This window comes from Streptomyces nymphaeiformis (assembly GCF_014203895.1).
In the GTDB taxonomy this organism is placed as follows: domain Bacteria; phylum Actinomycetota; class Actinomycetes; order Streptomycetales; family Streptomycetaceae; genus Streptomyces; species Streptomyces nymphaeiformis.
Genome location: NZ_JACHJY010000001.1, coordinates 285,545 through 342,582, shown reverse-complemented (window position 1 = coordinate 342,582; position 57,038 = coordinate 285,545). Strand labels below are relative to the sequence as shown.

The following is a 57,038-nucleotide window of genomic DNA, read 5'->3' as shown; positions in this document are numbered from 1 at the left end:
GCCCAGGACCTCGCCGGGGGCGGCCGGGGCGGAGCCCAGGTCCACGTGGAGGCAGCCGTCCGGGAAGGAGGCGGCGGCACGGTGCGACCAGTGCACGGCCAGCGCGGTCTTGCCGATCCCGGCCACCCCGGTGACCAGGGCGACCCGGGGCGGCTCGCCGTCGGGGCGGCCGTCGAGCAGGGCGTCGAGAACCTCGATCTCGGCGGTGCGGCCGGTGAAGGAGGGGATGTTCGGGGGAAGGTCGGACGGGGCGAGGGGCGGGGCGGGCAGGGCGGGGCCGCGGTCGACGGGGGCGGAGGCCTCGCCCGGGGAGTCCGCGGGCGAGGTCTCCGGCTGGCCCGCCGACTCCTCGGCCGTGACGTGTGCGACGGGCACGGCAGGTGCGACAGGTGCGACAGGTGCGACAGGCTCGGGGACGGTCGGCGGGGCCGCGATGGCCGGGTCCTCGCAGAGGACCGCGTGGTGCAGCTCCCGCAGTGCGGTGCCGGGTTCGAGCCCCAGCTCGTCGATGCTCAGCTGGTGCCCGACGCGGAAGGTCTCCAGGGCGTCGGCGCGGCGGCCGGAGCGGTACTGGGCGAGCATCAGCGAGTGCCGGGTGCGCTCCCGCAGCGGGTGCTCCCTGACCAGGGCGGCCAGTTCGGCGGTGAGCTCCTGGTGGCGGCCCAGGGCGAGCCGCAGTTCGGCGTGGCCGTCCAGCGCGGTCAGCCGCTGCTCCTCCAGCCAGCAGGCCTCCTGCTCCAGCGCGTAACCGGTCAGGCCGTCCAGGGCGGGGCCCCGCCACAGGGCGAGGGCCAGGCGGTAGGCGTCGGCGGCCTCCGCCGAGCGGCCGGAGCCCGCCAGCGCGGAGGCGTGCCCGGTCAGCGAGAGGAAGTCGACGAGGTCGAGTCCGTGGCCCTCGGTGTCGAGCCGGTACCCGGGGTGGGAGGTGGCGATGACCTCGCCGTCGACGCCCGCCTCCCGGAACAGCTTGCGCAGCTGGGCGACGCAGATGGAGATCTGGGTCCGGGCGGTGGGCGGCGGCGAACCGTCCCAGACGGTCTCCGCGAGCTCGTCCACCGAGACCGTGCGGCCGTGCCGCAGCAGGAGCAGGGCCAGCACCGCACGCTGACGGCCGCCGCCGAGCCGGATCTCCCGGTCCTCGCAGGTCAGCCGGAGTGCCCCGAGCAGACCGAACCGTATCGACGCCAACCCGGGCCCCCCTCCCTGAAAGTTGTCATGATCATAATGTGTGGAACACGAGTTCGACAGGGGGAACGGGCCCCGTCCGAGCGGGCGGCCCGGACCGCCGATAAGCGGCCGATACCGAGAGGATGAGCCGTCCGCCTACGGTCGCTCCCCATGACGCCCTTCCTGGAGACAGCACTGCTCGGACCGGTCCGCGTCCGGGCCGCGTCGGGGGGCGCGGAGAACGCCCTGGGCGGCGCGAAGCCCCGCACGGTCCTCGCCGCACTGCTGCTCGCCGAGGGACGGGTCGTCCCGGACGGCCGCCTGATCCGCGCCCTGTGGGGCGAGCGCCCCCCGGCCCGCTCCGTCGCCCAGCTGCACACCTACGCCTCCCGGCTGCGCGCCCCGCTCGACGGGGCCGCCCGGCTGGAGCGGGTGGGACGCGGCTACCGCCTGTCGGCCGTCCCGGGGCAACTGGTCTGCGACCACCACCTGTTCGCGGAGCGCACCGCGCTCGGGGGCACGCTGCTGCGACAGGGGGACGCGCGACGGGCCGCCGCCGTCCTGCGTTCGGCGCTCGACCTCTGGCAGGGCGAGGCCCTGGCCGACACCACCGAGCAGCTGGCCCAGGAGGAACGCCCCTGGCTGGAGGAGGCCCGGCTGACCGCCCTGGAGGACCGGGCCGAGGCGGAGCTCGCCACCGGGCTGCCGCACGGGCTCGTCGCCGAACTGACGGGACTGGTGGTCCGGTACCCGCTGCGGGAGCGGTTCCGCTGCCTGCTGATGACCGCCCAGTGCCGTGCGGGCCAGCCCGCGGCGGCGCTGCTCCAGTTCCACTCCGGCCGGGAACTGCTCGCCGACCGGCTGGGCGTCGACCCCGGCCCCCTGCTCACCCGCACCTTCCAGCAGGTCCTGGCGGGTGAACTCGCCGCCTGAAGCCGCCTGAAGCGGCCTGAAGCGCGCCGTCCGCGGTCCTCAGGCGGGAAGCACGGCAAGCGCGGCCGGGACGTCCGGCACGTGAGCGGGGTCTTCCAGTGCCGCCAGGACGGCGTCCACGGCCTCGTACGTCCACTCCGGGCGGCTCTCCCCGCCCGCCCGCCACAGCCAGAGGAGGGCGGCCCCGGCGTAGCAGAGCGCGTAGCGGGCGGCGAGGCGGCCGGCGGCGGGGTCTTCGGGGAGGTCCCCGTGCTCGGCCAGCTCCCAGTGCAGCCGGTCGGCGGCCTCGGCGAGCCGGTCCGCCCGGGAGGCCATCGCGCTCCCCTCCGACTCCCGGCTCAGCGCGGGCAGGGACTGCACCAGGGCGCAGCCGCGCCCGTCGTCCGCCCCGGCGGCCGGGCCCGGGGCGGCCGTCTCGCCGGGAAGTCCGGCCGCCGCGCGGAACAGGGCCCCGCCGTCGGTCCGTTCGCCCGCGAAACCGCGCACCAGCTGCGGAATCCGCTCCAGGAGGGCTGCGGGCGGCCCCTGGAGCACCGCGGAGGTCACCGCGGTCTGGCCGGGCAGCAGCCGTAAGGTGCCCTCGGCGTAGTCGAGTACGGCGTCCCGTACCGTCCCCATGCTCGCTCCTCCCACCGGTCCCCGGGGTGCGGGGTCGAAGGACCAACGTCGCGGAGGAGGCTGCACGGGTTCTGTATTTTCTCCGCACCCACTGCCTTCTCCGACGCCACCGGCATCTACAAGCCGACGGCAGGGACGGTGACGGACCTTGCCGTTGCGCAGCCGGCGCGGAACGGGTCCTGGGCACGCTCCGGGTCCCGCCCCTTGCAGATGTGGATGGTCGAATCGGTCAGGTGGCGATCTTCTCGTACGCGGCGAGGAGGGCCGACGGGGCCGGGGCCTCCAGGACCGTGGGGGCGGCGGGGGCCGTGAGGATGACGAAGCGGAGCATGTCGCCCCGGGACTTCTTGTCCAGGCGCATCGTGTCCAGGAGCTTCGGCCACGGGGCGCCCCGGTAGGTGAGGGGGAGGCCCACCGACTCCAGGAGGGTGCGGTGGCGGGCGGTGGTCGTGGCGTCGAGGTGGCCCGTGAGGTGGGACAGTTCGGCGGCGAAGACCATGCCGACGGAGACGGCCGCGCCGTGCCGCCAGCGGTAGTGCTCGTTCTTCTCGATGGCGTGGGCGAGGGTGTGGCCGTAGTTGAGGATCTCCCGGCGGCCCTTCTCCTTGAGGTCGGAGGAGACGACGCCGGCCTTGACCCGGATGGACCGCTCGATCAGTTCGGCGGTGTGCGGGCCGGCGGGGGTGCGGGCCGCGGCCGGGTCCGCCTCGATCAGGTCGAGGATGACCGGGTCCGCGATGAACCCCGCCTTGATGATCTCGGCGAGCCCGCCCGCGTACTCGTGCGCCGGCAGCGACTCCAGGACGGCGAGGTCGCACAGGACGCCCGCGGGCGGGTGGAAGGCGCCGACGAGGTTCTTGCCCTCGGCCGTGTTGATGCCGGTCTTGCCGCCGACCGCCGCGTCCACCATGGCCAGCGTGGTCGTGGGCACCGCGATCCAGCGCACCCCGCGCAGCCACGTCGCGGCGACGAAGCCCGCGAGGTCCGTGGTGGCGCCGCCGCCCACGCCCACGATCACGTCCGTGCGGGTGAAGCGGGCCCGGCCCAGTGCCTTCCAGCAGTCCGCGGCGACCTCGGCGGTCTTCGCGTCCTCCGCGTCCGGCAGCCGGATCGCGAGCACTTCGTACCCCTGGGCGGTCAGATCGGCCCGGAGCGCCTCGGCCGTGGCGGCCAGCGCCTCCGGGTGCAGCACGGCCACCCGCCTGGCCTCCTGCCCGATCAGCTCCGGTACCTCGCTGAGCAGTTGGCGGCCCATCAGCACCTCGTACGGATCGGTGCCGGGCGACCCGCCGACCCGGATGCGTGCCGTCACGAGACCGGCGACTGCCATGGGGACTCCGTTCTCCGGGAGTTGGGGGGACAGGAGTCAGTCGTGCTGCCTGCGCGGCAGCTTCAGGGCCGCCAGCGCGCTGACCAGCGCCCCGACCGTGACGAGGACGGCGGTCACGAAGACGGCGTGCGCCGAGGAGTCGGCCGCCCCGCCGTCGGCCGAGCTCAGGTACACGCTGCCGTACGTCGCCACGCCGAGCACCTGCGCGACCTGCGCGGTCGTGGTCATCACGCCGCTGGCGTCCGCCGCGTCGGCGGGCTTCACCTGGGCCAGGGCCACCGTGAGCAGCGGGCTCGTGATGTAGCCCATGCCGATGCCGACCACCAGCTGGAGGGCCGGGAGCGCGATGCCTCCGTGCCCGCCCGAGCGCATGTCGAAGCCGATGCCGAGGTACCCGAGGGCGGCGACCACGCACGCGGTGGCGATCATCGCCCGGTGGAAGCGCTCGGGCACCTTCTGCCAGGTGAGGCTGCCGGTGGCGACGCCGATCGCGAGCGGCGCGAACGTCAGGCCGGTCCGGGTCGCGGACTCGCCGAGCCCCGACTGCATGTACTGCGAGAAGGCGAACAGGAAGCCCGCGTACCCCGCCATCGCGAAGAAGTTCGCGGACGCGCCGGACACCAGGCCGGGCGTCTTGAGGACCCGCGCCGGCACCAGCGGCGCGCCGCCGCGGCGCGCGACCGCGCGCTCGACGAGGGCGAAGAGGACGAACGCGGGGACCGAGGCGACGAGGGAGATCTTCATCCACAGCGGCCAGTCCTGCTCGTGGCCCATCACCAGCGGCACGACGAGCAGCAGGAGCGCGGCGGTCAGCGTGACGAGGCCGGGGAGGTCGAGGCCCTTGGGCTTCGGGGGCTTGCCCTGCGGGAGCAGCCGGAGTCCGGCGATCACCAGGACCACGCCCACCGGCACGTTGATCAGGAACACCGGCCGCCAGCCGGCGCCGAACAGGTCCGCGCTGACGAGGAAGCCGCCGGCGACCTGGCCGACCACGACGCCGAGCCCGATGACGGCCGCGTACAGGCTCAGCGCCCTGCCCCGGGCGGCGCCTTCGAAGCGCAGCTGGATCATGCTGTAGATCTGCGGCATCATCATCGCCGCGCCGACGCCCTGCACGACGCGCGCGCCGATCAGCGTCGCCGCGTTCGGCGCGAGGCCGCAGGCGAGCGAGGCCGCCGTGAAGGTGACGAGGCCGAAGAGGAACATCGCCCGGAAGCCGTTGCGGGCGCCGAGGCGGGCCCCGGTGACCAGGAGCGTGGCGTACGCGATCGTGTAGCTGGAGACGATCAGCTGGAGCGCCGAGCCGGTGGTGCCGAGGTCGGTACGGATGGTCGGTGTGGCGACGTTCACGATGGTCGAGTCGAGCAGGGCCATGAAGACCGCGCCCAGCATCACGACCAGCATGCGGTTGTTCTGGCGGTTCCGCTCGGCGTCGTCCGGGGCGGGCTGTGGGGTGGCTGCGAGGCGGGCCTCGACGGGCCGGCTCTGTGTCGACTCACTCATGAGGCCGATGATCCTGGTACTGATATTCGGGTACCAGATATCCAGTTATCCCGGTACTGGGGGTATCTGGCTACGGAACGAAGCCGTCCGGCACACTGGGGTGGTGACGCCCGCCTCGCCCATCGACCCCGCCTCCGACTCCGGTTCCGCAGGCGGCGAGGCCGCCCGGCGGCGCTCCGAGCTGGGCGCGTTCCTCCGGCTCCGCCGCGAGCGCATCGACCCGGAGGACGTCGGCCTCTCCCGGGGCACCCGCCGCCGGACGCCCGGCCTGCGCCGCGAGGAGGTCGCGCAGCTCTCCGGCATCGGGGTCGCCTGGTACACCTGGCTCGAACAGGGCCGGCGGATCAACCCCAGCGTCCAGGTGCTCGACGCGATCGCCCGGACGCTGCGCCTCGACCGGACCGAGCGCGACCACCTCTACCGCCTGGCGGACGTCCCCGGCGTGCCGCTGGACGTGTCGGCGCGGGCGCCGCAGCCGCCGGAGCACCAGACCATCCTGGACGCCCTCACCCCGCTTCCGGCGAGCATCGTGACCGCGCGCTACGACGTGCTCGCCTTCAACGACGCGTACGCGGCCCTCGATCCGGGCCTCGCGCTGCTGCCGCCGCCGGACCGCAACGTGCTCCGGCACCTGTTCACCTCCGACGAGCACCTGCAGCCGCTCGTCGAGTGGGAGCGCGAGGTCTCGTTCATGGTCGCCCAGCTGCGGGCCGAGTCGGGCCGCCACCTGGGCGACCCGCACTGGACCGAGTTCATCCGGCAGCTCTCCGAACGCAGTACGCGCTTCGCCGAGATGTGGGCCCGGCACGAGGTCGCCTCGTCGGTCACCCGGCGCAAGTCCTTCTGGACCGTCGACGGCGACCAGCTCAGCGTGATCGCGACCGGGTGCGTCATGACGTCCGCCCCCGACACCAAGATGTGGATCTACACGCCCGACGGCGAGGAGACCGAGCGCCTGCTCGGCGAACTCGTCGACCGGTACCGGGAGTCGGGCCCGGCGGGGCTGTTGGAGCAGGGTGCGCGGACCGGTCGCGGCCGCCGGTCCGCGCACTGAGGCGGGGCCCTTCAGCCCCGTACCGACTTCTCCCGCCGGCCGGGGAACTCCGCGCCCGTCAGCATCAGCAGCGGGGCCGACTTGACCGCCGTCTCCTCGAACTCCGCCTCCGCGTCCGACAGGGCGACGATCGCCCCGCCGACCCCGTAGCGCACGCGCCCCGGCGTGAGCACCGCCGTGCGGATGGCGACGCTCAGGTCCGCCGCGCCGGAGAGCGAGAAGTAGCCGATGGCACCGGAGTAGACCCCGCGCGGGCCGGCCTCCAGGCGGTCGATGATCTGCATGGTGCGGATCTTCGGAGCGCCCGTCATCGAACCGGCGGGGAACGCGGCCCGTACGCAGTCCACCGCGCTGCGGTCCGGGCGCAGCCGGGCCCGTACCGTGCTCACGAGCTGGTGCACGGTCGCGTACGACTCGACGTCGAAGAGGTTCCTGACCTCGACCGAGCCGAGCTCGGCGTGCCGCCCGAGGTCGTTGCGGACCAGGTCGACGATCATCAGGTTCTCCGCGCGGTCCTTCTCGTCGGACCGCAGGCCCGCGACGATCGCCGCGTCCGCCTCCGGTGTCGCGCCGCGCGGCCGGGTCCCCTTGATCGGCTTGGACTCGGCGAGGCCGTCCGCGTCCACCCGCAGGAACCGCTCGGGCGAGGTGCTGAGCACCGACAGCCGGCCGAAGCGCAGCAGGGCGGCGTACGGGGCGGGGCTGAAGCGGCGCAGCGCGCGGTACGCGTCCCAGGGGTCGAGGTCCAGGTCGGCCTCGGCCCGGTTCGTGAGGCAGACCTCGTACGTCTCCCCCGCGGCGATCTCCTCGTGGCAGGAGTCGATCAGCCGCAGGTAGGCGTCGCGGTCGTGCCGCAGCCGGATCCCGGAGACGGAGGAGGGCGCGGGCGGGTCGACGGCGGGGAGGCCCGCGATCGACTCCAGTGCCCGTCGTGCGGTACGCAGCCAGGCGCGGGCCTCGGTCTCGTCGCCGTCCTCGGCCAGGGCCAGCAGGTGGCTGGTGCCCGTGGCGTGGTCGAGGACGAGGGCGCGGTCGGCGAAGACCATGACGGCGTCGGCGTCCTCGGCCTGGTGGGCCGCGTCGGCGCCGCACTGGGCCTTCAGCTCGTATCCGAGGTAGCCGACCCAGCCGAGGGCGAAGCCGAAGGGGACGTCGGGGAGTTCGGTGCGGAGGGAGCGGAGGTCGCGGTCGAGCCAGTCGAGGAAGCCGCCCGTGATGATCTCCGAGCCGGTGGCCGAGCGCACGGTGACGGTGTGGCTCCACACGTCGGCCTTGGCCACCCGGGCGAGCGGGCCCGAGGCGTCGCCCATGACGGAGAAGCGGCCCGCGTCGGCGTCGGGCCGGCTGCTGTCCAGCCAGAAGGCGTGCTCGCTGCCGCCGTAGAGCCGGTGGTACGCGGCCTCGTCGGCCCAGTCGGTGGGCAGTTGCTCCGTCAGCACCCGCAGGCGCCGCGGCTCCTCCACCGGCGCCTCCACCGGTGCCTCCGTGCGGGCGACGGCGGGCGACGGCGCGCCCACGGTCACGGCCCTGCCCCGGGCGGCGTGCCACTCGCGGGTCGCCTCGGTGAAGTTGGCGAGGAGGTCGTGGCCGTGCCGGGTGAGTATCGACTCGGGGTGGAACTGCAGCCCCCAGATCGGCCGGTCGCGGTGCCGGAGCCCCATGAGGACACCGTCCGCCGTCCACGCGACGGCCTCCAGTTCCTCCGGCAGGTCCGTCACGGTCAGGGAGTGGTAGCGCACCACCTCGAACGGCGAGGGGATGCCCCGGAACAGGCCGGTGCCGTCGTGGAACACCGGCGAGGTGCGGCCGTGGCGCGGTTCCGGGGCGCGGGCGACGGTTCCGCCGTGGAGCAGTGCCACGCCCTGATGTCCGAGACAGACACCGAGCAGCGGAATGTCCGCGCTTTCGACAATCTCCTTGCAGATTCCGAAGTCGGCCGCTCTGGAGGGGTTTCCGGGGCCGGGAGAAAGCACGACATTGTCGAATTCGGCGAGCCGTGAGCTGTCCCATGTGGGGTCGTCGTTGCGGATGACCACGGGCTCGACTCCACTCACCTCGGCGAGGTAGTGGTGGAGGTTGAACGTGAAGGAGTCGTAATTGTCTATGAGGAGAGTTCGCACGGGTTCTTTCGCAACTCTGTGTGTTTGCACGGGCCTTCGTGGACAGTGGGGGGACCCGCCGGGATCAGCCGGCCGAGGCGATCTCGAAGAGGGTGTGCTCGACGGCGTCCCCGCCCTCACGGTCCGACCGGCCGCGCAGCACCCGCAGCTCCCGGCCGCACTCCTCGGCGATCGCGTGCAGTGAGGCGAGGTCGCCGCGGTCGCTGAAGTGCAGCAGGACCCGCCCTCCCTCGGCCAGGTACGAGGGGGCTTCGGCGAGGAAGCGGCGGTGGGCCCGGTAGCCGGGGTCCACGTACGCGCGCTCGTGCATGGTCTCGTAGCGGTAGGCGGACGGGGCGAGGACGAAGTTCGAGTGCCAGTAGACGGTGTCGAAGCGCTCACCGCCCGCGAGCCCGTCCGCGCCGTCACCGCCCGCGAGCCCGTCGAACAGGTCGCTGTGCAGGACCTTCACACGGTCCGCGACCCCGTGACGCGCCGCGTTCATCCCGGTGTTCCGCACGGCCTGTTCGCTGATGTCGAGGGCCGTCACCCGGTCGCAGCCCGCCAGGGCGGCGGAGACGGCGATGATGCCGGTGCCGCACCCGACCTCCAGGAACGAGCCCCGCCAGGGCGCCCGGTCCGGCCCGGTGAGGCCGAGCAGCTCCATGGCCACCCCGGTCGACGGCGAGAAGGGCGGGGCGAACACGCCGTCGAGCAGGTCCCACTCGCGGTCCGCCATGGCGAAGGTTCTCGGCCGGTCCGTTCGCAGAAGTGATGCCCGGCTCCGCTCCAGCGACCTCACGTACTGGTCGACTTGGGTCATCCCGCCCCCTTTTCCCCGTGACGAGCGCCACTCTTCACGACGCCCTCCTGAATCCTTTCCGAGCCGGTCGGAGCCCGGAAGGTGGCCGCACGACAACGCGCCGCCCCGGGATTGTGCCGAGGCACCATCGAGAACGTCACATCGCAGGTCAGCTTCATGATCGACTTTACGGGGAATCATAGGTCCGACGAAGACCGGCAAACCGATCGACACCACGGGGGAAAGCATCATGGGGAAGGACGAGGCGTCGGACGACGCCCCGGCGCTGGCCGTTCTGGAACTGCTCGCACAGGAGTCGCCGCCCAGCGCCTTCGAGGAGCTCCTGCACCGGGGCAGGCGGCAGCCCCTGCCGCCGGGGCAGCTCGCCGAACTGGAGCGGGCGACGCGGCTCGCCCTGGACATCCACTCCTCCGCGAACCAGCGCCGGCAGCGCGAGGCGGTCATGGCCGCCCTGGTGGACACGGTCCACGACATGACCACCCCGTACGACCCCGACGGGCTGCTCAAGGTCATCACCAGCCGGGCCCGCCGGCTCATCGGCTTCGACATGGCGTACATCAGCCTCCGCAAGCCCGACGGCGGCTCGTACATCCACAGTTCGGACGGCGACACGACCGCGCTCAACGTCGGCCTCGTGGTGGAGGAGAGCCGCGGCCTCGGCGAGATGGCGCAGGACAAGGGCGCTCCGTTCTGGACCGCGGACTACCTCAACGACGACCGGATCCCGCACGGGAAGGGGGTCGACGAGGTGGTGCGCGCGGAGGGCCTGCACGCGATCATGGCGGTGCCGATCTTCCAGGGCAGCAACCCCATCGGCGCGCTGTACGGCGCGGACCGCGTGGTGCGCCACTTCACGCCCAACGAGATAAGCGTGATGCGCTCCCTGGCGGACTTCGCGTCGGTCGCCCTGGAGCGGGCCCATCTCCTCGACCGTACGCAGACGGAGATCGCCGAGCTGGAGGCGTCGGGCCTCAAGGCGCGCGGCACCATCGCGCGGATGGCGTACCTGAACGACGTCCGGTCCCGGCTGATCGCCCAGGTCCTCGACGGCAGCGATCTGCGTGACGTCGCGACGACGGCGGCCGAGGCGCTGGGCGCCACGCTCGCGGTGGTCGACGCGCACGGGCGGATCCTGACGACCACCGAGGAGGGGGCCTCCTTCGACGAGGCGCTGACGCACCGGGCCGCCCTGGAGACGCATGCCGCGCGCGGGCCCGTCGCCCTGTCGGAGACCCTGTGGGCGACGCCCGTCAGCGCCGGGATGGAGCATCTCGGTGTCGTGCTGCTCCGGGTCGCGCAGCCGCCGGGCCCCGAGGCGCAGCGGTTCTTCCGCTTCGTCGCGCAGGCCGTGGCGCTGCTGCTCGTGGTGCAGCGCAGTACGGCGGTGGCGGCAGGGCCGATCCGCGACGAGTTCCTGGAGGGTCTGCTCGCGGGACCGGCCCGGGCGCCCCAGCAGCTCGCCACCAGGGCGCGGCAGTTGGGCCTGGATCCCGACGGTCCGTACGTGGTGGTGCTCGCCCGCCCGGAGGGCAGCGAGCACGGCAAGGCGGTCGTCTGGGCGTCCTCGTACGCCTACCGGCATTCCGGGCTCAAGACCGTGAACTCGTGCTCCATCGTGCTGCTGTTGCCGGGCTCGGACGCCTCGGCCGCCGCGCAGGCCGTGTCCGACGAGCTGTCGCCGCTGCTCGGCCGGCCCGTCACGGTCGGCGCCGCGGGTCCCGCGGACGGGCTCGGGTCCGTCTCGGCCGTCTACCAGGAGGCGCAGCGCTGCCTGGACGCCATGATCGCCCTGGACGGCGCGGGCAGCACGGCCTCGATGGACGAGCTCGGCTTCCTCGGGGTGCTGCTCTCCGATGACCACGACGTCGAGGGGTTCGTGGCCTCGGTCATCGGCCCGGTCCTCGACCACGACGCGGAGCGGTCGGCCGGGCTCGTCCCGACCATCGAGGCCTACTTCACCTCCGGCAACAGCCCGACCCGCGCGGCCGCCGCCCTCCACGTCCATCCCAACACGGTCGTCCGCCGCCTCGAACGGATCACCGAACTCCTCGGGGCCGGCTGGCAGAAGCCCGGACGCTCGGTCGACGTCCAGCTCGCGCTGCGCCTTGCGCGCGCCCGGGACGTCCTGCGGCGGCGGCGCGCGCCCGGACCCGGAGGTCAGGCCGAGGCCTCGTGGAAGTAGCGCTCGGCGCCCCGGCCGCCCGCCGTCAGGACCTCGACGGCGTGGGCCGCCGAGGCCAGGGTGATGTGGCAGTGCCAGCCGCGCAGGGACCGCCCCTCGAAGTCCCGCAGTCCGGCCCGGTCGCCGAAGCCCGACAGGTCCTGCGCCACCCGGTCGGTCAGCCGCGTCAGCCGCAGCAGCACCGGCGCGGGCGCCTTGGCCATGTTGGTGACCCACAGCTGGGCGGCGGGCCGCCGGGGGTCGTCCCACTCCCCGAGGAGCACGAGCCCCCGCTCGATGTGCTGCACGCGGCCCGGCAGCCCCACGCGCACCTTGGCGGCGGGCACGTGCCGTACGCCCGAGGGCGCCGCCGGGTCGGCCTGGCCGGTGGGCCTGCGCAGCCCCTTGGCCGCGTCGAGGATCCGCCGGGCCGGGAGCGCGCCCCGGTCGAGTCCGTGCAGGGCCGGCTCGCGGACCGTGAACCGGGCATCGCCTCCGATGCGTACGAGGACGGGCACGCCGGCCTCGTCGAAGCGGCGGATCACCGCCTCCGGGTCCCTCGCGGGCGTGTCGAGCACGACGGGGCGCCGGTCGGCGTCGAAGAGGCGGGCGAAGTCGAGGGCCGCGGTGCCCGCGCACTCGTCCTGCGTCTCGCCCAGGAGCAGCCGCCAGGTCACCGGTGAGCTCGCCTGTTCGGAGGCCGACCACACGCCGAACGCCTGCTGGCCGTGGAAGGTGCGGTCCCGGTGGAGGTCGAAGCCCCGGCCGACGCCCACGGAATGCCGGCCGGACTTCGGTATGGACATCTGCCGGACCACCCAGGCCTGCGGCCCGATCGCCCGGCCGAGCCAGTCGGCGAGCGCCTCGCGCACCGGCATCCAGTCCCAGGTGGAGTTGCAGATGAAGTGGTGCAGGCTCTGCTCCAGGGTCGGGTCGCCGAGACAGGCCGCGACGTTCCGGATCGACCTGCGCCCCTGCGCGGCGAGCAGGCCGCGCAGGTACTGCTCGCCCTTGCGCCGCTGGTCCCGGCGCGGGAGCGAGGCGAACAGGGCCGCGCTCAGGTCCTGGATGACGAGTTCGCGTTCGGACCTGCTCTCCGCCGCGGCGCGCTGCTCCGGAATGCCGCGGCGAACCCGCAGGTCCCGTACGTTCCGTACAGACATGATCCTGTCAGCGGGGACGCTCACAGAAACCCCCTTCATGCGCTGCCTGCCGTGACGGCCCTCTTGAACCGCCTCCACAAGGCTGGCCGCCGGGGGGTGCCGGGGGCGAGGTACAGGGGCCACCCGCTTGGGCCGCCGGGTTGTCGTCGCGGCACAACGGGCTCCGCCGGGCCCGCCGCGGGCGGGGCCCCGGCACCGGGTGCGGTCGGTGGCCCTGGGGGCCGGACCACACCGGGCCGGGGGGCGGCCGGTGACCGGGGGCGGGTCCGGCCGCCCGCGCGTCCTCTAGCCGGTGATCGGGCGCGGGTCGAAGGCCACCCGCTGCCGGGCGATCCTGCCGTCCACGACGTGGCTCCAGGTGGCCACCTGGACCGGCTCGGCGACGGTGGTGTGCAGCTCGAACCAGGTCAGCACGTCGGGGCCGTCGCTGAAGACCTTCCTGACGACGATGTCCGTGTTGATCTCCGAGGCCACCTCGATCTTCGCCCGGAACTCGTCGGCGCTGGTCGCGCTGCCGTACGGGCCGATGAAGTCCACGTCCTCGGCGAGCAGGGAGCGCAGGGTGTCGAAGTCCTTGACCTTCCAGGCCGCGTAGTAGGCGGCGGTCACGTCCACGGGCTTGGCTGTCATGCCGGTGTTCCCTTCCTGATCGGCGGGTGCAGCGAGGCACGCGCGTTGAGTTCGGCCGCGTCGTCACCGGTGGTGTTCCGGTACGTGGTGGCGATCCTGGCGTAGATCCCCTCGGGCGCGGCCCGGCCGGCCTGACCGGCCGTGTTCTTCGGCTTCGACCGGTCCATCCTCCGGTTGGCGAGCACGACGCCGGTGGTGGCGGCCCGGCGCCGGTCCTCGTACGCGCGCAGGGCGGCGACCGGGTCGTCCGTCGTGGCGAGCTCGTACGCGAGGACGCGGGCGTCGACGATCGCCTGCGAGGCGCCGTTCGCCCCGACGGGGTACATCGGGTGGGCGGCGTCGCCGAGCAGCGTCACCCGGCCGTCGCCCCAGACCGCCAGCGGGTCCCGGTCGACCATCGGGTACTCGAGGATGCTTTCGGCGCCGGTCAGCATCGCCGGCACGTCGAGCCATCCGAGGTCCCAGTCGGCGAAGTGCGGCAGGACGTCCTCGACGCGGCCCGCGCGGTTCCAGCCGGCGGAGCCGTCGAGCGGCTGGGGTTCGGCGACCGACACCATGCAGACCCAGTTGGTCAGCGAGCGGCCCCGGTCCGCCGCTCCCGGCCTTATCGGGTACGCGATCAGGCGGGCGCCGCGGCCGGCGTCGGCGTGGATCATGGTGCGGCCGGTGAGGAACGCGTCGGTCTCCGTGACACCGCGCCACATCATGGTCCCGGACCAGTGCAGCGGGCCCTCGTCCGCGTGGAGCCCGGCCCGTACCGCCGAGTGCAGGCCGTCGGCGCCGACGAGCAGGTCCGCGGCGATCTCCGTCTCCGCGCCGGTCTCCCGGTCCCGCACCCTGGCCCGTATCCCGTGCTCGTCCTGGTGGACGGCCTCGAAGGCCGTCCCGGTCCGTACGGCGTCGGGGCCGAGCCGGTCGCGCACCGCGGCGAGCAGCAGCATCTGGAGTTCGCCGCGGTGGACGGAGTACTGCGGCCAGTGGTAGCCCGCGGCGGCCCCCCGGTCCTGGCGGTGCTGGGGCACGCCCGCCTGGTCGACCCAGACCATCTCGGCGGTCGGGACGCCGAGGGCGGCGAGGTCGTCGCCGAGTCCGAGCTCCGTCAGCTCCCGGACGGCGTGCGGCTGGATGTTGATGCCGACGCCGAGGGGGCGGATCCGGCGGGTCCGCTCCAGGACGGTCGTCCGTATGCCGGCCGCGTGGAGGCTGAGGGCGGTGGTCAGTCCGCCGATCCCGGCCCCGACGACGACGACGTCCGGGTCGGCGGGGTCGGCCCCGCTCTCGGCGCCCCTCACGGCTGCAGCCGGCTCGTGCGCCAGCTCTGGTCGTCGAGCCGGTCGTAGCGGAGCCTGCGGTGCAGCCGGTCGGAGGCGGCCGACCAGAACTCCACGGCGGAGGGCACGAGCACGTAACCGACGAACCGCTCGGGGCGCGGCAGCGGCTCGCCGATCTCCTCCAGGCGGGTGGCCTCGGCGCGCAGCGCGGCCACGTCGTCCAGGGTCTCGCTCTGATGGGCGGCCGTCGACATCGCGTGCATCGGGACGGGGCGTCCGTACCAGAGGGCGTCGGACTCGGCGTCGCCGAGCTGCTCCACCTCGCCGGAGACGCTGATCTGCTGGGCGGTCTCGCGCCAGTAGAGCAGTCCGGAGGCCCAGCCGGTCGCGGCGATCTCGCGGCCCTTCTGGCTGCTGGTGTGGCTCATGAACACGAGGCCGCGGTCGGTGACGCGGCTGATCGCGATGATGCGGGTGGAGGCGCGGCCGCGGGCGTCGGCGGTGGCGAGCGCGAGGGCCTGCGGCTCGCGCACGCCGTGCTCCCGGGCCCGGTCGAGCCAGGTCCGCAGCAGCGCCATCGGCTCGGGTGCGGCGGTGTCGTACGCGTCGTACTCGGGGAAGTCGAGGTCCGTCTCGCCGCTGAGGGATTCGAACCTGCTGCTGTTGCCTGTGGTGGTCGTGCTCACTGGACTGGGGCCTCTCTAGACGTAGATGACGCCGCGGGCGACGACGGTGCCGTGGCCGCCGACGTGCACCGTGCGGACGTGGTCGCCCTCGCCCTCGGCGTGCGACCGCATCGGCGAGGGGCGGCCCATCTCGACCCCCTGGAGGATCTCCAGGTCCTGCCCGTACGCGGCGAGGCCGTGCCGGGCGAGGTGGATCGCGAGGGGGCCGGCCGCCGAGCCGGTCGCCGCGTCCTCGACCACGCCGTACGCCGGCGAGAACATCCGGGTGCGCCAGTGCGTGCCGGAGCCGGCGAAGCAGTTGGCGGCCATGTCCGGGAAGGCGGACAGGGCGCGGTGGTCGGGGCGCAGGGCGGAGAGCGCCTCGACGCTCTCCAGGCCGACGAACACGTGGCGCGGGCCGTTGTGGTAGACCTCGACCGGGGTCACGGACGCGTCGACGCCGAGCGCCGCGAGCAGCTCCGCGCTCTCCCGGTACGGCTCCCAGGTGGGCACCGGCTGCCGCATCCGTACGGCCGTGGCGTCGTCCTCGTGGTCGAGCTCGATGGGGATGACGCCCATGGCGGTCTCCACCCGCAGCCGGTCCTTCTTCATGGTCAGCCCGAGCGCGACCGCCGTGCCCAGCATCGGATGCCCGGCGAACGCCAGCTCGTTGACGGGCGTGAAGATCCGGATGCGCGCGTCGCCGTCCTGCTCGGGCGGGAGCACGAACGTGCACTCGGAGAGGTTCATCTCGCGGGCGATCTGCTGCATCCGCTCGCCCGTGAGGTCGGCGGTGTCGAAGAAGACGGCCACGGGGTTGCCTTCGAGCGGCCTGCGGGCGAAGGCGTCCACAACCATGTACTCGTGCATGGGTTCTCGGTTCTCCTGGAGAAGTCGTGCGGCGGAACGCGGCTACGGCGCGAGGGCCGGGCCGAGGCCGCCGAGGGCCGGAAGGGAGTGAAGGCCCTCGACGGTGGCCTCGATGTCGAACCGCGTCCGGTGCGTGGGCGGATAGCCGATCAGCTCCGCCGCGCGGTTGGGGGGCAGCGACCGGACGTCGGGGCGGTCGTCCTCCCACACCATGACCGCGCCCCAGCGGTTGCCGTCCCGGTCGGCCATCCAGAACTTGAGGCGGAGACCGGGCACGTCGGCCCAGGGGCTCACGGCGCCGTCCCGCAGGTGGTCACGGAGCGATTCGATGGTCTGGGGCGAGTCGCCCAGATCCCACCAGGCGATGTCGACCCTCATGCGGCGCTCGTTCCCGTGTCGCGGCCGGCGCTCAGGTCGGGATTCCCTCGCGCTTCACGGCGGGTACGGGAATTCCGAGGGCGCGGAGCTGCTGGTTGGGGTTCATGAACTCCCGCTCCTGCTTGATCTTTCCGTTCTCGAACTCGAAGGAATGGATGAAGTGGTTCTTGTAGTGACCCTCGGGATAACCGGGGAAGATTATCTTCCCCTCGCCGTCGCACTCCACCCAGAAACGGTTCGGGTCCTGCGTCTCGTAGATCTCGATGTTCGTCCAGACCCAGTCCGGGAAGCACTTCAGCGACCACACCGCGTGCTCGCCGAGCCGGTCCCGGCCGTGGGTGACGATCGGCTCGCCGGTGTCCGTGGTCCACAGGCCGCCGCTGCCGTCCTCGGTGAACAGCAGATGACGCTTGAGACGGTCCTCACCACGGGTGTTCATGTACTGCTCGACGATCGCCCGGTTGTTCCGCCGGAGCTCCACATCGTCCTGGAACGCCTGCGGGCGCACAGTCTCGGACATCACTGACCTCCACACGTCTGGGGGACTGATCCACGGTGCCGCCCGGGAGCGGCACTGCTGGACTCTCTGCCGGACCAGGGCCTTCCGCAATTCCCCGGGAGGGACTCCGTTAAGTCGGGCCAAGAAGCCGGCAATACGTGACGGAGTCCGCCCGTGCGGCTTCTTGACCCTTCCCGGGGTCGGCGAGAGTCGGTACGCAGCCGCTGCCCGCCCCCACCTCGAACGCGGCGCATCAATTCACCCTGGGAGGTATCAGGTGAACAATGTCCACGCATTCCTCCGCTCGTTGCCCGCGGTTCAGCAGCCGTCCTGGGAGGACCACCCGGAACTCGCCCGAGTGAGGGAGGAACTCGCCTCCGCGCCCCCGCTCGTCGACGCCGCCGAGACCGACGCGCTGCGCGCGCGGCTCGCCGAGGCCGCCGCCGGCCGGGTCCAGATCATCCAGTCCGGCGACTGCGCCGAGGACTGGGCCGAGTGCAACCAGGGCGATGTCGCCCGCAAGGCGGGGCTCCTCGAAGTCCTCGCCGGCATCATGAAGATGACCTCGCACAAGCCGGTCCTGCGGGTCGGCCGGCTGGCCGGCCAGTACGGCAAGCCGCGCTCCAACCCCACGGAGACGGTCGGCGGCGTGGAACTCCCCGTCTACCGGGGCCACATGGTCAACGCCCCCGAGCCCGACCCGGAGCTCCGCCGGCCCGACCCCGCCCGCCTGCTGACCGGCTACCGCTCCTCGCGCGACGTCATGGAGTTCCTCGGCTGGGGCGACGGCGCCCGGCGCACGCGGCCCGAGACCCCGGTGTGGACCAGCCACGAGGCGCTGCTCCTCGACTACGAGCTGCCGATGCTCCGCACCCAGCCCGACGGCCGGCTGCTGCTCACCTCCACGCACTGGCCGTGGATCGGCGAGCGGACCCGCCAGGTGGACGGCGCGCACGTGGCGCTGCTCGCCGCCGTCGCCAACCCGGTGGCCTGCAAGGTCGGTCCGGCCATGACGGCCGACACGCTGCTCGCGCTGTGCGAGAGGCTCGACCCGGAGCGGACGCCCGGACGCCTCACCCTGATCGCCCGCATGGGCGCGGACACCGTCGGCGAGCGGCTCCCCGCGCTCGTCTCCGCGGTGCGCGCCGCCGGACACCCGGTGATCTGGCTGACCGACCCGATGCACGGCAACACCGTCACCGGCCCCGAGGGGCTCAAGACCCGGCTGGTGAAGACGGTCGTGCGGGAGGTCGTGGAGTTCCACCGCGCGGTCACCGCGGCGGGCGGCGTCGCCGGCGGCATCCACCTGGAGACCACGCCCGACGAGGTCACCGAGTGCGTCGCCGACCACGACCGGATGCACGAGGTCGGCGAGAAGTACACGAGCTTCTGCGACCCGCGCCTGAACCCGCGGCAGGCCGTCTCCGTGGCCTCGGCCTGGCTCGGCTGACGCCCGCCTCCGCGAGACCCGGACCTCACCCGCCGTACAGCGAAAGGAAAGCCATGGGGGGAATCCCGCCCATCGACCCGTATCCGATGCCTTCCGAGGGCGATCTTCCCGCCAACACCGCGGAGTGGACGGTCGACCCCGACCGGGCGGTGCTGCTCGTCCACGACATGCAGCGCTACTTCCTGCGGCCGTTCCCCGCGGACCGCTCGCCCGGCAGCGAGCTGGTGCGCAACGCCGCGCTGCTGCGCGAGCAGTGCGCCGCGCTCGGCGTCCCCGTGGCGTACACCGCGCAGCCCGGCGGCATGACCGACCAGGAGCGCGGCCTGCTCAAGGACTTCTGGGGCCCCGGCATGAAGGTGTCCCCCGAGGACCGCCGGGTGGTCGACGAGCTCGCCCCCGCCCCGGGCGACTGGACGTTCACCAAGTGGCGCTACAGCGCCTTCTTCAAGTCGGACCTGCTGGAGCGGATGCGCTTCCACGGCCGCGACCAGCTGATCGTCTGCGGTGTGTACGCGCACGTCGGGGTGCTGATGTCGGCCGTCGAGGCCTTCACCAACGACATCCGGCCGTTCCTGGTCGCCGACGCCGTCGCCGACTTCTCGGAGAAGTACCACCGGCTCGCCCTCGACTACGCGGCGGAGCGCTGCGCGGTGGTCACCACCACCAAGTCGCTGCTCACCGAGCTGACCACGGCCGGCGGAGCCGGCCGATGACCCCGAAGGGAGACCCCGTGGCGCAGGACCTGCTGGGCCGGGTGCTCGCATCGCCCTCGTCGGCGTACGCCCTGCTGTACCGCCCGGAGACGACCGGCCCGGACGTCCTCGACGTCCTGGTCGGGGAGGTGTCCGCCGTGGACACGCTCGCCGGGATCGCCCTCCCCGACGCCCCCGCCCCCGGCGGCGGCGCCCGCCACGAGGTCCTCGCCGTCGTCCCGTACCGGCAGGTCTCCGAGCGCGGCTACGTGGCCACCGACGACGGCGAACCGCTGCTCACCATGACCGTCGCCGAGCAGGGCACGCTGCCGCTCGCCGAGGCGCTGCGCCGGCTGCCGGACGAGCCGACCGCCCTGTCCGGCGGCCACTTCGACGTCGACGACGAGAGCTACGCCGCCATCGTGCGGGACGTCATCGACCGGGAGATCGGCCGGGGCGAGGGCGCGAACTTCGTCATCAAGCGCGAGTTCGTCGCGGACATCACCGACTACTCGCCGCGCAGCGCCCTGTCGTTCTTCCGCCGCCTCCTGGAGCAGGAGTCGGGCGCGTACTGGACGTTCCTCGTCCACACCGGGGGCCGCACGTTCGTCGGCGCGAGCCCCGAGCGGCACGTCAGCCTGCACGGCGGCACCGCCGTGATGAACCCGATCAGCGGCACCTACCGGTACCCGGCCGCCGGCCCCGACCTGCCCGGCGTGATGGCCTTCCTGGCCGACCGCAAGGAGGCCGACGAGCTGTACATGGTCGTGGACGAAGAGCTCAAGATGATGGCCCGGATCTGCGCGGGCGGCGGACGGGTCGTCGGCCCGTACCTCAAGGAGATGGCGCGGCTCGCGCACACCGAGTACTTCATCGAGGGGCGGACCGACCGCGACGTGCGGGACGTCCTCCGCGAGACGATGTTCGCGCCGACCGTCACCGGCAGCCCGCTGGAGAGCGCCTGCAAGGTGATCAACCGGTACGAGCCGGAGGGCCGCGGCTACTACAGCGGCGTCATGGCCCTCATCGGCCGGGACGAGGACGGCGGCCGCACCATGGACTCCGCCATCCTCATCCGCACCACCGACATCAGCGCCGAGGGCCGGGTGCGCCTCGGCGTCGGCGCGACCCTGGTCCGCCACTCCGACCCGATGAGCGAGGTCGCCGAGACCCGGGCCAAGGCCGCCGGGCTGCTCGCCGCGCTCGGCGCCGGCGGCACCGGCCGGTTCGCCGGACACGCCCAGGTGCGTGCGGCCCTGGAGCGGCGCAACGACGACATCGCCGGCTTCTGGCTGCGGGAGACCTGCGAGCGGTCCCATCCTGTGGCCGAGCTCGCCGGGCGCCGGGTCCTGATCGTCGACGCCGAGGACACCTTCACGTCGATGATCGGCCAGCTCCTCTCCGCGATGGGGCCCGAGGTGACCGTACGGCGGTTCGACGAGCCGTACGACTTCGACGACTACGACCTGGTCGTCATGGGCCCGGGCCCCGGCGACCCGCGCGAGACCGGCAACGCCAAGATCGCGCACCTGCGGGCGGCCGTCTCCCAACTCCTCGACGAGCGGCGGCCGTTCCTCGCGGTCTGCCTCAGCCACCAGGTCCTCTCGACCCTGCTCGGCCTCGACCTGGCCCGCCGGGACGTGCCCAACCAGGGGGTGGCGAAGGAGATCGAGCTGTTCGGCGAACGCCGGCGGGTCGGCTTCTACAACACGTTCGCCGCCCGCAGCGACGAGGACAAGGCCACGCACCCGGAGCTCGGCGTCATCGAGGTCAGCCGGGACACGGAGACCGGCGAGGTGCACGCGCTGCGCGGCCGCGGCTTCGCGTCGATCCAGTTCCACGCCGAGTCGGTGCTCACCGAGGACGGCGTACGGATCGTCGGCGACCTGCTGACCGGGGTGGTGCGCTCGTGCGAGCCGCAGCCGTCCTGATCGGCGCCCCCGGCTCCGGCAAGACCACCGTCGGGACGCTGCTCGCCGCGCGCCTCGGGGTGGGCTTCCGGGACACCGACCACGACGTCGAGGCGGCCTGCGGCATGCCCGTGCCCGTTCTCGTACGGCGGCACGGCGAGGCGCACTTCAGGACGCTGGAGCGGGAGGCGGTGCGGGCCGCGCTCGACGGGCACGACGGGGTGCTCGCCCTCGGCGGCGGCGCCGTCCTGGACCCCGCGACCCGGCGGCTCCTGGCCGGCCACCGGGTCGTCCACCTCCAGGTCGCCCTGGAGACGGCACTGGCCAGGATCGGCGGCGCCGACGACAGACCGCTGCTCACCGGGGACCCGGAGACCCGGCTCAGGGAACTGTTCCGGGTGCGCGGCCCCGTCTACCGCCGGCTCGCCCGGCTGACCGTACCCGCCGACACGGACTCGGCGGCCGCGACGGCGGAACGGCTGGCCGACGCGCTGGCCGCGCTGCCGGCGTGACCAGGTGCCGCCCCGCTCCCCCTCCCCACTCCCCCATCAAGGAGCACTGACCATCCGGTGAACACCCAGCCGAGCACCAGCACCCCTCCCCTCGAGTGGACCGCGCTCGACCGGCGGGCCGTGGACGTGGCGCGCGCGCTCGCCGTCGACGCGGTGGAGCGGGCCGGACACGGCCACCCCGGCACGGCCATGAGCCTGGCCCCGGCGGCGTACCTCCTCTTCCAGCGTCTCCTCCGGCACGACCCGGCGGACCCCGCCTGGGCCGGGCGCGACCGCTTCGTGCTGTCCTGCGGTCACTCCAGCCTGACCCTCTACACCCAGCTCTACCTCTCCGGTTACGGCCTCGGGCTCGACGACCTCAAGGCGCTGCGCACCGAGGGCTCGCTCACCCCGGCCCACCCCGAGCACGGGCACACCCCCGGCGTGGAGACCACCACGGGACCGCTCGGGCAAGGGCTCGGCAACGCCGTCGGCATGGCGATGGCCGCCCGCCGCGAGCGCGGTCTCTTCGACCCGGACACGGCCCCCGGCGACTCCGTCTTCGACCACACCGTCTGGGTGTTCGCGTCCGACGGCGACCTGGAGGAGGGCATCAGCCACGAGGTCAGCTCGCTCGCCGGGCACCAGCGGCTCGGGAACCTCGTCGTGCTGTACGACGACAACCGGATCTCCATCGAGGACGACACCTCCATCGCGGTCTCCGAGGACGTCCTCGCCCGGTACGCGGCGTACGGCTGGCACGTCCAGCGGGTCGACTGGACCGCGACCGGCGCGTACCTGGAGGACGTGCCGGCGCTGTACGCCGCGCTGGCCGCCGCCCGCGAGGAGACCGGCCGCCCGTCGATCGTGGCGCTGCGCACGGTCATCGGCTGGCCCTCCCCCACCAAGCAGAACACCGGCAAGATCCACGGCTCGGCGCTCGGCGCGACCGAGGCGGCGGCCGCGAAGGCGGCGATGGGGCTCGACCCGGAGGCCTCCTTCCAGGTGCCCGACGAGGTCCTCGCGCACGCCCGCCGCGTCGCCGAGCGGGGCCGGGCCGCCCGCCGGGAGTGGGACAAGCGGTACGAGGACTGGCGCACCGAACTGCCCGAGCGGGCGGAGCTGTTCGACCGGATCGACGCCCGGCGGCTGCCCGACGGGTGGGCGGACGCGGTGCCGGACTTCCCGGCGGGCGGCGAGATGGCCACCCGCAAGGCCTCGGGCGAGGTCCTGTCCGCGCTCGCCGGGGTCCTGCCCGAACTGTGGGGCGGCTCGGCGGACCTCGCGGAGAGCAACAACACCACGATGAAGGGCGAACCGTCCTTCGTCCCCGAGGAGTTCGCGACGGCCGCGTTCCCCGGCCACCGCCACGGCCGCACCCTCCACTTCGGCATCCGCGAGCACGGCATGGGCGCCGTGCTCAACGGCATCGCCCTGCACGGCGGCACCCGCCCCTACGGCGGCACCTTCCTGGTCTTCTCCGACTACATGCGGCCCGCCGTGCGCCTGGCCGCGATGATGAGGCTGCCCGTCACCTTCGTCTGGACGCACGACTCGATCGGCCTCGGCGAGGACGGGCCGACGCACCAGCCGGTGGAGCACCTGTGGTCGCTGCGCGGCATCCCCGGCCTCGACGTGGTCCGCCCCGCCGACGCCCACGAGACCGCCGCCGCCTGGCGGGCGGTCCTGGAGCGCGCCGACCGGCCCGCGGGGCTCTGCCTGACCCGGCAGAACGTCCCGGTCCTGCCCGACCCGGGTCCCGACGCGGTCGCCCGCGGCGGCTACGTGCTCGCCGAGGCGGCGGGCGGCGCCCCGGAGGCGATCGTGCTGGCCACCGGCAGCGAGGTCCACATCGCCCTGGAGGCCCGCCGCCTGCTCGAACGGGACGGTCTGCCCACGCGGGTCGTGTCGCTGCCGTGCCTGGAGTGGTTCGCCGAGCAGAGCCCCCGGTACCGCGACGCCGTGCTGCCGCCGGAGGTCCGCGCCAGGGTCTCGGTGGAGGCCGGCTCGACCCTCGGCTGGCACGCCCTGACCGGCGACGCCGGAGAGGCCGTCGGCATCGACGAGTTCGGCGCCTCCGCCCCGTACCAGGCGCTGTACGGGCGGCACGGCATCACCGCGGAGCGGGTGGCGGCGGCCGTACGCGCGAGCGTGGCCAGGGCGGAGCGGGGGGTGTCCCGGTGAGCGCCCCGCACACGACCACGGACGCGTCGCTCAGCGCCACGGACGCCGTGGTGAGCGCCCCGCACACGGCCGCAGACGCGTCGCTCACCACCACCGACGCCCCGCTCACCGCCCGCGTCCCGGGCTCCAAGAGCATCACCAACCGGGCCCTGCTCCTCGCCGCGGCCGCCCGGGGCACCAGCCGCCTCCGGGCCCCGCTGGTCAGCGACGACACCCTGGCCTTCCGGGGCGCGCTGACGGCTCTGGGGGTACGCGTGGAGGCGGGGCCGCACGACGCGTTCTGGGACGTCACCGGGACCGGTCGGGGCCCCGTGGGCGGCGGGGGCGTGTGGTGCGCCGACGCCGGCACCGCGGCCCGCTTCCTGCCGCCGTTCACCGCGACCGGCCGGGGCACGTACGTCTTCGACGGCTCCGCACAGCTCCGGGCCCGCCCCCTGCGACCGCTGGCCGACGCGCTGGAACGGCTCGGCGCGACCGTACGCGCCGAGGGCGACGCGGGGCTCCCGCTGCGGGTGGACGCCGACGGGCTGCGGGGCGGCGAGCTCCAGGTCGACGGCGGGCTCAGCAGCCAGTTCCTGAGCGGGCTGCTCATGGCGGGACCGCTGCTGCGCACCCCGCTGACGGTGACCGTGCGGGACCTGGTCAGCCGGCCGTACATCGACATGACCGTCGCGCTGATGCGCCGCTTCGGCGCCGAGGTGACCGAGGAGGCCCCGGGCGTCTTCCGGATCGGCACCGGCGGCTACACCGCCGTCGACCTGCCCGTCGAGCCGGACGCGTCCACGGCCTCGTACTTCCTCGCTGCGGCCGCCGTCACCGGGCGCACGGTCACCGTGCCGGGCCTCGGCCGCGACAGCCTCCAGGGGGACCTCGGCTTCGTCGAGGTGCTCCGCACCGCGGGCGCCCGGGTGGACGTCGGCGAGGACGCGGTGACGGTCACCGGCACGGGCAGGCTGCGGGGCGGCTTCGAGGTCGACATGGGCGCGATCTCGGACACCTTCATGACGCTCGCCGCGATCGCCCCGCTCGCCGACGCGCCGATCACCGTCCGCGGCATCGGGCACGCCCGGCTCAAGGAGTCGGACCGGATCGCCGCCGTCGCCGGGAACCTCGCCGCCTGCGGGGTGGAGACCGAGACCGGCCCGGACTGGATGACGGTGCGTCCCGGCCCGGTCCGGCCCGCGCTGATCGCCTGCCACCGGGACCACCGCATCGCGATGGCCTTCTCCGTCCTCGGGCTGCGCGCCCCGGGGCTCGGTTTCGACGACCCGTCCTGCGTGGGCAAGACCTTCCCCGGGTTCCACGCCGAACTGCGGCGGCTGTTCCCGGAATGAAGGACGAGAAGGAGGACGAGATGACCACATCGATGCGGGTCCTGGTCGTCGGCGCGGGCGTCGGCGGACTGGCCGCGGCGCTCGGCATCGCGGCCCGGGGCCACCGGGTGACCGTGCTCGAACGCCGGGAGGAGATCGTCGAACCGGGCGTCGGCACCCAGCTGTCACCGAACGCGTTCCACGCGCTCGACCGGCTCGGAGTGGGTTCGGCGGTACGTGAACGGTCCTCGTTCATCGAGGAGTTGCGGTTCATGGACGCGACGACCGGCGAGCGGGTCGCCGGGATGCCCCTGACCGGCGGCTACCGGAAGCGGTTCGGCAACCCCTACGCGGTCCTCGACCGCCGCGCCCTCCACCAGGTGCTCCTCGACGCCTGCCGCGCGGCCGACGGCATCGACCTGCTCACCGGCCGGTCCGTCGCCTGGTACGAGCAGACCGACGACGAGATCACCGCCGTCACGGATTCCGGGCGGCGGTTCACCGGGGACGCCCTGATCGGCGCCGACGGCCTCCGGTCCGCCGTCCGCCGCCGGCTCGTCGGCGACGGCGAGCCGCAGGTCTCCGGCCACACGATCTACCACTCGGTCCTCCCCCTGGCGGACGTCCCGGAGGACCTCCACCCGGACGGCGCGACGGTCTGGGCGGGGCCCGGCTGGCACGTCGTCCACTTCGTGCACCGGGCCGGCGGCGCCGCGTTCCTGAACCTGGCCGGAACCCGCGACCACGGCACGGCCGAGGCCGTCGTCGGACTCCCGCTGGAGAAGTCCCACGTCCTTGCCCAGTTCCCCGAGTTGACCGACGCGGCACGACGCCTCCTCGCGCGCGGGGAGGAGTGGAAGACCTGGGTCCTGACCGACCGGGACCCGGTCGCCGACTGGACCGACGGCCGGGCGGCCCTCCTCGGCACCGCCGCGCATCCGATGCTGCCGTACGCGGTCCAAGGCCTGTCCATGACCCTGGAGGACGCGGCCGTGCTCGGCGCGGTCCTCGACGGCGACGCGCGGGACGTGGCCGCCCGGCTGAAGACGTACAACGCCCTGCGCCGCGACCGTACGGCGCGGACCCAGCTCGTGGCGCGCGAGCTGGGCGACCGGCTCTACCACCCGGCGGGCCCGGAGGCCACGGCCCGCAACACGATGCTCTCCTCGCTCACCGTGGACGAGCTCTACGACAAGGTGTCCTGGCTGCACGGGGCCCCCGACTTCACCGGAGGAGACGGACGTTGAGCAGGTTGCGTTGGCTGACCGCTGGGGAATCCCACGGACCCGCGCTGGTCGCGACGCTGGAGGGTCTTCCCGCCGGTGTCCCGGTCACCACTGAGCTGGTGGCGGACCACCTCGCGCGGCGACGTCTCGGCTATGGGCGGGGTGCCCGGATGAAGTTCGAGCGGGACGAGGTCACCTTCCTCGGTGGTGTCCGGCACGGGCTGTCCCTGGGTTCGCCGATCGCGGTGATGGTGGGCAACACCGAGTGGCCGAAGTGGGAGAAGGTGATGTCGGCCGATCCGGTCGATCCCTCGGAGTTGAAGGAGACGGGTCGCAACGCGCCCCTGACCCGGCCGCGTCCGGGCCACGCGGATCTGGCCGGGATGCAGAAGTACGGCTTCGACGAGGCCCGGCCGATCCTGGAGCGCGCGTCCGCCCGGGAGACCGCGGCCCGGGTCGCGCTCGGCGCCGTCGCCCGCTCCTTCCTGAAGGAGGCCGCCGGCATCGAGATCGTCTCCCACGTCATCGAGCTGGCGGCTGCCAAGGCTCCCTACGGCCTCTACCCGACCCCCGCCGACGTCGAGAAGCTCGACGCCGACCCGGTCCGCTGCCTCGACGCCGACGCGTCGAAGGCGATGGTCGCGGAGATCGACCAGGCCCACAAGGACGGCGACACCCTGGGTGGTGTGGTCGAGGTCCTCGCCTACGGCGTGCCCGTCGGGCTCGGCTCGCACGTGCACTGGGACCGCCGTCTCGATGCCCGTCTGGCGGCCGCGCTGATGGGCATCCAGGCCATCAAGGGCGTCGAGGTCGGCGACGGTTTCGATCTGGCCCGCGTGCCCGGCTCGAAGGCCCACGACGAGATCGTGCGCACCGGGGACGGCATCAAGCGCACCTCCGGCCGCTCCGGCGGCACCGAGGGCGGCCTGACCACCGGCGAGCTGCTGCGCGTCCGCGCCGCGATGAAGCCCATCGCGACCGTCCCGCGGGCGCTGGCCACGATCGACGTCGCCACCGGCGAGGCCGCTGCCGCCCACCACCAGCGCTCCGACGTCTGCGCCGTCCCCGCCGCCGGGATCGTCGCCGAGGCGATGGTCGCGCTGGTCCTCGCGGACGCGGTGGTCGAGAAGTTCGGCGGCGACAGCGTGCCCGAGACCCGCCGCAACGTGCGGTCGTACCTCGACTGCCTCCCCGTCAGGTGAGACGGGCCGTCGTCCGACCGCGTGAATGTCCGGGCCGCCGGCGGGGTACGGGACGCGTGTGGTGTTCTCCGGAGAGTCGGCCGTGACCGTCGTCCACGCGTGCGTACGGGACGGTCGGGGCGGCAGTCCCACGGCCGTCCTCGACGACGGGCCGTTCGGCGAGGAGGAGCGGCGGCGGGTGCCCGGGGCCGCGGGGGCGTCGCACGCCGTCTTCGTCGCGCCCGAGGGCGAGCGGGACGGGGTCCCCGCGGTCTCCCTCCGGTTCTTCACCTCCGAGGGCGAGCTGCCCTCCTGCGGGCACGGAACGGTCGCCGCGCTCGGGTTCCTCGCCGCGCGGGCCGGCGCCGACACGTACCGGGTGTCCCTGCGCGTCGGGGAGCGTACGTTCGCCGGCCGGGCCGTGCTGAAGGGCCCGTACGCCGAGGTCGGCTTCGCGTACGGGCCGGTCGAGCTGCGCGAACCGGACGGCCGCGAGTCCGCACTCGTCCTGCCCGCGCTCGGCCTCGCCCCGGACCCGCTCGGGCCGGAGGTACGGGTCGCCTCCGTCGGGCGGCCGCGCCTGCTGGTCCCGGTCGCCTCGCGGTCCGCGCTCGCCGCCCTCGTCCCGGACATGGAACGGCTCCGCGCCGCCTGCGACCGCCTCGGGCTCCTGGGCTGTTACGTGTACTCCGCGCCGTCGCCGTCGGGGCGGGTCGCGGCCCGGATGTTCGCCCCGTCGATCGGCGTCCCCGAGGACATCGCCAACGCCAACAGCACGGCCTGTCTCGCCGCCCACCTGGCCGGCCGGGGCGTCGACCGCATCGCGGTCGACATGGGGGACTCCCTCGGCAGCCCCGCCACCGTCGTCGCCGTGACCGAGACCTGGCCGTCGGGTCCGGTCGTACGGCTCGGCGGCGACGTCCTCGTCACGCGCCGCCCGTAGCGGCGAGGGGGTTGGGGACGGGGATCCACGCGTCCCGGTCCACGCCCCGCAGGCGCATCAGCGTGAGGGCCTTGACCTTGAGCTCCGGGGCGAAGAGGGCCGCGCGGTCGGCGCGGTTCTCCGGGGTCGCGGGGAGGCCGTCGTAGGCGCGGCGGGCAGCGGCGGCGGCGAGGCCCCAGAGCCGGGCCTCCGTGGTCCGGTCGCCGTCCGCCAGGGCGGAGACCAGGGTCCCGAAGGTCGTCCCGAAGAGGTGGCCGAACAGCATCGTGCGGAGCACGTCCGGCTCGTCGTCGACGACCCGCCCGCCGACGGGAGCGGCGTCGAAGCCGTGCCGGGCGAGGCGGCGCGGGCTCAGCCGGACGTCCGCGAGGTCCCGGTAGACGAGCCGGCGGGGGCGGGCGTGCGCGTCGAGCACGACGAGGAGGTTCTGCCCGTGGGCGGCGGGCGCGACGCCCCGGCTCAGGAGCCGGACGAGCGGCGGGACCACGAGGGCGGCGAAGGCGGCCAGCCAGTCGGCGCCCGCGTCCGGGGCGCCGGCGGACGCGAGGAGCGTCCGGATCAGGGGTGGGCCGTCGCCGGCGGGGCGGGTGGCGAGCGCCGCCACCGGCACGACCGTCTCCCCCGCCCGCAGGCCCGCGGCGGCGGACGGCGACTCGCGGAGCAGGACGGCGAGGTCGGCGCTGGGCTCCCCGTGGACGAGCGCGGAGGCGCCGGCGAGGTTGCGGGTGATCCTCAGGGCCTCGGCCAGGTCGTCCACGACGTGCGCGAGCAGCGCGGAGAGCGGGGCGCTGTTCTCGACGCCGCTCGCCGAGATGTCGCGGATCGCGCTGGTCATCCGTGTGGTGAGCGCCGTCTTCAGGTGCGGTCCGCCGTCGAGCGGGGCGAGGGTCCGTACGCTCATCAGCGGCCGGGCGGGGATCGCTCCGGTGACGTAGGGGCGGTGTCCGAGCCCCGGGAGGACGTGGGCGCTCTGCCAGGGGTGCACGGGCAGCAGCAGCCGGTCGCCGTCCCGCAGCCGGTCCGGCCACTCCCCCGCGACGAGGCACCGCGCGGCGGGGACCGCGACCAGGTCGAGGTCGACGACCGGTCGGTGCTCGGGCGCGTACGCGAGCTGCTCGGCGACGGAGAGGCCGGGGCGGCTGCGGCAGCAGGGGTGGTACGGGTGCCCGTCGACGACACCCTGCTCGACGTACGCGAGCGAACCGGCGCCGCCGTCCGATCCCGGGACCGCGCCCGGTACGGGAGCCTCGCCCGGTACGGGGGCCGCGTGGGGTCCAGAGGCCGCGTGGGGCCCGGAGGCCGCGTGGGGCCCGGAGGCCGCGTGGGGCCCGGAGGCCGCGCCCGGTCCGGAGGCCGCACCCGGTCCGGACGCCGCACCCGGTCCGGACGCCGCACCCGCCCGTGACAGGGCCAGGGACGCGACGCTGTGGCCGAGTTCGGCGACGAGGGCGTCGGCGCCCGGGAGGCCGAGGGCGGCGAGGAGGGCGGCGGGGTCGTCGTGGGCGCGGCCGTCGAGCCGTACGGTCGCGTCATCGCCCGGAACCACCAGGTCGTGCGGGAGCCGGGGCGGCCCGCTCAGCACCCGCCCGTCGTCGAGCCGCACCCGCCCGGCGAGCCCGTCGCGCTCGGCGACCCCCGGCAGCGGCTCGTACAGCAGGGCCCTCCAGAGCCGCCCGAGCACGGCCGCCCGGGCGGGGGCGAGCTCGCGCCGGTAGGCGTCGAGCAGCCGGGGGGCGACGTCCACGAGACCGTCGACGAAAACGGCCTCGGGGGCGCGCAGTGCCTGGCGTGCGCTCGTATCGTGATCCGGAGCGGAGTGCATGAAGGCTCACTACCCTGCGCAGGATGTCCCTACCGGTGGACGCCCCGCCGGGGAACGGGTGGAAGGCGCTGTCGTGAGTGAAGCCAAGGGCCGGGCCGACGCCCTCTCCGCCACCGCCCTCCTCAACTGCCTGATCCGGGAGGTGGCCGGGACCGAGCCGCGCCCGGACCCGGACCACACGGTCCACCGGCTCCCGGCGACCGGCCGTCTCCTGCGGGTACGGGCGGGGCGGAGGCCCACCGAGCCCTGCGTCCGCACCGACGGCGGCTGGCTGCCGCTGACCTTCGAGGCCCTCGTGGCGCTGACCGCCGACGAGCTCGGCCGGCGCACCGGCGTCACCAACAGGGCCGTCGTCGGCGAGATGACCGCCAGCAGGGACGTCGTCGCGGCCCTCCAGGACGCGCGCGCGTCCGCGTCCCCGCCGGAGGACCCGTACCTGCGGTCGGAGCAGGCGCTGCTCGCCGGGCACCGGTACCACCCGGCGCCCAAGGCGCGCGGCGCGGGCGTCCCGGAGAGCTGGCTGCCGTACGCGCCGGAGGCGTACGCCCGCTTCCCGCTGGAGCTCCTCGGGGTCCGGGCGGACGTCGTCGCGGAGGACGGCGACCTGTCGCTCCTGGACGCGCTGGGGACGGGCGCGCCCGACGGCTACCTGCTGCTCCCCGTCCACCCCTGGGAGCTGGACCTCCTGGGCGAGCAGCCCGCGTTCCGCGACGGCCGGCTGCTGCGGCTCGGGGCGAGCGCGCCGAGTGCCGGGCCGGCCGTGGCGACGTCCTCCGTACGGACGGTGTACCTCCCCGACGCCGACCTCTTCTGCAAGTTCAGCCTGGACGTGCAGATCACCAACGGCAACCGCCGTCTGGAGCTGCGCGACCTGCTGTGGCTGCGGACGATCGCCGACCTCCTCGCGCCGGTCTTCGACCCGCTGCCCACGGCGACGTTCCTCGCCGACCGGGGCTACCGCACGGCCGACCTCGGCGGGCAGCTCGCCTACGAGGGCTTCGCGGTGATCGCCCGCGAGGGTCTGCGGCCGCACCTGCTGCCGGGGGTGACGCCGCTGCTCGCGGCGGGCGTCGCCGAGGGCTTCCCGGGCAACCCGATCGACGGCCTGACCGCCGAGGGGGCGCTCGCCTGGTGGCGGCACTACCTCGACCGGCTGGTGCCGCCGGTGCTGCACGCCTGGCGGGCGCACGGCCTGGTCCTGGAGTGCCACCTGCAGAACGTCCTCGTCGGCGTCGACGCCGACGGCCTCCCCGCGCAGGTGGTCTTCCGCGACCACGAGGGGATACGGATCGTCGCCGCGCGGCACCGGGGGCTCCTGGACCGGCACGGCCCGCGGGGCCCCGCTCCGGCCCTGGACGCGGAGCACGGCTGGGAGCGGCTCGTGTACTGCCTGGTGACGAACAACCTCTCCGAGATCGCCGGCGCCCTCACCGACCGCCACCCGGAACTCACCGGCGAGCTCTGGTCCCTGGCCCGGTCGGCCTTCGCGGCGTACGCGGCGGAGCACGGCGGCGCGGAGGAGGTCTCCGCGCTGCTCGGCTCCCCGCACGTGCCCGCGAAGACCAACCTCCTGCTGCGCTGGCTCGACGTGGCCGGCGCGGACGCCCGCTACGTGCCGATGCCCAATCCGCTGCGCCGGGGCTGACCGTCAGCGGACGGGACGGTCCAGCCTCACCCGTACGAGGGTGGTGTCCACGCCGCTGTCGACGAGGCGGCCGTTCGCGTCGAAGGCCTCCGGGCCGTCCGTCATGCCGAAGTCGTTGTCGTTGAGGAGGACGACGGTCGAGGAGCCTTCGACGGCGACGCCCTCGATCTTGCCGGGGACGCCCGCGACCGTGTTGAGGTCGATCACGAGGCGCTTGTCGAGGACCGGCACCTCGGCGGCGGCCGTGTCGTCGAGCTGCTCCAGGGTGGGAGCCGTGGCGGTGTCCCAGGTGGAGCCCAGGATGTCGCTGCCGCGGCGGAGGCGGACCTCGTAGAGGCGGGCGGCCTTGTCGGTGCGCTCCTGGACGAGGAGGCGGTCGCCGCCGAGGGCGACGAGGGCGGAGAGCTTCAGCTCGGAGGTCTTGGTCTGGCCGGGCTCGACGACGTCGACGGTGTCGAAGCGGTAGGCGTACTCGGCGGTGACCCGGTTCTTGCGGGGCGAGAAGCGCAGCAGGCGGGTGGTGCGGGAGTTCTCGCCGGAGACCTTGTCGGGGTTGAGCAGCGGGCTCTGCAGGCCGAGGACGAGGTCGCCGTCGGGCAGCAGCGCGAGCCCCTCGAAGCCGCGGTTGGCCTTGCGCTGGAGGAAGATCGACGGCAGCGACTCGACGACCGGGTAGTCGGTGCCGGTCAGGCCGAGGCCCTCGGGGACGTGACGGGCGAGGACGCGGCCCTTCGCGGAGACGTGCACGAGGGAGGGTCCGTACTCGTCGACCAGCCAGAAGCTGCCGTCGCGGTCGCGGACGAGGCCCTCGGTGTCGAGGCCGTTCGGGTTGTACGTGAGCGGGGTGGAGGCGTCGTAGTTGTACGGGGCCTCGTCGCGGCCGGGCTGGTTCGGCAGGCCGGTCACGGGGGCGCCGGAGGCGGTGGTCAGCGGGATGGAATCGAGGACCTGGACGCGGTCGCCGACGGCGCGGATCCTGACGATGGCCGGGTCGAAGCCGGGCACGGGGAAGGTGCGCCGCTTGTCCTTGCCGACGGCTATCTGGCCGTTGGGGCCCCGGTCGGTGACGGTCCAGTACTCGCCGCGCTTCCCGGCCGGGTACAGGTCGCTGCCGATGCCGCCGAGGTCGACGCCCCGGTCGTCGGCGACGCTGCCGGGCAGCAGGCCGTTGCTGAAGGCGGCCAGCGGGATGTCGGGCAGGGTCGAGGTGGAGACGACCCGGCCGGCGGGGTCTCCGTGGTGCGCCGGGGTGGCGTCGGCCGTCCCCATGACCACCGAGAACGCGAGCGCGGCGGACAGCGGCAGGACCACGAGGGCGGGCCGGCGCAGGAGGCGCGGATTCATCTGAACTCCCTGGATGACGTGGAAAGTCGCCGGTGAGGGCGGGCTCATGGTCCAGTCCTTCGCTCAACTCCGGGCGACGCGTTCGCGACGCCCGGGCGAGTCCTGGGTGAACGCGCGCCTCCGCGCCCGCGTCCGGCTCAGTAGCGGTCGAGGATCAGCTGGGTCTTGAGGATGTCCCCGTGGTACAGCCAGCCGTTGGCCTCGGCGACGGCGATGGCGTCCGCGTGCAGGTCGGACGCGTCGGCGTACGAGGAGGTCTTGAACGACAGCTCGACGACGTACTCCGTGCCCGTGCCGTTCGCGCCGACGACCGGCAGCACCTCGATGCTGGCGTCGTCGGAGGGGCCCCAGGCGCCGCCGTACACCTTGGCGGTCACCGGCCCGTGGGCGCGGGAGGCCTGGAGGGTGGTCTTGCCCCAGCCGGTGCTGTTCCAGTTCTCCAGCTTGCCCGGGATGTCGTTGACGACCCAGGTGCGGCCGGTGGTGCTCGTCGGCATCGCGGTGCCCGAGTAGCCGCTGGCGCTGTGGGACTTCTCGTTGGAGAAGCTGAGGGTCTGCTTGGCGTAGCCCCAGTCGACCTCGGCGTCGTAGTTGGTGTCGCTGCTGTCGAAGCCGGCGGCGTTGGCCGTGGTGAGCGCGGCGTCGATGTCGCCGTTCGTGACGGGGAAGCGCTTCTTGTACGTCTCCTCGAACGACGAGCCGCTCTTGTGGCGCAGGCGGACGCTCCAGCCCTGGGCGTCGAGCGCGAGGCCGTCGGTGTCGTAGTAGCTGTACGAGCGGGACTTGGCCGAACCGGTGATCCCGAAGGCCGACTTGACGGCCGCGCTGGGCGCGTGGGTCGCGTCGAGGGCCGCCACCGTGAGGTTGATCTTCACCTCGTACGTCGGGACGGCGTTGGACGCGGCGTACGCGGGCGAGGTCGGGGCGAGGAGCGCGGCGGCGACGGCGAGGGCGACGGACGAGCCGACGGCGGCCGGGCGCGTGGCCCGAGACAGGAAGGTCATGCGCCGATGCTCACGAGCGCGGGTGAGGACCGCGTGACCCGTGGACGTGGCCCGGGTGAACCGGTGGCGTCGGGAAGTGCCCTACCTCAACAGCAGGTTGGCGCCCACGTCGTCCGGGACGGCCTCCCGGACCGGGGTGCTGCCGGGGCCCGGGCGGTGCGTGCCGGGCACGTCGGCGGCCGGGTCGGTGCGGTGGAGGAGGACGGTGCCGTCCTGGTGGAAGACCTCCGTGTAGCCGTGGGCGAGGAGGAGTGCGACGCGCTCTCGCTGTTCGTCGGTGGAGGCGAAGGGGAAGGTCCGGTCGTTGACGCGGAGGAGGACCCAGTCGGCGCCGCGTGGCGTCCGGTCGGCGATGACCACGTCGGTACGGGCGGTCAGGCGGGGTGCGACGGTGTTGTCGGCCTCCACCGTCGCCCCGTCGGGGATGAGTTCGGCGGCCGTCGCGAGGGGCCGTTTGTCCGGGGAGGGCCGCCAGGAGTCCGGGCGGACGAGGAGGCCGAGCCCGAGGACGACGGCCGCGGCGGAGGAGAGGGCGAGGGCGGCGACGGCCCAGCGGCGCACGCGTGCCCGTCGTGCGTGCAGTCCCGCCAGGGTCTCCAGGGCCGCCGTCAGCAGGATCGGCCACAGGAAGGCGTCGTAGTGGTTGATCACCGGCCAGTGGTTGGGGTTGTCGGAGAGGACGCGCTCCGCGAGGAGGGGGACGGCGAGCAGGAGCGTCGGGGAGCCGAGCGGCAGCAGGGCGAGCGTGCCGAGGATCCAGGCGAGCATGCCGACCTTGACGAAGGGGGTGACGGAGACCTGGAGCAGCACCCAGGGGGCGGTGAGGACGTGGGCCAGGGCCTCCCCCGGGTCGGCGCCGAGGCGCCCGTACGACCAGTAGTAGCCCTCGGGTCCGCCCATCGCCGGCAGGAACCAGGCGATCACGACGGCGGACACCAGCGGCCCGGCCAGGGCGAGCGCGGCGCCGGTGGCGAGGCCCGCGCGGTGGCCGGCGCGGTGGGCGCGGACGGCGAGGACGAGGCCGTACGCGCCGACGACGAGGCCCACGTCCTCCTTGGCCGTGCACAGCAGGGCCGCCCAGAGGGCGGTGGCGCCGTAGCGGTGGGCGAGTCCGCGCTCCAGCATGAGGAGGGTGAGGGGGACGGCGAAGGCGACCTCGTGGAAGCCGTTGTAGGAGGAGTTGAGGAGCGGCCAGCCCAGCGCGTACACGAGTCCGCCGAGGTCGGCGGCGCGGCGGACGACGTCGGGCGCCGCGCCCCGGAAGGCGTGCCGTGCGATGCGGCGGACGACGGGCACGCCCGCCGCGAACAGCGCTGCCTGGGCGAGGACGAGCGTGCGCGGGTCGTCCCACAGCCAGTACAGCGGCGCGAGGAGGGCGAGCGCGGGCGTGAAGTGGTCGCCGAGGAGCGAGAACCCGGGCGGGAACTCGTGGTGGACGTTCTTGATCGGTGAGCGCGGGAGTTCGAAGCGCGCGTACGCCCGCACGGCCTGGTCGAAGATGCCGAGGTCGAAGCCGGTGGCCCGCAGGGCCGTCCAGGACTGGAGGCCGAGGCCCGCGCAGACGAGGAGGCAGAGGGCGGTGAGGGCGATGCCCCGGCGCCTGTCCCGTGGCCCCGAGGGTGCTGCCGGAGCCGCGTCCTCCGGCGCACGGCCGGTGTCCTCGTCCGGCGGTCTGATCGCCACGTACGCCATCGCGCCCCCATCCCCTTGGGCCATGACATCACGGTGCGTCGTTGTCGGTCCCGGGAGGGAGAATCACGCCATGGTGATCACCGCGCGCGCCCTCAACCGCTCGACCTTGCACCGGCAGTTGCTCCTGGAGCGGGCGCCGCTCGGCGTCACGGAGGCGGTACGGCGGGTGGTGTGCCTGCAGGCGCAGCATCCCGGCTCGCCGTACGTGGCGCTGTGGAACAGGGTCGCGGGCTTCGATCCGGCGCGACTCGACGAGGCCGTGAGCGGCTTCGAGCTCGTCAGGTCGACGCTGATGCGGCTCACGCTGCACCTCGTGCACGCCGGGGACTACCGGGCGTTCCGGGAGGGCATGGAGCCGACGCTGCGGGGTTCGCGGCTGCACGATCCGCGGTTCACGAAGGCCGGGTTCACGGCCGCCGACGCCGACGCGCTGCTGCCCGGTCTCCTGGAGTACGCCGGGAGCGCGCGGACCGGGGCGGAGCTGCGGGGGCACATCGAGGAGGGCCGGGGAGAGCCGGTGGAGGCCGTGGTCTGGCGGATGGTGCGGCAGTACGCGCCGCTGTGGCACGTGCCGACGGGCCCGCCGTGGTCGTTCGGGACGGCGCAGTCCTTCGTGACGGCGGGCGAACTGCCGGTGCTCCGCGACCCGGAGGCGTCCGCCGCGGGTCTGGCCGTGCTGGTCCGGCGCTATCTGGAGGGTTTCGGGCCGGCGTCCGTACCGGACATGGCGCAGTTCACGACGGCCCCGCGCGGTCTCGTACGGGAGGCGGTGGCGTCCCTGGAGGGTGGGCTCGACCGCCTGGAGGGGGCCGACGGGACCGTGCTGTACGACGTGCCCGGGGCGGTGCGGCCGGGCGAGGACGTTCCGGCGCCGCCGCGGCTCCTGGCGATGTGGGACAGCGTCCTCCTCGCCTACGCGGACCGCAGCCGGGTGATACCGCCCGCGTACCGCAAGCAGGTCATCCGCGTGAACGGCGACACCCTGCCGACGCTCCTCGTCGACGGGTACGTGGCGGGGGTCTGGCGGCCGGTCGACGGCGGGATCGAGGCCTCGGCCTTCCACCCGCTGACGGCGGCGGACTGGGAGGGGCTCGCGGCCGAGGCGGCCTCGCTCGGGACGCTGCTCGCCGCGCGCGATCCGCGGGTGTACGGGCGGTACGACCACTGGTGGGCGAAGGGCGTTCCGGCGGCCGAGACCCGGGTCCTGCCCTGCTGAGGCTCCGCCCCGCCCATTGCCAGCCTGCCGGAACGCACATATCTTCGAGCCGACACACCTACGGACCGGGATGCTCGTCAGTCCCGGGGCGGTCCGCCGTTCACGGGCCGGACGGCGGGGAGCGGGCCTCCAGGACGACGGAGGGCGCTGGACGCCGGGCGTACGGGATATCCGTATCCACGTACCCGCAGGAGCTGAGCAGCACATGAGCAACCACGTCCTCGCCCAGAACCAGTACGGCAAGGCCGAGAACCGCATCGTCACGGTCACCCGCAAGGGCGACGACGGCGCGTGGCACGAGATCCGCGACCTGAACGTGTCGGTGGCGCTGCGCGGTGAGTACCGCGACGTCCATCTGACCGGCGACAACGGCAACTGCCTGCCGACGGACACCACGAAGAACACGGTCTACGCCTTCGCCAAGGAGCACGGCGTCGACTCCCCCGAGGCCTTCGGCATCCTCCTCGCCCGGCACTTCGTGTCCTCGCAGAAGGTGATCCACGAGGCGCAGATCCGGATCGAGGAGTACGCCTGGGAGCGGATCTCGGTGCCCTCGCGCAAGGAGCAGCACTCCTTCGCGCGCAAGGGCCAGGAGGTCCGCACGGCGCAGATCACGTACTCGGAGACCACCGGGCTCCAGGTCCTGTCGGGCCTCAAGGAGCTGACGGTGATGAACTCGACGAACTCCGAGTTCCACGGCTTCATCAAGGACCGGTACACGACGCTCCGGGAGGCGTACGACCGCATCCTGGCCACCAAGGTCACCGCCCGCTGGGCGAACTCGGCCTCGGCGGCGGCGGACGCGGAGCACGACTGGGACGCCTCGTACGGGAAGGTCCGGCGCCACATGCTGGAGGCGTTCGCGGAGACGTACAGCTACTCGCTCCAGCAGACCCTGCACGCGATGGCGGACCGGGTCCTCGACCACGTCTCCACGGTCAACGAGGTCCGGCTCAACCTGCCCAACAAGCACCACTTCCTGGTGGACCTGGAGCCGTTCGGGCTGAAGAACGACAACGAGGTGTACTTCGCGGCCGACCGGATGTACGGCCTGATCGAGGGCACGATCCACCGCCAGGGCGTGCAGCCGGTGATCGCGACCAGCGACTGGATCACCGCCTGACCCCAGGGGTCAGCCGAGCCCGGCCGCCGTCTCCACTCCCAGCCACACGGCTGCGAGTCCGGCGGCCAGGCTCCCGGTCACGTTCAGCGCCGCGAAGCCCTTCGCCCCGTTCTCGTACAGCCGGAACGTCTCGTACGAGAAGGTGGAGTACGTGGTGAGGGCGCCGCACAGGCCCGTGCCGAGCAGCAGATGCGCCTGCGCCGAGGTGACGCCGGTCAGGAGTCCGAGGACGAACGAGCCGACCACGTTGACGACGAAGGTGCCCCAGGGGAAGACCGAGTCGTGGCGCGCCTGGACCGCGCGGTCGGTGAGATAGCGCAGGGGGGCGCCGACGACGGCCCCGGCCACGACGAGCAGCCAGTTCACGCGTGCCTCCCCCGGGCCCGTACGAGCGCCCGGGCGGCGGTGACGCCCGCCGCGACGGCGGCGAGGGCGGTGAGCAGGGTCCCGCCCAGGTAGAGCAGGCCCCGCGTGGGATCGCCCGCGCTCAGCAGGCTCTGGGTGTCGAGGTTCGCCGTGGAGAAGGTGGTGAACCCGCCGCAGAAGCCTGTGCCGAGGAAGGGCCGGAGCAGCGGGTGCGGGGCGGTCGTGGTCTCGGTGAGGAGGACCATGAGGACGCCGAGGACCGCGCAGCCGGACGCGTTGACCGTGAGGATCGTCCAGGGGAAGGCGCCGGCGGGGGTGGGCCAGGCGAGCGAGGCGGCGTAGCGCGCGACCGCGCCGAGGGCGCCGCCGGCGGCGACCACCGCGACGACCGGCAGTTCCTTGCGCAGCCTCATGCGCCCCACAGTACGAGAGCGGGGGGCGGGGCCCGTCTGAGGGCCGTACGACGACGTGGAGGCGAGGCGCACAGGCGCGGATCCCGGCCTGGGGCATTAACCGGGTTCCGGCCCGTGCAGCCTCGCTCTGCGATGGTCCGGCCGTGCCGTGCGACGGGTCAAAGCCGGGCCGGCGAATCTGTCAGATCCCCCCTCGGGGTATTCCGGATCGCCACGGCGGAGGTCCGCGGGGACCCCGTGAGGGGGCCTCTGACCTGCGGAGACACGACCGACGGTGACCGGGTCACCATCCGGCGGCCGATTCGGGTGCCGGGTACACCTCGTCCTCGCGTGCGAACCCGGGTGAGGGTGGTGGAGCAGCGGGAGGGAGCTGCGCAACCTGAGGGCAGGAGTGTCGTGAGTACATCCGTCGCAACCAAGCGCAGGGCCGTCGCCAGGGCCGTCGCCCCGGCCGTGCCCCTGGGCGTCGTCAGCTCCTCCGGCGGCGCGGCCGACTCGCGCGAGGACGTCTACGCCGAGCTGTGTGCGGCGCTGTTCTCCGGCTTCCCGCGCCGCGACCAGCGGCTGAAGGCCGAGCAGTACCTGCACGGTCTGCTCACGGCGCAGGGCCGCAAGTCGATCCGCAACATCGCCGCCCAGATCGGCGGTCCCGCGGCCGAGCAGAGCCTGCACCACTTCGTGTCCAGCTCCACCTGGGACTGGCAGCCCATGCGGGCCGCGCTCGCCCGGTACCTGGAGCGCAACAGCTGCCCGCAGGCCTGGGTGGTGCGGCCGATGCCGATCCCGAAGGCCGGGGAGCACTCGGTGGGCGTGGACCGGCGCTTCGACCCGGAGCGCGGACAGGTCTTCCACGGACAGCAGGCCTTCGGCGTGTGGTTCGCGAGCGACGAGCTGAGCGTGCCGGTCAACTGGCGGCTGTTCCTGCCGGACCCCTGGGTGAACGACCGGACGCGGCGCGACCGCGCCGAGGTCCCGCAGGAGGCCGGCGAGGAGACCCTGGAGGAGTGCGCGGTCGCCGCGGCGCTCGACACGGCCCGCTGGTCCGACGTCACCCGCAAGCCGGTGCTCCTCGACATCCGGGGCGGCGCGGGACGGGCGGCGCTGACCCGGCTCGCCGGGGCGGGCGTGCCGGTGGTGGCCCGGATCAACCCGGGCTCGCGGCTCGCGATCGCCGACCGCTCGCTGCCGGGCTTCGGCGCGGGCCCGCTGTCCGCGATACAGATCCTGGAGTCCCTCAAGGGGCTTCGCCGGCCGGTGAGCTGGGTGGACACGGTGGCGGGCGCGCGGACCTCGCGGACCTCGCTCGCGACGGCCGTCCGGGTCGCGCTGCCCGCGCCGGGCGGGGAGCGGATGCGTCCGCTCGTGCTGCTCGGCGAGTGGGACGACCCGCGCCGGGCGCCGGCCCGGGTGTGGATCAGCGATCTGACGAACTCCCCGGTGGGCTCGCTGCTGCGGATCACGAAGCTCGGCCGCCGGGTGGAGCGGGACTTCGCGGAGGTCGGCGAGGGGGCGGGGCTGCGGGACTTCGTGGGCCGCTCGTTCCGCGGCTGGCACCGTCACATCACGCTGGCCTCGGCGGCGCACGCGGCGACGGTGATGGCCGGCGGCTGGGACGCGGCGTACGACACGGGCTACGCCTCGCGCCGCTCGGCGAGCTGAGGGCCGGACGAGGCCGGGCGGGTCAGGCGGGTCCCGCGGGGCCCGCGGGCCCGGCGGGGCCACGGCCTCGGGCCAGGACCTCGCGGGTCCGCTGGAGGCGCAGCGCCAGCTGGACCTCCAGGACCTGGCCGGGCTTCTGCCATTCGGGGCCGAGGAGTTCGCCGATGCGCTCCAGGCGGCGGGAGACCGTGTTGGGGTGGACGTGGAGCGCCTCGGCCGCGATCGAGGGACTGCCGCCGGAGGCGAAGTACGCCTCCAGGGTGTGGGTGAGGTCGGTGAACCGCTCGGCGTCGTAGTCCAGTACGGGCCCGATCGCCGCCTCGACGAAGCCGTCGACGTCGTTGTCGTCGGAGAGCAGCAGCCCCAGGAAGCCGAGGTCCTGCACGGAGGCCGCGGAGCCGGTGCCGCCGAGCGCGCTCATCGCGTCCAGGCAGCGGAGGGCCTCCTGGTGCATCCGCCCGACGCCGTCCGGGCTCTCGGCGGGTCCGGCGGCGGCGACGGAGACGGGGTGCCCGAGCAGCGGTGACAGCTCGGCGGAGACGGCCTTGGCGGCGGCCGAGGCGTCGATGCCGGGGAGCAGCAGCACGATGCAGCCGCCCTGCACGGTCTTGAGGCCGGAGAGCCGGTACGCGTACGAGGACGCCCACACCACCGCCCGGCCCTGCTCGCCGCCCTCGGGCCGGGCGAGCACGAGGACGTGCGGCCGGCGCAGGTCGACGCCGAGGCGGCGGGCCCGCTGGGCGATGTGCTGCGGTGCGTGCGGCGGGTCGGCGATGAGGTCGTCGAGGAGCTCGTCGCGGACGGGTCCTTCGGCGACGGCGGTGGAGCGGCGCATCAGGAGGAGGAAGGCGACGCACTGGGCCGCGAGTTCGAGGAGGCGTTCGTCCTCGCCGGTGAGCCCGCCTGCGGCGCGGATGACGAGGCCGCCGAGGTCCTCGGAGCCGGCGATGACGGGCGCGACCCAGGTGTCGTCGTCGGTGAGGACGGGGCGGCGGCGGGCGTGGGCGTCGAGGGAGGCCTTGGCGACGGCCTCCTCGTCGAGGCCGGGGATGTCTCCTGCGGCGGCGAGGGGCCGGCCGCCGGGATCGCGGATCAGCACGGTCCCGTCGAGGGCGTCGGCGGCCGCCTTGGCGACGTTGCACAGGTCGCCGCCGGCGAGGACGAGGTTCATGATGCGGCCGTGGGCCTCGCTGACGTGCCGCATCCGGGCGAGGCTGGTGCGCACCCGGGCGCTGTCCCGCTCCAGTTCGGTGACCTCGGCCCGGGTGCGGTCGATCAGTCCGGCCTTCTCGACGGCGAGGGCGGCGAGGTCGGCGAGGCCCCCGAGGAGGCTGATCTCGTCCGGGGTGTGGTGGCGGACGCGCCGGTCCGCTCCGTACAGGACGCCGACGACGGTGTCCCCGCTGCGCAGCGGCGCGGCGACGATCGCGTGGACGCCCTCGGCGCGCAGGGCGGATTCGGCGGCCTCGTCGAAGGCGGGGGCGTGGACGCCGGCGTCGAGGGAGCCGGAGGGGGCGAAGCGCTCGTCGGCGAGGTAGTCGGCGGTCCAGACGGGTTCGCCGTGGAGGTGGACGGCGCCGCCGAGTCCGTACCCCTCGGCGATCCGGAGTCCGGGGGTGAGGCGCGCGCCGGGCCCGGTCGCGGTGCGGGAGCCCTCGGAGGTGTGGACGAAGCTGGCGCCGTGCGGGCCGCGCAGGGTCACATAGGCGAGGTCGAGGCCGAGGAGCCGCCGGGCGCGGCGGGTGATGACGCGCAGCAGGCTGTCGAGGTCGTAGGAGAGGGTGAGGTCGCGGGCGGTGTCGGTGAGGCTGGCGAGTCCGGCCCCGCGGCGGGCGTCGCGCTCGTGTCCCGCGCGGACCTGGTCGGCGAGGGTCACGGCCCGCTCCAGGCGGTGGAGTTCCGCGCCGGTCAGTCCGGTGCGCCGGGCCTCGTCGAGGACGGCGTCGAACTGGGCGGGCGGGGCCTGCCGGGCGAGGAGTTCGAGGACCGTGAGCAGCGCGTCGGCACCACCGGCTCCGTCCGCGCCGTACACCGTCATGGCCCCTGCCCCCCGTGGTCGAGCGAAATCGGGCACCTAGGAGGAAACCCGTCCTGCTCGCCGAAAATAATTCGGCTTCGGGAGTCGGTCAACGGTGAGTTGCCGCACTTCATTCCCCTTGACCGGCGGTCGGACGGGCGGTCAGACCGCCGGGACGAGCCGCGAGCGCGCGGGCCCGTACTGCGCGGTGCCGTACTGGGCGGGGACGTAGGGGGCCGGGACGTGCCGGCTGGGGACGTACTGGGCGGGGATCCGCGGGCCGTACGAGGGGCGTCCGGCGGTGTCCCGGACGGCGAGGACCGAGCGCTGGAGCCGGCGGAGCCGCGCCGAGGGTTCCATGCCGGTCTCGGCCTTGAGGGCCGCGCGCAGCCGCTCGTACACGACGAGGGCCTCGTCGTGCTGTCCGCAGCGCAGCAGCGCGACCATGAGGTGGGCGTGGAGGGGCTCGTTGGTGCGGTAGCGGGCGACGAGCGCGGTGAGCTCGGAGACGAGTTCGGCATGCCGACCGAGGCCCAGCTGTGCTTCCAGCCACTGGTCGAGGACGCTGAGCCGGGACGTTTCGAGGCGCTCGATCTCGCGGCGGAGCCGGGGGCCCGCGGCCACGCCCGCGTAGGGTTCGCCGCGCCACAGGGCGAGCGCCTCGCCGAGGCGGAGCGCGGCCCGGGACAGGTCGCCCGCCTCCATGGCGCGGTAGCCGGCGCCGGCGGCGCGCTCGAACTGCCAGACGTCGTTGGGGCCGCCGCCGGTGTCGAGGCGGTAGCCGCCGGGCTGGGAGACGAGGATCGCCTCGGCGCTGCGCCGGTCCGACCAGCCGGGCCGCGGCTCCTCCGGGTCGGCGTCGCGCAGGGCGCCCGCGATGAGGGTCCGCAACTCTGCTATGTGCGCCTGCAGTTCGGCGCGGGCGCCGCGGGGCGCGCCGGACGGCCACAGCTCCTCGGTCAGGACCGTCACGGGGACGACCTGGTCGGCGCTGGCCGTGAGCAGGGCGAGCAGCTGCCGGGGCGCGGCCGCCGTCGGGGTGATCGAGACCCCGTTCTCACGTACCGACAGTCCCCCCAGGATCCGGACGTCCACTTTGCCCCCTCAGTGTCTGTGCGGTGTCTGTGCGCGGGATGACCTCCTGATGATTAGAAAAGACCCCTGTAGCCATGTCAATAAGAAACCGGAGGGTACGGAATGACGGTCTGGGATATCGTGGTGATTCACCCTGTTTGCCCGAATATCTCGCATCGGGTTCTCGTCAGTGGCGCAGAACTTGCGCCCACCGAAAGACTGTTTCCGGACTCAGGGGTACGCTTTCGAAGGGTTCTTTCGGATGCGCGAAGGGTCGTCACCCGCGAGATCACGCCAGAAACCGGCGCGTAGGTACGGTTTCCGGGGCTCTCCGGTGCTCCGGGGCCCCCGGTGCGCCCTAGAGCACCGCGGCGGCGGTGAGCAGCCCGAACGCGAGGGTGATCAGGGCCGTACGGACGCGGTGGAAGCCGTTCCAGCGCTTCTCGAACGCGGCCCGGGCGGCCGAGGGGTCGTCGCCCGCGTCCCGCTCCGACGCCGCGAGGGCCGTGTTGAGCGGGACGTTCCCGGCGATGGTCACCGCGTGGTTGAGGACCGCGCAGACGAGCCCCGCGAGGACCAGCCACTTCTGCGCGTCCGTCCGCCCGTCGACGGGGACGAGGAAGGCGGCCGCGGGAAAGGCGACCACGCCCAGGAAGACCGTGAGGAAGACGGCCCTCGGGACGCATTCGTTGATCCGGCGCATCGCCGTCACGAACTCCCGGTCCGTCAGGCGGGCGAGGGCGGGCATGATCCCGGTCTGGAAGATCAACAGGAAACCGGCGTAGAGCCCGGTGCTTCCGACGGCGAGGGCGAGCAGCAGGTTGGCCATGCGGCCATTCTGGCCCGCCACCCGCCGCGCACGTCAGCCGTAGGGATCACCCGGCTTCAACTCACCTTCTCCGGACGGCACTTGCGCGTGGGGCGGACGAGGAGCGCGCGAAGAGCGGTCGAAGGAGTTGCGGAGGGACCCCGGTGCGGCGGCGGCGACACGGGTGAAGCGCCGTGGCATGGATTCGCCATCCTTCTCAACAGGGGTTGTCACCGTGTGCAGTCACATGCGTACATGGAGTGGACATCGATCGGGCGGGGGTGGTCAGCGGTGGCAGAGAGCGCGGGCTCCGTGATGCTCGCCCGTTCGGCGATGAACCGGGCCGCGACCGAGGGACAGCGGCCCGCCGGGCGGCCGGTCCGGGGTGCACGGCGGATCAGTGCCGCACTCGCCGGGCTGGCCGCCTCCACCCGGCACGAGCTGCTGACCTTCGACGACCCGGTCGCCTCCGCGGGCTTCGCGATCCCCGAGCCGTTCCTGGAGCTGGCGGGAGCGTGCATGCGAGCCGCGGTGGAGCGGGCCGAGGAGGTCAGACGGATCGTCCCGCGGCACGCCCTGCCCCGGCTCGGCGAAGGGCTCCGGCTCCCCGGCCGGGCCCGCCTCGCGGAGGCCATCCCGTTCAAGATGATCGTCGTCGACCGGACGGTGGCCGCGGTCCCGCTCGACCTGGAACTGCTGTACAACGGGCTGCTGCTGATCCGGGACCCGGTCGTGGTGCAGGCCCTCGTCCGGACCCACCACGCCTGCTGGACGGCGGCCGAGGAGCTGACGTCCGCGGCGCCTCCCCCGCCGCCGCCCCGCGATCTGCCGCCCCAGCTGCGCCCGGTCCTCGACGCCCTCCTGTCGGGGGTCACGGACGAGACGGCGGCCACCCGGCTCGGCGTGTCCGCGCGGACGTACAGCCGCAGGGTGGGCGAGCTGATGGCCGCCCTCGGCACGACGAGCCGCTTCCGCGCGGGTGCGGAAGCGGCCCGGAGGGGGTGGGTGTAGGCCTCAGGAGACGATGTCCTTGCGGGCGAAGCCGCGGAAGGCCAGCGCGAAGAGGACCAGGGCGTACGTCAGGGAGATCGCCGTGCCCTTCACCATGCCGCCCCACTCCAGCTGGGGCTGGAGCGCGTCGATCCAGGCGAACTGCCAGTGCGCGGGCAGGAAGTCCCGCCAGTCGCCGAGCGCCGTGACCGCGTCCAGGACGTTGCCGACGATCGTCAGACCGACGGCGCCGCCCACCGCGCCGAGCGGGGCGTCGGTGCGGGTGGACAGCCAGAAGGCGAGGCCCGCGGTGACCAGTTGGGAGGCGAAGACGAAGACGACGGCGATCCCGATCCGCAGCAGGGACTCCCCGGCGGGGATCGAGCCGCCCGTCGGCAGCCGGAGCGGCCCCCAGCCGTAGGCGACCGTGCCCGCGGCCAGGGCCACGAGCGGGAGGAGGACCATCGCGGCCGCGCTGTAGGCGAGGGCGACCGTCAGCTTCGAGGCGAGGAGCCGGGAGCGCGGGACGGGAGCGGCGAGGAGGTACCGCAGGGAGGACCAGCTCGCCTCGGAGGCGACCGTGTCCCCGCAGAACAGCGCCACCGGAATGACGAGGAGGAAGCCGGCCGAGACGAAGAGGCAGGTCGCCGCGAAGTTGGCGCCGGAAGCCGTCGCCGTGTCCATCAGGGTGATGCGGTCGCCGCGGCCGCCGTCCCCGGAGCCGCCGATCGCGAAGGCCGCGATCAGGACGAACGGCAGGGCGACGAGGATGCCGCCCATGACCAGGGTGCGGCGGCGCTTCCACTGGCGGAGGGCCTCGACGCGCAAGGGCAGGGTGCGCCCGGGCCGGTAGCCGGGGGCACTCGTCGACGGGGCGGGCGGGGTGGCCGTGGCGGTCACGCGGCTCCTCCGATCAGGGTCAGGAACGCGTCTTCCAGACGCCGGTGGGGGCCGACGCCGGTCAGCGGCACGTCCAGGCGGACGAGTTCGCCGATGAGGCCGGTCGGATCGGTGCCGTCGAGGCGGACCAGGAGCCCGCCGTCGGTGCGGGTCGCCGTGTCGATGCCGGGCAGGGCGTCGATCTTCGCGACGAGGGCGTCGTCGATCTCCCCGGCCAGGGTGACGAGCAGGGTGTCGCCGGAGCCGGTGATCTCGGCGACCGGTCCGGCCTGCACGAGCTGCCCCCGGTCCATGACGACCAGATGGGTGCAGGACTGCTCGACCTCGGCGAGGAGGTGGCTGGAGACGATGACGGTCCGGCCCCCGGCCGCGTACCGGATCATCACCTCGCGCATCTCGCGGATCTGCGGCGGGTCGAGCCCGTTGGTCGGCTCGTCGAGGATGAGCAGATCGGGCAGGCCGAGCATGGCCTGGGCGAGGGCGAGGCGCTGCCGCATGCCCTGCGAGTAGGTGCGGACGGCTCGTTCGAGGGCGCCGCCCAGGTTGGCGATGCGCAGGGCCTCGTCGACGTGGGCGTCCTCGGCGGGACGGCCGGTGGCCTTCCAGTACAGGTCCAGGTTCTCCCGGCCGGACAGGTGCGGCAGGAAGCCGGCGCCCTCGACGAAGGCGCCGACGCGGGAGAGCACCGGGGCGCCGGGCCTGATGGCCTGGCCGAAGACCCGGATCTCGCCCTCGTCGGGGGTGATCAGGCCCATCAGCATGCGCAGGGTGGTGGTCTTCCCGGCGCCGTTGGGGCCGAGCAGGCCGAGGACCTGGCCCTGTTCGACGCGGAAGGAGAGGTCCCGGACGCTGTACCTGTCACCGCCCTTGTACTTCTTCGACAGGCCGGTGATCTGGAGGGGTACGGCGGCGAGTTCGGGGTCGGGTGCGGGCGCGGTCGTCTTGCGGCGGGCGGTGAGCAGCAGGGCGGCGGCCCCGGCGAGTCCGAGGAGCGGCAGGCCCCACACCCACCAGGGCAGGCCGGCGGCCTGGGTGGCGAGGCCGGGGGCGGTGGGCACGGCGAGCGGGCCCTGGACGGTGACGGTGTAGCGGGCGGGGACCGCCGGGGAGGCGTAGCCGAGGTCGGTGGCGGCGACGACGAGCCGCAGCCGGTGCCCGGCCTCCACCTCGTGGTCGATCGCGGGCAGGGTCAGCGTGATGCTCTTCCCGGCCTTGGCGCCGTCGACGCGGACGGGGGTGACGAGCTGGGCGGGCAGCACCTGCTGCCGTCCGTCGGGCCCGACGTCGTACACCTTGGCGAAGAGGACGGCGGAACCGTCGGCGGCGGTGGAGGTGACCCGGACGGGGACGGTCGGCGTGCCGGTGATCCGCAGGGTCCGGGTCTGCGGCTTCGCGTCGAAGCGCGCGTGCTGGCCGGGGAAGTCGAGGGAGAGGCCGACGCCGAGGGAGGACAGTCCGGAGAGTCCGCCGCCGAGGCCGGGCACGGCCGACACGGCGGGCGGTGCGGCGCCCGGCGGGTTGGTGAAGGTCTGCGGCGGGCCACCGAGGGCGATGCGCTCGGTGCCGGAGGTGAGCCCGGGGTAGCGGTCGGCGGTCGCGGCGCGCAGGGTGGCCCTTCCGTCCGTGGAGTCGACGCCGCCGGTGCGGCTGACGCGGAAGGCGGGGCCGGTGTCGACGGAGGCGTCGCGCTTCAGCCAGCGGTCGAACCAGGTGGTGACACGGCGCTCGACGCGCTCGGTCTCGCGGTCGCCGCCGTCGTGTCCGCCGGCGATCCAGTCGACGGCGACGGGGGCGCCGTTGGCGGTGAGGGTACGGGCCATGGCGTCGGACTGCGCGAGGGTGAAGAGCGAGTCGGACTGGCCCTGGACGAGGAGCGCGGGCACCTTGATCCTGGACCCGACGGCGGCCGGGCTGCGGGCTTCCAGGAGGGTGCGGGCGGCGGCGTCGGGCTTCCCGGAGACGGCGACGCGCTGGTAGAGGGAGCAGAGCTCGGCGGTGAACCGGCCGCAGGAGCCGGCCGCGGCCTCGCCCGTGGACGTGGCCGGGGCGCCGACCGCGCCCGGGGAGCCGCCCTCGGCCGGGGAGCCGGCCGAGAAGAAGATCCCGGCCCAGAGCTTCTTGAAGACGCCGTTCGGGAAGAGGGCTTCGGCCAGGTTCCAGTAGGTGATCTGGGGGGCGATGGCGTCGACGCGCGGGTCGTGGCCGGCGGCGAGCAGGGAGATCGCGCCGCCGTAGGAGGCGCCGGTGACGCCGACGCGCGGATCGCCGGGCTTGTCGAGGAGGACCTCGGGGCGGGCCGCGAGCCAGTCGATCAGTTTCCGGACGTCCTCGACCTCGTGTGCGGGGTCGTTGAGGCCGATCGAGCCGGTGGAGGCGCCGAAGCCGCGGGCGGACCAGGTGAGCACGGCGTAGCCGTCGCGGGCGAGGCCCTCGGCCTGGGCGCGGACGTCGTCCTTGGAGCCGCCGAAGCCGTGGCCGAGGAGGACGGCGGGCCGCCGGCCGTCGCCCGCCCCGGTGAAGTACGAGGTGTCGAGCCGTACCCCGTCGACGTCGAGCATCCGGTCCGCGCGGTGCACGGGCGGTGGATCGTCCTGGGCGACGGCGGTCCACGTGCCGGCGCCGGCGAGGACGGCGAGCGTGGCGGTGACCGCGGCCCACCGGGGGAGTCGGAGTCGCATGACGTCGAGCCTAAGCGGCGCCACGGCGGGGGCACGGCTGCCCACGGACGGAAATCAACGGCCTCCTCAGGTCGTACGCAGTACGGTCCGCGTACAGCAGGCGCGGTACGCGGACACGGGGAGACGGCGTGGAGATCAGGCAGGCGACGACAGTGGCCGAACTGCTGGCTGCGGAGCACCTGTACGACGGTCCGGCCCGGGAGGACTGGGCGGCCCGCTTCCTGGCGGCGGCGGGCCACCTCATGCTGATCGCGTACGAGGAGGACGGTTTCCCGGCCGGGTTCGTCTCCGGGATCGAGATGCTGCACCCCGACAAGGGAGCGGAGATGTGCCTGTACGAGTTGTCGGTGGACGAGTCCCGGCGGCGGCGCGGTATCGGGCGGGCGCTGACGGAGGCGCTGGTGGCGGAGGCGCGGGCGCGCGGCTGCCAGGGCGCGTGGGTGCCGGTGGACACGGACAACGAGGCGGCGCTCGCCACGTACCGGTCGGCGGGCGCGGCCGACGAAGGGGGCTTCGCGATGCTCGGCTGGACGTTCGGCGGGGACGACTGACACGGGGAAGGCCCCCGGGGTGTGCTGTCCAGCACCCCGGGGGCCGTTCTCGGGGCCGGGCCCGTCAGTGGTTGCGCGGGAAGCCCAGGTCCACGCCGGTCGGGCCGTCGGCCGGGTCGGGCCAGCGGGTCGTGACGACCTTGCCGCGGGTGTAGAAGTGGATGCCGTCGTTGCCGTAGATGTGGTGGTCGCCGAAGAGCGAGTCCTTCCAGCCGCCGAAGGAGTGGTAGCCCACCGGCACCGGGATCGGCACGTTCACGCCGACCATGCCGGCCTGGACCTCCAGCTGGAAGCGGCGGGCGGCGCCGCCGTCGCGGGTGAAGATCGCGGTGCCGTTGCCGAACGGCGAGGCGTTGATGAGGGCGAGGCCCTCCTCGTACGTCTCGGCGCGCAGCACGCAGAGGACCGGGCCGAAGATCTCGTCCTGGTAGGCCTTGGCCGAGGTCGGCACGTGGTCCAGGAGGGACAGGCCGATCCAGTGGCCGTTCTCGTGGCCGGCACCTTCATAGGTATACGCCGAACCGTCGAGGACGACCTCGCAGCCCTCGTCCGCCGCGCCGTGGACGTAGGAGGCGACCTTGTCGCGGTGGACGGCCGTGATGAGCGGGCCCATCTCGGAGGTCGGGTCGTTGCCGGGGCCGATCTTGATCTTCTCGGCGCGCTCGCGGATCTTCTGGACGAGCTCGTCGCCGATCGCGCCGACGGCGACGACCGCGGAGATCGCCATGCAGCGCTCGCCGGCGGAGCCGTAGGCCGCGGAGACGGCCGCGTCGGCGGCGGCGTCGAGGTCGGCGTCCGGGAGGACCAGCATGTGGTTCTTCGCGCCGCCGAGCGCCTGGACGCGCTTGCCGTTGGCGGAGGCGGTGGTGTGGATGTAGCGGGCGATCGGGGTCGAGCCGACGAAGGAGACCGCGGAGACGTCCGGGTGCTCCAGGAGGCGGTCGACGGCCACCTTGTCGCCGTGGACGACGTTGAAGACGCCGTCGGGGAGGCCCGCCTCGGCGAGCAGCTCGGCGATCTTCAGGGACGGCGACGGGTCCTTCTCGCTCGGCTTGAGGATGAAGGTGTTGCCGGTCGCGATGGCGATCGGGAACATCCACATCGGCACCATGGCCGGGAAGTTGAAGGGCGTGATGCCGGCGACGACGCCGACGGGCTGGCGGATCGACGCCACGTCCACGCGGTTCGAGACCTGGGTGGAGAGCTCGCCCTTGAGCTGGGTGGTGATGCCGCAGGCCAGGTCGACGATCTCCAGGCCGCGGGCGACCTCGCCGAGCGCGTCGGAGTGGACCTTGCCGTGCTCGGCGACGATCAGCTCGGCGATCGCGTCGCGGTTGGCGTCGAGCAGCGCGCGGAACTTGAAGAGGATCGTGGTGCGCTGGGCGAGCGAGGAGTTGCCCCAGGTGGCGAAGGCGTCCTTCGCGGCGGCGACGGCCGCGTCGACCTCCTCCACCGAGGCGAGGGCGACCTGGGTGGTGACGGCACCGGTGGCCGGGTCGGTGACCGGGCCCCAGTTGCCCGACGTGCCCTCGACGGTCTTGCCACCGATCCAGTGGTGGACGCTCTTCGTCATGACGAGTTACTCCTTACAGGGCCTTCAGAGATGGCGGCGTCGGGCGGTGACGTGCCGGTCGTACTCCTCGCGGGCCTTGACCGCCGACGGGCGGGTCGAGGTCTCGGCCACGGGCACATCCCACCACGCCTGGGCCGGGGGCGGGCCCGACACACTGTCTGCCGTTTCGGTCTCGACGTAGACACATGTGGGATCCGTGGCCTTCCGGGCGTCCGCGAGGGCTTCCCGCAGGTCACGGACGGTACGGGGGCGCAGGACGCGCATCCCGAGGGAGGCCGCGTTGGCCCCGAGGTCGACGGGGAGCGGGGGGCCGGTGAAGCCTCCGTCCCCGTCCCGGTGGCGGTAGTCGGTGCCGTACCGCTCGGCGCCGACGGCCTCGGAGAGACCGCCGATGGAGGCGTACCCGTGGTTCTGGAGGATGACCAGCTTCAGCGGGAGCCGTTCCTGCACGGCGGTGACGATCTCGGTGGGATTCATCAGATACGTACCGTCGCCGACGAGCGCCCAGACGGGCCGGCCGGGGGCGGCGAGGAGGACGCCGAGGGCGGCGGGGATCTCGTAGCCCATGCAGGAGTAGCCGTACTCGACGTGGTACTGGTCCCGGGAGCGGGTCCGCCACAGCTTGTGGAGGTCGCCGGGGAGCGATCCCGCGGCGTTGATCAGGATGTCGCTGCCGTCGACCAGAGTGTCGAGTACGCCGAGGACCTGGGTCTGGGTGGGGCGGGCGTCCTCGTCGGGGGCGGCGTACGCGGCGTTGGTCCGCTCCTGCCAGGCGGCCTTCGAGCGGTGCCACTCGGCCCTGCTCCGCCGGTGGCCGCCGAGCGCCTCGGTGAGGGCGGTGAGGCCCTCGCGGGCGTCGGCGACGAGGGGCAGCGCGGCCTGCTTGTGGGCGTCGAACGCGGCGATGTTGAGGTTGAGGAACGGCGTGTCGGGGCGGAAGAGGGTGCCGGACGCGGTGGTGAAGTCGGTGAGGCGGGTGCCGACGCCGATGACGAGGTCGCTGGTGCGGGCGAGGACGTTGGCGGTGTCGGTGCCGGTGTGGCCGATGCCGCCGACGTCGCAGGGGTGGTCGTACGGGAGGGCGCCCTTGCCGGCCTGGGTGCTCGCGACGGGCAGGCCGGTGCGGTCGGCGAGTTCGCGCAGCGCGTCCTCGGCGGCGCTGTGCTTCACACCGCCACCGGCGATGATCATCGGCCGCTCGGCCGCCCGCACGGCCCGGACGGCGGCGTCGAGCTCGGCGGCGTCGGGGCGGGGGCGGCGGACGTGCCAGGTCCGCTCGGCGAAGAACTCCTCCGGCCAGTCGTACGCCTCCGCCTGGACGTCCTGGGGCAGGGCCAGGGTCACGGCACCGGTCTCGGCGGGGTCGGCGAGGACCCGTACGGCGGCGAGGGCGGCCGGGATCAGGGCCTCGGGCCGGGTGACCCGGTCGAAGTACCGCGACACGGGGCGGAGGCAGTCGTTGACGGACACGTCGCCCGCGGAGGGCAGCTGGAGCTGCTGGAGGACGGGGTCGGCGGGCCGGCCGGCGAAGGTGTCGCCGGGCAGGAGGAGGACCGGGAGGTGGTTGATCGTGGCGAGGGCGGCGCCGGTGACGAGGTTGGTGGCGCCGGGGCCGATGGAGGTGGTGACGGCGTGTGCGGAGAGCCGGTTCTTCTGGCGGGCGTAGCCGACGGCGGCGTGCACCATGGCCTGTTCGTTGCGGCCCTGGTGGAAGGGCATGTGCCTCTCCTCGACCAGCGCCTGTCCGATCCCGGCGACGTTCCCGTGGCCGAAGATGCCCCAGGTGGCGGTGATGAGCCGCTGCCGGGCGCCGTCGCGCTCGGTGTACTGGGCGGCGAGGAAGCGGACGAGGGCCTGCGCGACGGTGAGCCTCATGCGTATCCCTCCGTGTGGTCCGGGTGGAAACAGATCTTCCACTCCCGTTCGGGGCCGGGGCCCGCCATGACGTTGAGGTAGTAGAGGTCGTGCCCCGGCTGGGCGATCGAGGGCCCGTGCCAGCCGTCGGGCACGAGGACCGCGTCGCCGTCCCGGACCTCGGCGAGCAGTTCGGCGCCGCCGGGCCTGGAGGGCGAGATCCGCTGGTAGGCGAGGCCGTGGGGGCCCTGGACCTCGTAGTAGTAGATCTCCTCCAGGACGGACTCGGCGCCCGGGCGGTGCTCGTCGTGCTTGTGCGGCGGGTAGGAGGACCAGTTCCCGCCGGGGGTGACGACCTCGACGGCGATGAGTCGGTCGCAGTCGAAGGCGTCGGCCGAGGCGAAGTTCCGCACCCGGCGGGCCCGGTTGCCGCTGCCGCGGGTCTCGACGGGAACCTCCGGCGCGGGGCCGTAGCGGGCGGGGAGTCGTCGCTCGCACTTCGCTCCTGCCAAAGCGAAGCGGCCTCCCGCGCCGGAGGCGATCTGGGCGTGGGTGTCGCGCGGTACGTAGGCGAAGTCGGTCACCCCGTCGAACACGCTCGCGCGGCCCTGGAGTTCGAGGATCTCGCCGTCGACGCGCACGCTACAGGCACCGGAGAGGGGAAGCACGACCCATTCGCGATCCCCGCTCTCGAAGGAGTGGATCTCACCGGCTCCGAGGACGAGGACCCGGAGGGAGGAGTACGCCCATCCGGCCCGGTCGGGGTCGATGTCGACGACGTACGGGCCACGGGCGGCGGTCCCGGCGGGGAGGTGGAGGGAGGGCGCCGGGTCGGGGTCCATGACGGGCCGGGCGGGGCGCACGGCGGCCGGGGCGGGGCTCGCGGCGGGGCGGTCGGTGCGCGCGGCGGCCGGGGCGGGGCCCGTTGCGGGGCGATCGGGGCGCACGGCGGCCGGGGCGGGGCCTGTTGAGGGCCGGGCGGGGCCGGATCCGGTCGGGCCGGGGTGCTCGGTGGGGCGGTCGGGGCTCATGGCGGATCCCTACCCCCGTTCCGGCAGGCTGCCGCTGCCCGTCGCGAGGGCCTCCGCGATCTCCGCCGCGTCCGGCATCGCGGAGGAGCAGGCCAGGCGGCCCGCGACGATCGCGCCCGCGGCGTTGGCGTGGCGCAGGGTCGTGGCGAGGTCCCGGCCCGCCAGCAGTCCGTGGACGAGCGCACCGCCGAACGCGTCGCCCGCGCCCAGCCCGTTGACGACCTCGACCGGCAGCGGCGGCACCTCGGCGCGGGTCCCGTCGGCGGCGAGCGCGAGGACGCCCGCGGGGCCCTGCTTGACGACGGCGAGGCGGACCGAGCCGCAGGCGAGGAGCGCGCGGGCGGCGGCCTCCGGCTCCCGCTCCCCCGTGGCGACCTCGCACTCGTCGAGGTTGCCGACGGCGACCGTCGCGTGCCGCAGCGCCTCGGTGTAGTACGGGCGGGCCGCCGCCGGGTCCGTCCAGAACATCGGCCGCCAGTCCAGGTCGAGGACCGTCGTCTCCCGGCCGGACCTGGCCCGCAGCGCCTCCAGGGTCGCGGAGCGGCTGGGTTCGGCGCACAGGCCGGTGCCGGTCGCCCAGAAGACCCGGGCGGCGCGGATCGCGTCGAGGTCCAGCTCGTGCGGCCGGATCTCCAGGTCGGGGGCCTGCGGGCGGCGGTAGAAGTACAGCGGGAAGTCGTCGGGCGGGAAGAGCGCGCAGAAGGTGACGGGCGTGGGGTACTCGTCGACCTCCGTCACCCAGCGGTCGTCCACGGCGAAGCCCTTGAGCTCGCGGCGCAGATAGGCGCCGAAGGGGTCGGCACCGGTGCGCGAGACGAGCGCGACGCGGCGGCCGAGGCGGGCGGCGGCGACGGCGACGTTGGCCGCGGAGCCGCCGAGGAACTTGCGGAAGGTGTCGACCCGGTCGAGTCCGACGCCGGTCTGGAGCGGGTAGAGGTCCACGCCGAGGCGCCCCATGGCGATCAGGTCGTACGGCTCCGTCTCCACGCGCCACCTCTCGGTCGGACCGCCGTCGGCCCCGTCCCCAGGTCTAGTCGTCCGCCGGGAGGCGTGTCAACGACATGTCCGGACATTCGGACGACCCCACCGCTTGACGCTGCTCTCGGCCCACGGCCAAGGTGGCAGGCATGACGAAGCCGTCGCCGCAGCCGTCGCCACCGTCCCGGATCCGCATCGGATCGGCCCCCGACTCGTGGGGGGTGTGGTTCCCCGACGACCCCCGGCAGGTGCCGTGGCAGCGGTTCCTCGACGAGGTGTCGGGCGCCGGCTACACGTGGATCGAGCTGGGTCCGTACGGCTATCTGCCCACCGATCCGGCCGTCCTCATGGAGGAGACCGCGCGGCGCGGGCTGCGGGTCTCGGCGGGGACCGTCTTCACCGGCCTCCACCACGGCCCGGACGTCTGGGACCGGACCTGGGCGCACGTCGCCGAGAACGCCGCCCTCGCGCAGGCCGTGGGCGCCGGGCATCTGGTGGTCATCCCGTCGTTCTGGCGGGACGACAGGACCGGCGAGGTCCTGGAGGAGCCCGTGCTCACGGCCGGGCAGTGGCAGGATCTGACGCGGCTGACGGAGCGTCTGGGGCGGGAGGTGCGCGAGCGGTACGGGCTGCGGATCGTGGTCCATCCGCACGCCGACACCCACATCGACGGCGAGGAGAGCGTGGCGCGCTTCCTCGACGCGACCGATCCGGACGCGGTCGCGCTCTGCCTGGACACCGGGCACTACGCGTACGCCGGCGGGGACAGCGTCAAGCTGATCGAGACGTACGGGGAGCGGATCGGCTACCTCCACCTCAAGCAGGTCGACCCGGAGGTGCTCGCCGGGGTGGCGGCCGAGGGGGTGCCGTTCGGTCCCGCGGTGGCGCGGGGCGTGATGTGCGAGCCGCCGTCGGGGGTGCCCGCGCTGGAACCGGTGCTCGCCGCCGCATCGGCGCTTGGGGTGGACCTGTTCGCGATCGTCGAGCAGGACATGTACCCGTGCGAGCCGGACGTGCCGTACCCGATCGCCCTGCGGACCCGGAGCTTCCTCCGCTCGTGCGGTGTGTGACGCGTCCCCCGGCGCATGACCGGCCGGCGTATGACCGGCGCGAGGCCCCGCGCATACCGCTCTGACCAGGGGTGACGCACGCGGACACACCGACAGGCGCGTGTTCCGCTTCCGTCACACGGGTCCCTCCGGCGTCACGTATGTCTCCGTTACGCGGGCTTTGCGTCACAGGCGCTCGACAGCCGCTGCCCTCCCGTCGGGAGGGGCGTTGCACGGGGCAAAGGCTGATCAACCGCCCGCCGCGCAGCGCCCCCGAACGGCACCCCCGCCGCCGCTGCACGGCGCGCAGGGAGGTACCGGGCATGACGGACAGAAGGCTCTGGTCGTACAAGGACATCGCCGCACACATCCGTGTGCAGCCGGACACGATCCGCTCCTACCGGAAGCACGGGCTGCTCCCGGCACCGGACCAGGTGGAGTCGGGCAAGCCCTACTGGTACGCGGACACCATCCGCGCCTGGGTCGCCGGCCGCCCCGGCAACCGGGCCCGCCGCGACTGACCCCGCTCGCCCCGGGCGAAGGCCCCCGCCCACGGCGGGGGCCTTCCCCGTGCTCAGACGAGCAGGTCGTAGACGTTCCAGCCCCAGCCGCCGGGCCGGGGGTAGTACGGCTCGCTCTTGCCGTCGAACCACACCACGCCATAGACCACGAGCCTGCCGTCCCCGGTCCGGGCCGC

The 57,038-nt window shown here is 73.9% G+C and carries 48 protein-coding genes and 1 pseudogene (2 of these 49 running past the window's edge); 20 read left to right on the top strand and 29 right to left on the bottom strand.

Annotated features, from left to right (window positions below):
- Positions 1-1,188: the 5' portion of an AfsR/SARP family transcriptional regulator gene (locus tag GGE06_RS01475; RefSeq protein ID WP_184929854.1), read on the bottom strand. 1,797 nt of this gene lie to the left of the window's left edge; 1,188 of the gene's 2,985 nt are visible here — the first part of the coding sequence; the start codon lies at positions 1,186-1,188; its stop codon lies beyond the left edge, outside the window.
- 150 nt (positions 1,189-1,338) lie between these two features.
- On the opposite strand from GGE06_RS01475, the gene GGE06_RS01470 reads away from it, so the two are divergent.
- Positions 1,339-2,100, top strand: coding sequence for an AfsR/SARP family transcriptional regulator (locus tag GGE06_RS01470; protein WP_246532286.1), 762 nt, complete (start codon positions 1,339-1,341; stop codon positions 2,098-2,100).
- 39 nt (positions 2,101-2,139) lie between these two features.
- Here GGE06_RS01470 and GGE06_RS01465 read toward each other — a convergent pair whose 3' ends face one another.
- The 3 genes from GGE06_RS01465 to GGE06_RS01455 form a co-directional block, all read right to left on the bottom strand.
- The gene (locus GGE06_RS01465) at positions 2,140-2,718 is read right to left on the bottom strand and encodes a hypothetical protein (protein WP_184929853.1); all 579 of its coding nucleotides are present in this window, start codon (positions 2,716-2,718) and stop codon (positions 2,140-2,142) included.
- A gap of 229 nt (positions 2,719-2,947) precedes the next feature.
- Positions 2,948-4,048, bottom strand: coding sequence for a 3-dehydroquinate synthase (aroB, locus tag GGE06_RS01460; RefSeq protein WP_116160925.1), 1,101 nt, complete (start codon positions 4,046-4,048; stop codon positions 2,948-2,950).
- A gap of 36 nt (positions 4,049-4,084) precedes the next feature.
- Positions 4,085-5,551, bottom strand: coding sequence for an MFS transporter (locus tag GGE06_RS01455; RefSeq protein ID WP_184929852.1), 1,467 nt, complete (start codon positions 5,549-5,551; stop codon positions 4,085-4,087).
- Between the two features lie 103 nt (positions 5,552-5,654).
- On the opposite strand from GGE06_RS01455, the gene GGE06_RS01450 reads away from it, so the two are divergent.
- On the top strand, positions 5,655-6,605 hold the full coding sequence (locus GGE06_RS01450; protein ID WP_312882995.1) for a helix-turn-helix transcriptional regulator: 951 nt from the start codon (positions 5,655-5,657) through the stop codon (positions 6,603-6,605).
- An 11-nt stretch (positions 6,606-6,616) separates the two neighbouring features.
- Here GGE06_RS01450 and pabB read toward each other — a convergent pair whose 3' ends face one another.
- Both pabB and GGE06_RS01440 read right to left on the bottom strand, forming a co-directional pair.
- Positions 6,617-8,725, bottom strand: coding sequence for an aminodeoxychorismate synthase component I (pabB, locus tag GGE06_RS01445; protein WP_184929850.1), 2,109 nt, complete (start codon positions 8,723-8,725; stop codon positions 6,617-6,619).
- Between the two features lie 64 nt (positions 8,726-8,789).
- On the bottom strand, positions 8,790-9,443 hold the full coding sequence (locus GGE06_RS01440; RefSeq protein WP_246532285.1) for a 50S ribosomal protein L11 methyltransferase: 654 nt from the start codon (positions 9,441-9,443) through the stop codon (positions 8,790-8,792).
- A gap of 313 nt (positions 9,444-9,756) precedes the next feature.
- On the opposite strand from GGE06_RS01440, the gene GGE06_RS01435 reads away from it, so the two are divergent.
- Positions 9,757-11,709, top strand: coding sequence for a helix-turn-helix domain-containing protein (locus GGE06_RS01435; protein WP_116160920.1), 1,953 nt, complete (start codon positions 9,757-9,759; stop codon positions 11,707-11,709).
- On the opposite strand, the gene GGE06_RS01430 is transcribed toward GGE06_RS01435, so the two are convergent.
- From GGE06_RS01430 to GGE06_RS01400, 7 genes are all read right to left on the bottom strand, one after another.
- Positions 11,685-12,851 (bottom strand): IS701 family transposase, encoded by a 1,167-nt coding sequence (locus tag GGE06_RS01430; protein ID WP_246532284.1) that lies wholly within the window; start codon positions 12,849-12,851, stop codon positions 11,685-11,687. The genes GGE06_RS01435 and GGE06_RS01430 overlap by 25 nt on opposite strands.
- Positions 12,852-13,136: 285 nt before the next feature.
- Positions 13,137-13,481 carry a nuclear transport factor 2 family protein gene (locus GGE06_RS01425; protein ID WP_116160919.1) on the bottom strand — a complete coding sequence of 115 codons (345 nt, stop codon included), beginning with the start codon at positions 13,479-13,481 and terminating at the stop codon, positions 13,137-13,139.
- On the bottom strand, positions 13,478-14,773 hold the full coding sequence (locus tag GGE06_RS01420; RefSeq protein WP_184929848.1) for a flavin-dependent oxidoreductase: 1,296 nt from the start codon (positions 14,771-14,773) through the stop codon (positions 13,478-13,480). The genes GGE06_RS01425 and GGE06_RS01420 overlap by 4 nt, the downstream gene beginning before the upstream one ends.
- Positions 14,770-15,438 carry a phenazine biosynthesis FMN-dependent oxidase PhzG gene (phzG, locus tag GGE06_RS01415; RefSeq protein WP_181924628.1) on the bottom strand — a complete coding sequence of 223 codons (669 nt, stop codon included), beginning with the start codon at positions 15,436-15,438 and terminating at the stop codon, positions 14,770-14,772. Before phzG ends, GGE06_RS01420 begins: the two co-directional genes overlap by 4 nt.
- Before the next feature lie 15 nt (positions 15,439-15,453).
- The gene (locus tag GGE06_RS01410) at positions 15,454-16,287 is read right to left on the bottom strand and encodes a PhzF family protein (RefSeq protein ID WP_116160917.1); all 834 of its coding nucleotides are present in this window, start codon (positions 16,285-16,287) and stop codon (positions 15,454-15,456) included.
- Positions 16,288-16,329: 42 nt separating this feature from the next.
- A complete protein-coding gene (locus GGE06_RS01405; RefSeq protein ID WP_116160916.1) occupies positions 16,330-16,665 on the bottom strand; it encodes a hypothetical protein in 336 nt (111 codons plus the stop codon).
- 31 nt (positions 16,666-16,696) lie between these two features.
- Complete coding sequence (locus tag GGE06_RS01400; protein WP_116165532.1) at positions 16,697-17,185, bottom strand: PhzA/PhzB family protein; 489 nt, start codon at positions 17,183-17,185, stop codon at positions 16,697-16,699.
- Between the two features lie 256 nt (positions 17,186-17,441).
- On the opposite strand from GGE06_RS01400, the gene GGE06_RS01395 reads away from it, so the two are divergent.
- The 9 genes and pseudogenes from GGE06_RS01395 (at position 17,442) to GGE06_RS01355 (ending at position 28,554) form a co-directional block, all read left to right on the top strand.
- Complete coding sequence (locus GGE06_RS01395; RefSeq protein WP_220378541.1) at positions 17,442-18,614, top strand: 3-deoxy-7-phosphoheptulonate synthase; 1,173 nt, start codon at positions 17,442-17,444, stop codon at positions 18,612-18,614.
- Between the two features lie 53 nt (positions 18,615-18,667).
- Positions 18,668-19,327 (top strand): isochorismatase family protein, encoded by a 660-nt coding sequence (locus GGE06_RS01390; RefSeq protein WP_184929846.1) that lies wholly within the window; start codon positions 18,668-18,670, stop codon positions 19,325-19,327.
- Positions 19,324-21,237, top strand: coding sequence for an anthranilate synthase family protein (locus GGE06_RS01385; RefSeq protein ID WP_184929845.1), 1,914 nt, complete (start codon positions 19,324-19,326; stop codon positions 21,235-21,237). Before GGE06_RS01390 ends, GGE06_RS01385 begins: the two co-directional genes overlap by 4 nt.
- Complete coding sequence (locus GGE06_RS01380) at positions 21,216-21,728, top strand: shikimate kinase (RefSeq protein ID WP_184929844.1); 513 nt, start codon at positions 21,216-21,218, stop codon at positions 21,726-21,728. Before GGE06_RS01385 ends, GGE06_RS01380 begins: the two co-directional genes overlap by 22 nt.
- A 57-nt stretch (positions 21,729-21,785) precedes the next feature.
- On the top strand, positions 21,786-23,891 hold the full coding sequence (gene tkt / locus GGE06_RS01375; protein ID WP_184929843.1) for a transketolase: 2,106 nt from the start codon (positions 21,786-21,788) through the stop codon (positions 23,889-23,891).
- 50 nt (positions 23,892-23,941) lie between these two features.
- The gene (gene aroA, locus GGE06_RS01370) at positions 23,942-25,225 is read left to right on the top strand and encodes a 3-phosphoshikimate 1-carboxyvinyltransferase (RefSeq protein WP_184930161.1); all 1,284 of its coding nucleotides are present in this window, start codon (positions 23,942-23,944) and stop codon (positions 25,223-25,225) included.
- Positions 25,201-26,451: pseudogene (locus tag GGE06_RS01365) on the top strand (FAD-dependent monooxygenase); the annotation flags it as partial. The gene aroA and the pseudogene GGE06_RS01365, both read left to right, overlap by 25 nt.
- Positions 26,448-27,632: a chorismate synthase gene (gene aroC / locus GGE06_RS01360; protein ID WP_184929842.1), complete on the top strand. Its 1,185-nt coding sequence runs from the start codon at positions 26,448-26,450 to the stop codon at positions 27,630-27,632. The pseudogene GGE06_RS01365 and the gene aroC, both read left to right, overlap by 4 nt.
- An 82-nt stretch (positions 27,633-27,714) precedes the next feature.
- A complete protein-coding gene (locus tag GGE06_RS01355) occupies positions 27,715-28,554 on the top strand; it encodes a PhzF family protein (RefSeq protein ID WP_312882993.1) in 840 nt (279 codons plus the stop codon).
- On the opposite strand, the gene GGE06_RS01350 is transcribed toward GGE06_RS01355, so the two are convergent.
- Positions 28,538-30,376, bottom strand: a complete 1,839-nt coding sequence (locus tag GGE06_RS01350) for an IucA/IucC family protein (protein ID WP_221517629.1) — start codon at positions 30,374-30,376, stop codon at positions 28,538-28,540. The two genes, GGE06_RS01355 and GGE06_RS01350, sit on opposite strands and share 17 nt — an antisense overlap.
- 73 nt (positions 30,377-30,449) lie before the next feature.
- On the opposite strand from GGE06_RS01350, the gene GGE06_RS01345 reads away from it, so the two are divergent.
- Complete coding sequence (locus GGE06_RS01345) at positions 30,450-32,021, top strand: IucA/IucC family protein (RefSeq protein ID WP_312882992.1); 1,572 nt, start codon at positions 30,450-30,452, stop codon at positions 32,019-32,021.
- Positions 32,022-32,024: 3 nt separating this feature from the next.
- Here GGE06_RS01345 and GGE06_RS01340 read toward each other — a convergent pair whose 3' ends face one another.
- From GGE06_RS01340 to GGE06_RS01330, 3 genes are all read right to left on the bottom strand, one after another.
- The gene (locus GGE06_RS01340) at positions 32,025-33,365 is read right to left on the bottom strand and encodes an esterase-like activity of phytase family protein (RefSeq protein ID WP_116160907.1); all 1,341 of its coding nucleotides are present in this window, start codon (positions 33,363-33,365) and stop codon (positions 32,025-32,027) included.
- 137 nt (positions 33,366-33,502) lie between these two features.
- On the bottom strand, positions 33,503-34,369 hold the full coding sequence (locus GGE06_RS01335) for a CYTH domain-containing protein (RefSeq protein ID WP_184929840.1): 867 nt from the start codon (positions 34,367-34,369) through the stop codon (positions 33,503-33,505).
- Positions 34,370-34,450: 81 nt separating this feature from the next.
- Entirely contained in the window at positions 34,451-36,085 is a 1,635-nt protein-coding gene (locus tag GGE06_RS01330) for a DUF2079 domain-containing protein (protein WP_184929839.1), read from the bottom strand.
- A gap of 46 nt (positions 36,086-36,131) precedes the next feature.
- Between GGE06_RS01330 and GGE06_RS01325 the strand changes: the two genes are divergently transcribed.
- Positions 36,132-37,277 carry a winged helix DNA-binding domain-containing protein gene (locus GGE06_RS01325; RefSeq protein ID WP_116160904.1) on the top strand — a complete coding sequence of 382 codons (1,146 nt, stop codon included), beginning with the start codon at positions 36,132-36,134 and terminating at the stop codon, positions 37,275-37,277.
- Between the two features lie 205 nt (positions 37,278-37,482).
- Positions 37,483-38,400, top strand: a complete 918-nt coding sequence (gene pucL / locus GGE06_RS01320) for a factor-independent urate hydroxylase (protein WP_184929838.1) — start codon at positions 37,483-37,485, stop codon at positions 38,398-38,400.
- Positions 38,401-38,409: 9 nt separating this feature from the next.
- On the opposite strand, the gene crcB (GGE06_RS01315) is transcribed toward pucL, so the two are convergent.
- Together crcB (GGE06_RS01315) and crcB (GGE06_RS01310) are read right to left on the bottom strand one after the other, a co-directional pair.
- On the bottom strand, positions 38,410-38,766 hold the full coding sequence (crcB, locus tag GGE06_RS01315; protein ID WP_116160902.1) for a fluoride efflux transporter CrcB: 357 nt from the start codon (positions 38,764-38,766) through the stop codon (positions 38,410-38,412).
- Entirely contained in the window at positions 38,763-39,179 is a 417-nt protein-coding gene (crcB, locus tag GGE06_RS01310) for a fluoride efflux transporter CrcB (protein ID WP_116160901.1), read from the bottom strand. The genes crcB (GGE06_RS01315) and crcB (GGE06_RS01310) overlap by 4 nt, the downstream gene beginning before the upstream one ends.
- Before the next feature lie 396 nt (positions 39,180-39,575).
- Between crcB (GGE06_RS01310) and GGE06_RS01305 the strand changes: the two genes are divergently transcribed.
- Positions 39,576-40,838 (top strand): IS701 family transposase, encoded by a 1,263-nt coding sequence (locus GGE06_RS01305; protein WP_116160900.1) that lies wholly within the window; start codon positions 39,576-39,578, stop codon positions 40,836-40,838.
- 22 nt (positions 40,839-40,860) lie between these two features.
- Here GGE06_RS01305 and GGE06_RS01300 read toward each other — a convergent pair whose 3' ends face one another.
- The 3 genes from GGE06_RS01300 to GGE06_RS01290 form a co-directional block, all read right to left on the bottom strand.
- The gene (locus GGE06_RS01300; protein WP_184929837.1) at positions 40,861-42,876 is read right to left on the bottom strand and encodes a helix-turn-helix domain-containing protein; all 2,016 of its coding nucleotides are present in this window, start codon (positions 42,874-42,876) and stop codon (positions 40,861-40,863) included.
- Positions 42,877-43,017: 141 nt separating this feature from the next.
- Positions 43,018-43,950: an AfsR/SARP family transcriptional regulator gene (locus GGE06_RS01295; RefSeq protein WP_116160898.1), complete on the bottom strand. Its 933-nt coding sequence runs from the start codon at positions 43,948-43,950 to the stop codon at positions 43,018-43,020.
- Between the two features lie 337 nt (positions 43,951-44,287).
- A complete protein-coding gene (locus GGE06_RS01290; RefSeq protein ID WP_116160897.1) occupies positions 44,288-44,758 on the bottom strand; it encodes an anthrone oxygenase family protein in 471 nt (156 codons plus the stop codon).
- 270 nt (positions 44,759-45,028) lie between these two features.
- Here GGE06_RS01290 and GGE06_RS01285 point away from each other — a divergent pair, with 270 nt between their 5' ends.
- Positions 45,029-45,748 (top strand): helix-turn-helix domain-containing protein, encoded by a 720-nt coding sequence (locus GGE06_RS01285; protein ID WP_116160896.1) that lies wholly within the window; start codon positions 45,029-45,031, stop codon positions 45,746-45,748.
- Positions 45,749-45,751: 3 nt separating this feature from the next.
- On the opposite strand, the gene GGE06_RS01280 is transcribed toward GGE06_RS01285, so the two are convergent.
- Both GGE06_RS01280 and GGE06_RS01275 read right to left on the bottom strand, forming a co-directional pair.
- On the bottom strand, positions 45,752-46,627 hold the full coding sequence (locus GGE06_RS01280) for an ABC transporter permease (protein WP_116160895.1): 876 nt from the start codon (positions 46,625-46,627) through the stop codon (positions 45,752-45,754).
- The gene (locus tag GGE06_RS01275) at positions 46,624-49,305 is read right to left on the bottom strand and encodes a CocE/NonD family hydrolase (RefSeq protein WP_184929836.1); all 2,682 of its coding nucleotides are present in this window, start codon (positions 49,303-49,305) and stop codon (positions 46,624-46,626) included. Before GGE06_RS01275 ends, GGE06_RS01280 begins: the two co-directional genes overlap by 4 nt.
- 128 nt (positions 49,306-49,433) lie before the next feature.
- On the opposite strand from GGE06_RS01275, the gene GGE06_RS01270 reads away from it, so the two are divergent.
- Positions 49,434-49,856: a GNAT family N-acetyltransferase gene (locus GGE06_RS01270; protein WP_116160893.1), complete on the top strand. Its 423-nt coding sequence runs from the start codon at positions 49,434-49,436 to the stop codon at positions 49,854-49,856.
- A gap of 64 nt (positions 49,857-49,920) precedes the next feature.
- On the opposite strand, the gene mmsA is transcribed toward GGE06_RS01270, so the two are convergent.
- The 4 genes from mmsA to iolC all read right to left on the bottom strand — a co-directional run bounded on the left by mmsA (position 49,921) and on the right by iolC (position 55,271).
- A complete protein-coding gene (gene mmsA, locus GGE06_RS01265; RefSeq protein WP_116160892.1) occupies positions 49,921-51,429 on the bottom strand; it encodes a CoA-acylating methylmalonate-semialdehyde dehydrogenase in 1,509 nt (502 codons plus the stop codon).
- Between the two features lie 24 nt (positions 51,430-51,453).
- The gene (gene iolD, locus GGE06_RS01260) at positions 51,454-53,304 is read right to left on the bottom strand and encodes a 3D-(3,5/4)-trihydroxycyclohexane-1,2-dione acylhydrolase (decyclizing) (protein ID WP_184929835.1); all 1,851 of its coding nucleotides are present in this window, start codon (positions 53,302-53,304) and stop codon (positions 51,454-51,456) included.
- Positions 53,301-54,125 (bottom strand): 5-deoxy-glucuronate isomerase, encoded by an 825-nt coding sequence (iolB, locus tag GGE06_RS01255; RefSeq protein ID WP_116165528.1) that lies wholly within the window; start codon positions 54,123-54,125, stop codon positions 53,301-53,303. Before iolB ends, iolD begins: the two co-directional genes overlap by 4 nt.
- A gap of 198 nt (positions 54,126-54,323) precedes the next feature.
- Positions 54,324-55,271, bottom strand: coding sequence for a 5-dehydro-2-deoxygluconokinase (gene iolC, locus GGE06_RS01250; protein ID WP_184930159.1), 948 nt, complete (start codon positions 55,269-55,271; stop codon positions 54,324-54,326).
- 170 nt (positions 55,272-55,441) lie between these two features.
- Between iolC and GGE06_RS01245 the strand changes: the two genes are divergently transcribed.
- Both GGE06_RS01245 and GGE06_RS01240 read left to right on the top strand, forming a co-directional pair.
- Entirely contained in the window at positions 55,442-56,362 is a 921-nt protein-coding gene (locus GGE06_RS01245) for a sugar phosphate isomerase/epimerase family protein (protein WP_184929834.1), read from the top strand.
- A 302-nt stretch (positions 56,363-56,664) separates the two neighbouring features.
- Positions 56,665-56,862 carry a helix-turn-helix transcriptional regulator gene (locus tag GGE06_RS01240; protein WP_184929833.1) on the top strand — a complete coding sequence of 66 codons (198 nt, stop codon included), beginning with the start codon at positions 56,665-56,667 and terminating at the stop codon, positions 56,860-56,862.
- Positions 56,863-56,915: 53 nt separating this feature from the next.
- On the opposite strand, the gene GGE06_RS01235 is transcribed toward GGE06_RS01240, so the two are convergent.
- On the bottom strand, positions 56,916-57,038 hold the final stretch of the coding sequence (locus GGE06_RS01235) for a tachylectin-related carbohydrate-binding protein (protein WP_116160888.1). The gene runs 1,173 nt beyond the window's last position; the window shows 123 of its 1,296 coding nt (coding positions 1,174-1,296); its start codon lies off the right edge, out of view — the gene reads right to left on this strand; the stop codon is at positions 56,916-56,918.

Excerpts from the sequence above, each read along its gene's own strand:
- GGE06_RS01340 (WP_116160907.1), bottom strand. The coding sequence starts at position 33,365 with ATGAATCCGCGCCTCCTGCGCCGGCCCGCCCTCGTGGTCCTGCCGCTG.
- GGE06_RS01325 (WP_116160904.1), top strand. The coding sequence starts at position 36,132 with ATGGTGATCACCGCGCGCGCCCTCAACCGCTCGACCTTGCACCGGCAG.
- GGE06_RS01435 (WP_116160920.1), top strand. The coding sequence starts at position 9,757 with ATGGGGAAGGACGAGGCGTCGGACGACGCCCCGGCGCTGGCCGTTCTG.
- GGE06_RS01440 (WP_246532285.1), bottom strand. The coding sequence starts at position 9,443 with ATGGCGGACCGCGAGTGGGACCTGCTCGACGGCGTGTTCGCCCCGCCC.
- GGE06_RS01465 (WP_184929853.1), bottom strand. The coding sequence starts at position 2,718 with ATGGGGACGGTACGGGACGCCGTACTCGACTACGCCGAGGGCACCTTA.
- mmsA (WP_116160892.1), bottom strand. The coding sequence starts at position 51,429 with ATGACGAAGAGCGTCCACCACTGGATCGGTGGCAAGACCGTCGAGGGC.
- GGE06_RS01410 (WP_116160917.1), bottom strand. The coding sequence starts at position 16,287 with ATGCACGAGTACATGGTTGTGGACGCCTTCGCCCGCAGGCCGCTCGAA.
- GGE06_RS01335 (WP_184929840.1), bottom strand. The coding sequence starts at position 34,369 with ATGACCTTCCTGTCTCGGGCCACGCGCCCGGCCGCCGTCGGCTCGTCC.
- crcB (WP_116160901.1), bottom strand. The coding sequence starts at position 39,179 with ATGAGGCTGCGCAAGGAACTGCCGGTCGTCGCGGTGGTCGCCGCCGGC.
- GGE06_RS01385 (WP_184929845.1), top strand. The coding sequence starts at position 19,324 with ATGACCCCGAAGGGAGACCCCGTGGCGCAGGACCTGCTGGGCCGGGTG.
- GGE06_RS01330 (WP_184929839.1), bottom strand. The coding sequence starts at position 36,085 with ATGGCCCAAGGGGATGGGGGCGCGATGGCGTACGTGGCGATCAGACCG.
- GGE06_RS01275 (WP_184929836.1), bottom strand. The coding sequence starts at position 49,305 with ATGCGACTCCGACTCCCCCGGTGGGCCGCGGTCACCGCCACGCTCGCC.
- GGE06_RS01470 (WP_246532286.1), top strand. The coding sequence starts at position 1,339 with ATGACGCCCTTCCTGGAGACAGCACTGCTCGGACCGGTCCGCGTCCGG.
- iolB (WP_116165528.1), bottom strand. The coding sequence starts at position 54,125 with ATGGACCCCGACCCGGCGCCCTCCCTCCACCTCCCCGCCGGGACCGCC.
- GGE06_RS01400 (WP_116165532.1), bottom strand. The coding sequence starts at position 17,185 with ATGTCCGAGACTGTGCGCCCGCAGGCGTTCCAGGACGATGTGGAGCTC.
- iolD (WP_184929835.1), bottom strand. The coding sequence starts at position 53,304 with ATGAGGCTCACCGTCGCGCAGGCCCTCGTCCGCTTCCTCGCCGCCCAG.
- aroB (WP_116160925.1), bottom strand. The coding sequence starts at position 4,048 with ATGGCAGTCGCCGGTCTCGTGACGGCACGCATCCGGGTCGGCGGGTCG.
- GGE06_RS01425 (WP_116160919.1), bottom strand. The coding sequence starts at position 13,481 with ATGACAGCCAAGCCCGTGGACGTGACCGCCGCCTACTACGCGGCCTGG.
- pucL (WP_184929838.1), top strand. The coding sequence starts at position 37,483 with ATGAGCAACCACGTCCTCGCCCAGAACCAGTACGGCAAGGCCGAGAAC.
- GGE06_RS01350 (WP_221517629.1), bottom strand. The coding sequence starts at position 30,376 with ATGCACTCCGCTCCGGATCACGATACGAGCGCACGCCAGGCACTGCGC.
- GGE06_RS01245 (WP_184929834.1), top strand. The coding sequence starts at position 55,442 with ATGACGAAGCCGTCGCCGCAGCCGTCGCCACCGTCCCGGATCCGCATC.
- GGE06_RS01390 (WP_184929846.1), top strand. The coding sequence starts at position 18,668 with ATGGGGGGAATCCCGCCCATCGACCCGTATCCGATGCCTTCCGAGGGC.
- GGE06_RS01240 (WP_184929833.1), top strand. The coding sequence starts at position 56,665 with ATGACGGACAGAAGGCTCTGGTCGTACAAGGACATCGCCGCACACATC.
- GGE06_RS01455 (WP_184929852.1), bottom strand. The coding sequence starts at position 5,551 with ATGAGTGAGTCGACACAGAGCCGGCCCGTCGAGGCCCGCCTCGCAGCC.
- GGE06_RS01290 (WP_116160897.1), bottom strand. The coding sequence starts at position 44,758 with ATGGCCAACCTGCTGCTCGCCCTCGCCGTCGGAAGCACCGGGCTCTAC.
- GGE06_RS01300 (WP_184929837.1), bottom strand. The coding sequence starts at position 42,876 with ATGACGGTGTACGGCGCGGACGGAGCCGGTGGTGCCGACGCGCTGCTC.
- GGE06_RS01405 (WP_116160916.1), bottom strand. The coding sequence starts at position 16,665 with ATGAGGGTCGACATCGCCTGGTGGGATCTGGGCGACTCGCCCCAGACC.
- iolC (WP_184930159.1), bottom strand. The coding sequence starts at position 55,271 with ATGGGGCGCCTCGGCGTGGACCTCTACCCGCTCCAGACCGGCGTCGGA.
- GGE06_RS01430 (WP_246532284.1), bottom strand. The coding sequence starts at position 12,851 with ATGTCTGTACGGAACGTACGGGACCTGCGGGTTCGCCGCGGCATTCCG.